Raw genomic sequence first — 51,371 nt, forward strand, 5'->3', positions numbered from 1 at the left:
CGTCGGCGTCGACGTCCCCGGGTGCCACGGGCTTGGTCGCCGCCGCCTCCGGGTCGAGCAGGCACGCGCGCTCGGCCGCGAAGTCGTCCGACAGCAGGGTGTCGAGGGGGACGTCGACGAACGCCGGGTCGCCCAGGTACGCGCCGCGGTCGGCGAACGCCAGGGCGCTCGCCTCCAGGTAGTGGTGCAGGTAGGCCGCGTCGTCCATCCCGGACAGGTCGAACGTCTCGAGGATGTTCAGCGCCTCGCCCACCGTGGACCCGCCGCTGGACGACGGCGCCATGCCGTAGACGTCGTAGTCGCGGTAGTCGGACACGGTCGGGTCCTGCACCAGCGCCTCGTACCCGGCCAGGTCGTCGAGGTCGAGGTAGCCCGGGGGCACGGGCAGGTCAGTGTCGGGGGAGGTCTGCGGGTGCTGCACGACGTCGACCATCTCCGCCGCGAGCCGTCCGCCGTAGAACGCGTCGGTCCCGCGCTTCGCCAGCAGGTCGTAGGTGGCGGCGAGGTCGCGGTTGCGGAACACGCTGCCGACGGCGGGCGGTGCCCCGCCCGGCAGGTACAGCTCCGCCGTGGCGGGGAACGCCGCGAACCGCTCGGCGTTGTCCGCCGTCTGGTCGTGGAACGTCTGGTCGACGACGAAGCCCCGCCGCGCCAGCTGCGTCGCCGGCTTCAGCGCCTTCTTCAGGGAGTAGGTGCCCCACTCGTCGAGCGCCGTCTGCCAGGTGGCGGGCGTACCCGGCGTGCCCACCGAGACGCCGCTCGTCACCAGGTCCGGCGTGAACGGGTACGGCTTGCCGGTCGCCGGGTCGATGAACGCGTTGTTCGGCATCTCCGCCGGCGCCGTCTCCCGGCCGTCGATCGTCTGCACCTCGCCGGTGTCGGCGTCGTAGTAGACGAAGTACCCGCCGCCGCCGATCCCGGCGCTGTACGGCTCGGTCACCCCCAGCGCGGCGGCCGCCGCCACCGCCGCGTCGACCGCGTTGCCACCCTTGCGCAGCACGTCCAGGCCGACCCGGCTCGCCTCCGGGTCCACCGTGCTGACGGCGCCGCCGTACCCGACCGCGGTGGGCACCTTCACGTCACCGTGCCCGCCACCGTGCGGGTGGGCGCTCGCGGTGGACGCGGCGGTGGTGCCGACGACGGCGGTCGTCGCGGTCAGCACCGCCGCGCCCAGGGCGGCCAGCACGCGGGTGCGGCGGGGGCGTGAGCTGGAGCGGCGGTGGTCCAGACGGTGGTCCATGGGGTCTCCTGTGGCGGGCGGGTCCCGAGGCGCTTCTCCCACAGTGGCGGAGAACGACGTCGGACGCCCGCCGAACGCGGCGGGGCGGGGCGACCCGGCCCGTGTCCCGAACTCCTGACCTGGTCTGTTGCGCTGCGCCCGCGGGATCGCGACGGTAGGCGGATGACGACACCGGTCGCGGGCTTCGAGCTGCGGACCTCCGACGCCCAGGAGGCCGAGCAGGCGCTCGAGAGGATCTTTCCCCGGGTCCACCTGCGCGCGCCGAAGCAGGCCTTCGAGTTCTCCATCCGCTCCGCCGCGATCGCGCGCCTGGCCTGGACGGACCACACGCTCCCCATGCCGGGGCGCTCGGCTCTGGACGAGCCCGAGCCGATCGTCGTGCTCCAGCTGCGGGGGGAGATCGAGCTGCAGCACGCGGGGGAGGCCTTCGGCCCTGGCCCGGTGCTGCTCGACGCGCCGGACCGCGCGACGGCGACCTGGGAGACCGCCCGGACCAGCGGTCTCACCCTCGACCGCGGCTACGTGCGCGCGGTGGCCGCGCGGCTGACCGGGCGCGACCAGCCGACCCACCTGTTCCGGTCAGGGTCCCCGCGAGACCCGGCGGCGGCGCGCGCCTGGAAGGCGACGACACGGTACGCCGCGCAGTCGTTGACCCGCGACGCCGAGGCGCTGTCGTCGGCGGTGCTGCAGAGCTCGCTGGCGCACCACGTCGCCCTCTCCCTGCTGCACGCCTTCCCGAACGTCGCCCTCGACGACCAGGGGCGAGCGGCCGAGCGCGTGCTGCCGCCGGTCGTCCGCAGGGCGTCGGCGTACATCGACGAGCACGCGCACGAGGCGATCACGGTCGACGACGTCGCGGCCGCCGTGCACCTCTCCACCCGCGGACTGCAGGCGGCGTTCCGGCGCTCGCTGGGCGCCACCCCGGGGGACGCGCTGCGCCGGGCCCGGCTGGACGGGGCGCGGCGCGAGCTCCTGGACGGTGACCCGGAGGTGGTCACGGTCGCGGCCGTGGCGCGCCGGTGGGGTTTCTTGCACCTCGGCCACTTCGCCGCCGCCTACCGCCGGGCGCACGACGAACTGCCGTCGCAGACCCTGCGCCGGTGAGCGCGGGACGTCAGGGCGTCGTGACGGACCGTCCGGTCGCGAGGAGCGCCTGGCGCAGCAGGTCCTCGACGACGGGCCGCGCCGCCGTCCCGTGCGTGCGCGCGGCGGCCAGCACGGCCGCGGCGAGGTCCCGCACCTTGACGTTGTGCGTGTTGGAGGCGCTGCGCAGGACGGTGAAGGCGTCCTCGGCCGCGAGGCCGTAGAGCAGCATCAGCACCCCCTTGGCCTGGTCGATCGCGGACCGGCTCTGCGCCGACGCGGCCACCTGCCGCGAGGCCATCCGGGCCGCGTCTTCGCTGACCTCGGCCGTCACGTCGGTCACGAAGCCCTGGAGCACGGCCATGGCGGGGTCCTCCGCGGCGGGCCGGACCTGGCCGGAGAGCGCGACGGTACGTTCGCGACCGCGCGCGTCCATGATGCGGTGCACGCTGGCGAAGGGGGTCCCGGTGCGCTGCGCCGCGGCGAGCAGCCGCCGCACCCGCTCGCGGTCGTCGGGGTGCTTGTGGGCCAGGACGAGAGCGGTGGACGGCACCACCTCGCCCGGCTCGAACCCGTGGACGAGGTACATCCCCTCCGACCACCACCAGGTCTCAGCCGGGAGCAGGCAGCGGTAGGAGCCGGTGAGCGGCGCCGGCGGGATGTCGAGCGCGTGCTCCAGGGTGGAACCGTCGTCCGCCGGCGCGGGCGGAGAGGTGGGCTGGGGCGGGTCGGTCGGCATGCGACGGGGATCCACGGGCACCTCCTGGCCATGCGCGTTCCGGCGGGATCGGTGCGCGGTCTGCTTCCGGGACCGATTGCCGATGCCGGTGGATCACCACACCACGGGTGGGCTGCCCTCGACGGGGCCGTCTGCGTGCCGGGGACAGCCGTGTGCGTCTGAGGGACAACCGGGCGGTGGCCCGAGGAGGTAGAAGAGTTTCCCTGTCGGTTGACATCGTGAAAGTTGATGGCAACCTGGTCGCGGGACGCTGCGACGGCGCACGTCCCGGCCCGACCAGCGGAGGATCCCCGATGAGCCGAGCACCGATCCGAGCTCTGCCCCCTGCCCGACGTACCGTCCCTGTCGGGGTCGGCCTCCTGCTCGGCCTGGCGATGGCGGTGCCCGCGGGCGCCGCCGCGGCCGCCGCGCCGGCCGACCCGCGCGACCTGCCGGTCGCGACCGCCGGCACCGCCCCCGCCGAGGTGACGACCCGCACCGACGACGTCGCCGACCTGCCGCTGGACGACGCCGGCGCCGCGATCGTCACCGAGCGCACCGAGCGGCTGATCGCCCCGGGGCTGGAGCTCACCGAGTTCGCGCGCGTCTCCGCCGAGGGCTGGCTGAGCGGCGAGGTGCTCGTCGCGCACCTCGGCCGGGACGACGGCCCACGGCTCGGCTACCTCGGGCCGGACGCCGTGGCGGGAAACGCGACCGTGAGCGAGATGGCCGCCGACCGGGGCGCCGTCGCCGCGATCAACGGCGACTTCTTCGACATCAACAACTCCGGCGCCGCGCTCGGCGCGGCCGTGGACGACGGCACGCTGCTCAAGTCCGCGACGCCGGGCCGCGAGAAGGCGCTCACGGTCGACGCGTCCGGCGTCGCGCGCCTCGCGGAGGTGTTCCTGGAGGGCACGGTGTCCTTCGGCGCCGGGGCGGACCGGCACGACCTGCCCGTCGCGGGACTCAACGTCACCGCCGTCCCGGCGGGCGGCGTCGCCGTCTTCGACGCGTCCTGGGGCGACGCCGCGCGCACCCGCCCGCTCGGCGCGGGGGAGCAGGGCGTGGAGGTGCAGGTCCGCACGACCGGCGGCGCCGCCGCGGGGACGGTCGTCGCGGTGGGCTCGCCCGGCGAGGGCCGCCTGCCCGCGGACGTACGGGCCGTCGTCGCCCGCCCGGGGGCCGCGGCCGACGCGCTGAAGGCGCTCGCCCCCGGCGACGAGGTGTCCCTCGCCTACGGGCTGCGCGACGACCTCGGCGAGCTCCGCACCGCCATCGGCGGTGACCCGGACGACTGGCTGCTCGAGGACGGCGAGGTCACGTCGTCCACCAGCGACTTCGCGACGCTCCGGCACCCGCGCACGGCGGTGGGCCTCAGCGCGGACGGCACGACGGCGTACCTCGTGGTCGTGGACGGCCGGCAGGCACAGAGCATCGGCGCGTCGCTGCCGGAGCTGGGCCGGCTCCTCGGCCAGCTCGGCGCGGACGACGCGATCAACCTCGACGGCGGCGGCTCCACGACGATGGTGGCGCGGCTGCCCGGCGACGCCGGCACCAGCGTGCTCAACAGCCCGTCCGACGGCACGGAGCGGCTGGACGCCAACGGTCTCGGGCTGTTCACCCCGGAGGGCTCGGGCGAGGTGCACGCGTTCGACGTGCGCGCTGCCGTCCCGACGGGCGACGCCCCCGCGACCGACGCGCTGCGGGTCTTCCCCGGCCTGCACCGCACGCTGACGGCGGCCGGGTTCGACGAGACCCGCGCGCCGGTCGACACCCGGCCCGACTCCTGGACGACGAGCGACGCCGGCGCGGCCACCGTCGCGACCGGCGAGGACGGCGCGGGCGTCGTCACCGGCGTCGCGGCCGGCACGACGACCGTCCGCGCCGCGACCCCCGCGTCGGACGGCGTCGCGACGGGCTCCGCCGACCTCACGGTGCTGGGCGAGCCGGTGCGGCTCACCGTCCCCGAACCCGTGGTGACGCTCCCCGACGACGAGGCGACGGCGTCCCTCACCGTCGTCGGGCACGACGCCGACGGGTACTCCGCGCCGATCGAGGCGCGCGACGTCGAGGTCTCGGGCGGCGACGGCGTCGCCGCGCTGGAGCCCGCGGCCGACGGGTCGTTCACGGTGCGGGCGTTGCAGGACTCCGGCGCCGCGAGCTTCACGCTCGCCGTCGGGGACGAGCAGGTGGAGGTCGCCGTCGCGGTCTCGCTCGAGGACGTCGTCGTCGCCGACCTGGCCGACGCCGCCCGCTGGACCTCCGCGCACGACCGGGCCCCCGGAGGCTCGGTCGTCCCCGCCGCCGGGCACGACGGCGCGGCCGGGCTGAAGCTCACCTACGACTTCATGCAGTCCACCGCCACGCGCGGCCAGTACGCCGTGGCCCCGGACGGCGGGGTCGTCGTCACGGGCCAGCCGCGCACGGTGACGATGTGGGTCGACGGCGACGAGCAGGGCGCCTGGCTGCGCCTCCAGGTGCGCCAGGGCGACGGCGTCGTCACCAACCTGGACGGCCCGACCGTCTCGTGGAAGGGCTGGCGCCAGGTCGAGCTCGCCGTGCCGGAGGGCGTCGCGTACCCGCTCACGCTGCAGCGTGTGCGGGTGCTGGAGACCCGCGCGGCCTCGCAGTACAAGGGCACGCTCACGATCTCGGACGTACGGGCGCAGGTGCCGCCGGACGTCGACGCGCCGCAGGCCGAGCGCGTCGAGGACCCGGTGGTGGTTGCGGAGGGCGCCACGGACGACGCGCCGCTGCGCGTGGCCGTCCTGTCCGACGCGCAGTTCGTCGCCCGCGACCCGGAGTCCGGGGCGGTGCAGGGCGCGCGGCAGGCGCTGGCGGAGATCGTCGCTGCCGACCCGGACCTGCTCGTCATCAACGGCGACCTGGTGGACGAGGCGTCGCCCGCCGACTTCGACCTGGCCCGGGAGGTGCTCGACGAGGGCCTCGCCGACGCGGACTTCCCCTGGTACTACCTGCCGGGCAACCACGAGGTCATGGGCGGCTCGATCGAGAACTTCGAGGACGAGTTCGGTGAGCGGACGCACGTCGTCGACGTGCCCGACCCGCGCGGTGACGGCGGCACCACCCGCCTCGTCATGCTCGACTCGTCCAGCGGGCGGCTCGGCAGCGACTTCGCCCAGCTCCGCGCCCTGCGGGACGCGCTCGACGGCGCGGCCACGGACGACGCCGTGACCGGCGTCGTGACCCTCTTCCACCACCCGCTCGACGACCCGCTGCCGACCCAGGCCAGCCAGCTCGTCGACCGTGTGGAGGCCGAGACGCTGCGCGGCTGGTTCGAGGACTTCCGCGAGACGTCGGGCAAGCAGGTCGCGTCCGTGGGCTCGCACGTCGGCGTCTTCCACGCAGGCACCGAGGACGGCATCCCGTACGTCGTCAACGGCAACTCCGGCAAGAGCCCGGCCAGCACGCCTGCGGACGGCGGGTTCACCGGCTGGTCGATGATCGGGATCGACCCGGCGGCCGAGGGCACCGGCGACGGCGGCTGGTTCACGTGGGAGGTCGAGGCGCGCGCCGCGAGCATCGCGGTGAGCGGGCCCGAGGAGCTCGCCGTCGGTACGTCCGGCCAGGTCAGCGCCCTGCTCACGCAGGACGGCTCCCGCGAGGTGCCGGTGGCGTGGCCGGTCTCCTCGCGCTGGGGCGGTGACCGGGTGTTCGTCGGGTCGGCCGACGACGCCCCTCGCGGCACCGTCCTCGCCCTCGACCCGGTCACCCACGAGGCGACCGCCGTCGCCCCCGGCCGCGCGACCGTCCAGGTCGAGGTGAACGGCGTCGTCGGGACGCGCGAGGTGCTGGTCCCCGCAGGGGCGCCCGGCCAGGCGCGGATCAGCGACGACAACGGCTGGGACACCGGCCTGCGCGACGGCGACTACCGCGTGCTCGTCGACCTGTGGTGGGGCGAGAACGCCACGAGCCTCCGGCTCTACGAGGACGGCGAGCTCATCCACACGGAGAGGCTGACGCACGGCGGCACCGACGCGCAGCGGGTCGCCGTCCCGGTGACGGGCAGGCCGAACGGCGCGTACGTGTACACGTGCGAGCTGGTCAACGCCGCGGGGACCACGCCGTGCGCCGGCCCGCACACCGTGCGCGTCGTGGACACGAACCCGGGCACGCCGGTGCTCTCCCACGACAACCACGACGGGGACGGGGACTACGCCGTCACCACCACCAAGTGGTGGGGCACGCAGGCCACCGGCTACGTGCTGTACGAGGACGGCGTCGAGATCGACCGACAGGAGCTCGTGCCCGGCGCCGGGGGAGAGGCGCAGCACGCCACCACCGCCGTGACGGGCCGGGAGCCGGGCACCTACCGGTACGTCGCCGTGCTCACCAACGCCGCGGGCGAGACCCGCAGCAAGGAGCTGACGATCCGCGTGCGCCGCTGAGCACGCCGGCGCCGACCGCGGCAGGCGTTCGCCCCGCCCGCCGCGGTCGGCCTATCCTCGGAGCATGAGCGACTTCCAGGTCAACCCGCGCGTCAAGTCCGAGCCCACCGGTGCCGTCCTCGGGCGCTTCCTCGGCGCGTTCGTGCTCTTCCTGGGCGGCCTCGTGCTGTTCGGCTCCGGCGTCTCCGGCGGGAACCCGACCCTGGACCCCTACTTCGTCGTCGGCGGCATCCTCGCCGTCTCGCTGGCCTTCGGCCTGCCGATGATCGGCGCGCACGAGCGCGGCTGACCCCGCCTCACCGCACTGCCGAACAGGCGGTTGGCACCGTGATCGAGCGCCAGTTCGCTCGATCACGGTGTCAACCGCCTGTTCGTCGTCCTGCGGGGGCGGTCAGGGGCTCAGCAGGGCCGACGTCCAGGCCTCGACGCCGGCGGCGTCGATGGGCAGGGCGTCGGAGAGCACCTCGTGGCCGTCCTCGGTGACCAGCAGGTCGTCCTCCAGCCGCACGCCGATGCCGCGCAGCTCCGGCGGCACGGTGAGGTCGTGGGCGTGGAAGTACAGCCCCGGCTCGACGGTCATGACGACGCCCGGCTCCAGGTCGGCGCCCATGTAGTCCTTCCAGTCGCTGTGCGCGCAGTCGTGCACGTCGAGCCCCAGGTGGTGGCCGATCCCGCACACCAGCCAGCGGCGGTGGTGCTGGCCCTGCGGGGACAGCGCCTCGTCGACGGAGACGGGCAGCAGGCCCCAGTCGTGCAGGCCCTGGGCGATGACCTCCATCGCCGCGTAGTGGAAGTCGAGGTAGTTCACCCCGGGCTTCACGTGCGCCATCCCCGCGCGGTGGCTCTTCTCGACCAGGTCGTGCACGGCGCGCTGCTCGGCGCTGAACCGGCCCGACGGCGGCACGGTGCGCGTGACGTCGGCGGTGTACAGGGTGTCGGTCTCGACGCCCATGTCGAGCAGCAGGGCCGCGTCGGGCAGCACGGGGCCGTCGCAGCGCACCCAGTGCAGGGTGGGCGCGTGCGGGCCGCTGCCGACGATCGTGGCGTAGCCCGGCCCGTTGCCGGTGGTGCGGGCGTGCCGGTCGAACGTGCCCTGCAGCCAGCGCTCGCCGCCGGACCGCACCGCCGCGGGGATCTCCCGGGCCACGGCCTCGAAGCCCGTCACCGTGTGGTCGACGGCGGCGCGCAGCTGCGCCACCTCCCACGCGTCCTTGACCATGCGCAGGTCCGCGCACGCGCGGGCGAGCTCGGCCGACGGCTCCAGCCCGTGCCGCGCCACGACGTCGGCCGGGACCGCGCGGCCGGCCCACCAGCCGGAGCCGTGCGCGAGCGCGTCGTCGAGCTCCGCCAGCGGGCGCACCGGGACGCCCAGCGCCTGCTCCCACTCGCCGAGCCCGGGGGAGGCGCCCACCCACAGCTCGCCGTGCATCGCGTCGGAGAAGAACGCCGGGTCGCCCGGTCGGGCCGGCGGCGGCGCGTAGAGCACGGCGTCCGCCCCGTGCAGCACGACCACGGCGTCCTCGAGCTGGCACCCGGTGAGCCACACGAAGTCGCTGTCGGCGCGGAAGTCGTACGACGTGTCGTTGCTGCGCACCGGCGCTCGCCCTGCGCCGACGACGACGGTCCTCCCGCCGAGCCGCTCGGCCAGCCGGGCGCGATGGGCGGCCGCGGCCTCGGCGGCGCCGGCGGGCACCCGGGCGGGCACGACGTCGGCGGACCAGCCCTGGGCGATCATCTCGGTGAAGGCCGGCACCTCCGTGAGGCGCGGGGTCCGGTTCCCCGAGTGCGGGGGGCGGTGGTCGTGGTGCTGCGTCATCGTTCTCCTCCTGCGTCCCGGACCAGCTCCCGCAGGCGCCGCAGCACCCGGGGGTCGGCGAGTCCGTCGTGCTCGTACTCGTTGGTCACCCAGGCGTGGGAGCTCCCCAGCCTGGACAGGGTGTCGAGCTGCAGGCCCGAGTCCACGTACATGTCGTCGAAGTACACGGCGGCGGCCAGCGGCACGTCGTTCGCGGCGAGCCGCTCGACGTCGTACAGCGGGCTCCACTCCCGGCGCGCGGCGAGCTCGTGCACCGCCGGTGCGAAGGGCCTCAGCAGCCGCACCTCGTCGAACATCCAACCGAATGCCATCTCGCCCGTGAGCAGCAGCGGTCGCTCGTCGGGCCCGAACTGCGGCCGCTCGTCGCGGGCGCGCTGCGCCGCCCACGCCGTCGGGCCGTTCGCGCCGTCGCCGTAGATGGACTCCTGGAGCGTCCAGAACAGGGGGTTCGACGCCGAGGACGAGCGCACCAGCACCTGCTCCAGGAAGGCGTGCGACAGCCGCCCGGGACGCACGAACGCCTCGTCCACCAGCCAGTGCAGGCGCTCCGACCCGGGCTTCATCCCCAGGTCGATCCCCAGGGACTGGAAGCGGCGGGTGGTGAGCGCGTCGCCGTCGGGCAGGCGCACGTCGCCCTCGGCGAGCCGGTCGGCGATCGCGGCCACGGCTTCGACGTCCTGCGGGTACAGGTCGTAGTAGCGGCGCGTCTTGGCCTCGGCGCGCGCGAACGTGCGCCGGTAGACCTCGTCGGCGCTCGCGGGCGTGCCGGGGATGCCGCCGGTGACGTAGCAGGCCGCCAGACCCTCCGGCGCGGTCGAGAGGTAGGCGAGCGTGATCCAGCCGCCGAACGACTGGCCCAGGCTCGCCCACCGGCGGCCGTCGTAGTGCGTGCGGCGCACGTGCTCGAGGTCGGCCACGATCGAGTCGGCGCGGAAGCACGCCAGGTAGTCGGCGGCCGCGACGGCGTCCCCGCGGCCCGCGACGGCCTCGCCGTCCAACGGCGTGCTGCGGCCGGTGCCGCGCTGGTCCGGCAGGATCACGCGGTACGTCGTCAGGGCCTCGTCGATCCAGCCGTCGCGCTTGAGGGGGCGGGGCGACGCGCCGCCCGGCCCGCCCTGCAGGTACACGAGCAGGGGCAGGTCGTCGCCGCGCCGGTCCGGGTCGACCAGCTCGCGCCAGAAGACCTCGATCTGCTCGCCCTCGGGCCGCGACCAGTCGAGAGGGACGGTGGTGCTGTGCTCCGTGACGTGCAGTCCCGGCAGGTGATACGTGGTCACGCGGTCGTCTCCTCCTCGGTGGCGGTGGCGGTGGCGGTGGCGGTGGCGGTGGGGTCGCTCGTCGTGGTGGCCCGCGCCGCGGCCGCCTCGCGGCGCGCCCGCTCCCACTCGGGCCGGATGCGCGGCACGGCGGCCAGCAGGGTCCGGGTGTACTCGTGCTGCGGGTCGTCGAAGACGGCGTCGCGCTCACCCTGCTCGACGATGCGGCCCTGCGACATCACGGCGACCCGGTCCGCGATCTGCCGCACCACGGCGAGGTCGTGCGCGATGAAGAGGTAGCTGAACCCCTCCTCGCGCTGCAGCCGGCGCAGCAGGTTGATGATCTGCGCCTGCACGGACACGTCGAGCGCGGAGACCGCCTCGTCGCAGACCACCAGCCGCGGCGACACCGCGAGCGCGCGGGCGATGCCGATGCGCTGCGCCTGGCCGCCGGAGAACTGCGACGGGTAGCGACGGTGGTGGTCGGGGTCCAGGCCCACCCGCTCCATGAGCTGCTGCGTGAACGCCCGCGCGCCGCCCGGCACCTCGCGCCCCTGGTAGACCAGGGGCGCGGTGACGATGCGCTCCACGGTGTGCCGGGGGTTGAGCGACGAGTACGGGTCCTGGAAGACCACCTGCACGTCGCTGCGGAACCGCCGCAGCCGGTCGCCCTTCGCGTGCGTCACCGGCTCGCCGTCGAAGACGACCTCGCCCGACGTCGCGTCCGTCAGCCGCGCGACGATCCGCGCCGTCGTCGACTTGCCGGACCCCGACTCGCCGACCAGGGCCAGCGTCTCCCGCGCGTGCACCTCGAGGCTCACCCCGTCGACCGCCCGGAACGTGTCCGCGCGGCCCAGCAGCCCGCCGGTGCCGGGCACCGCGAACTCCTTGACCAGGTCGGTGGCGCGCAGCAGCGGCCCGGCGTCGCGCGACGTCGCCGACGCCGGGGCGCTCGCGGGGGCGACGGCGTCGGCCCCGGTGCTCTGCCCGGTGCTCGTCGTGCTCATGGCTTCCCTCCCACGCCGGCGGTGCCGGCGGTGCCGTCGATGCCGCGCAGCTCGCCGATCTCGTCGTCGATCCGGGGGACGGCGTCGAGCAGCGCCCGCGTGTACGGGTGCTGCGGGTCGGAGAACAGCCGCTCGGCCGGTGCCTGCTCCACGGCCACGCCGTGCCGCATGACGACGACGTCCTCGGCGATCTCGGACACGACGGCGAGGTCGTGCGAGATGAGGATGAGCGCCGTCCCCGTCTCCCGCCGCACCTCCTGGAGCAGGTCGAGGATCTGGGCCTGCACGGTGACGTCGAGCGCGGTGGTGGGCTCGTCGGCGATGAGCAGGTCCGGCTCGGTGGAGAGCGCCATCGCGATCATCACGCGCTGGCGCATCCCGCCGGAGAACTGGTGCGGGTAGTGGTCCACCCGCCGGGCGGCGTCCGCGATGTGCACGCGCTCCATCGCCTCGACCGCGACCTTGCGCGCCTGGCGCCGGGTGACCCCGGGCCGGTGCGCCCGGTAGGCCTCCTCGATCTGCATCCCCACGGAGTAGTACGGGTTCAGGGACGACAGCGGGTCCTGGAAGATCATCGACATGCGGTCGCCGCGCAGGCGCCGCACCTTCGACTCGGGCAGCGACGTCAGGTCCGCGCCGTCCAGCGACACCCGGCCGCGCAGGCTCGCCGTGGGCGGCAGCAGCCCCATGACGGCCAGCGACGTCATCGACTTGCCGGAGCCCGACTCGCCGACGATCCCCAGCGACGCGCCCTGCTCCAGCGTGAACGAGAGCCCGTCCACGACGTCGACCGGCCCGTGCGCCGTCCGGAAGGTGATGGTGAGGTCCTCGACCTCGAGCAGCGTGCTCATGCCGGCCCCCTCATGCCCTGGCCCCGACCCGGACGCGCGGGTCGATGGTCGTGTAGACGATGTCGACGATCACGTTCCCGACGATCACCAGGAACGCCGCGACGAGCGTGACGCCCATGATGACCGGCTGGTCGTTCTTGGTGATCGAGTCGGACGCCATCTTGCCGATGCCGTTGAGGCCGAAGACGGTCTCGATGATGATCGCGCCGCCCAGCAGGCCGGCGAAGTCCATGCCGAACAGCGTCACGACCGGCGTCAGCGCGGGCCGCAGCGCGTGCCGCCGCCACACCAGCCGGGGCGCGAGCCCCTTGGCGCGCGCCGTGCGCACGAAGTTCTCGTCCAGGGTGTCGAGCACGTTCGCCCGCGTGAGCCGCTGGTACATCGACGCGTAGGTGAACGCGAGCACCAGCCACGGCATGACGAAGTTGAGGAACCACTGCCCGGGGTCGGCGGCGAACGGCACCGCCTGGGGGAACGGCAGCCACCCGAGCCTGACCACCAGCACGTACTGGAGCACCAGGGCCAGCACGTAGTTGGGGATGGAGACGCCGCCCAGCGCGGCGCCGGTCGCCGCCCGGTCGAACCAGGTGCCCTTCTTGATCGCCGCGATCATGCCGCCCGAGACGCCCATGAGCAGCCACAGCACGGCGGCGCCCACGGCGAGCGTGGCCGAGACGCCGAAGCGCTGCTCGAACATCTCGAGCACGGGCTGCCCGGTCTGGAAGGAGTAGCCCAGGCAGGGCGCGGCGCAGTCGATCGCGTTGGCGCCCGTGCCGTAGGTGGTGCCGACGAACAGCCCGGACAGGAAGCCGAAGAACTGCTCGTAGAACGGCCGGTCGAGGCCCAGGTTGGTGCGGATCTGGTCGATCAGCTCGGGCGTGCAGTTCTTGCCGCAGATCTGCACGGCAGGGTCGGGGGAGAGCGCGAAGAAGATCGCGTACGTGAACAGGACGACGAGGAACAGCACGCCCACCATGCCGGCGAGCCTCGTCACGAGAAAGCGGACCATCAGCGCCTCTCCCCCGCGTCGACGACGTCCTTGAGCCGGTCGCCGAGGACCGTGAAGGACAGCACGAGCAGGAACAGGAAGGTTCCGGGGATCAGGAAGTACATGGGGTCGACGGCGTACCAGCTCATCGACTGCGCGATCATCTGCCCCCAGGACGGGGTCGGCGGGACCACGCCCACGCCGAGGAAGCTCAGCCCCGCCTCCGTGCCGATGTACCCGGGCACGGCGAGCGTCGTCATGACGATGATCGTGGAGCGCAGGTTCGGCAGGATCTCCAGCAGCACGATCCGCCAGCCCGACGCCCCGGAGGCCCGGGCCGCCTCGACGAACTCGCGCTGGGTGATCGTCATCGTCTGCCCCCGTACGACGCGCGCCAGGTACGGCCACCCGAACACGGAGATGACCAGCACCAGCAACGGCGCCCGGTTGCTCGCGGGGAGCGCCGACAGGATCGCGATCATGAAGATCAGCGCGGGGAACGCCATGAGGAAGTCCATGACGCGCGAGACGACCTGGTCGACCTTGCCCCCGTGGTACCCGGCGAGGAGCCCGAAGAGGACGCCGAGCAGGGTGGTGAGGGCGGTGGCGGCCAGCGCGATGAGCATGGAGGTGCGCGCGCCGTAGACGATGCGCGCGAACAGGTCGCGGCCCGTGCCGGGCTCGACGCCGAACCAGTGCTCGGCGCTGATCCCGCCGAGCGGTCCGATCGGCAGGCCGCCGAGGTTCGGGTCGATGGCGGTCTGGTCGAACTCGTACGGGCCCCAGCCCGAGAGCTTGACGACGAGCGGCGCGGCGACCGCCAGGAGCGCGACGAGCGCGATGTACGACAGGGCGAGCACCGCCCCGCGGTGGCGGAGCAGGTGGTGCCAGACCCCCTGCCGGCGCGCCGGGGGCGCGGCGCCGACGGACGGCGCGCCCCCGGCCTCGGTCTCGAGCGTGGTCATGCTGAGGGTCATGGCTCAGCCCTTGCTCGGGTCCTTGAGCCCGACGCCGGTGTAGTCGAGCCCACCGGTCGCGACGCCGGGGCTGGAGTACACCCCGGTGACGTTCTCCCCGGGCAGCAGCACGACCTTCTCCACCAGCAGCGGCACGATCGGTGCCTCGGTGAGGACCTGCTCGTCGAGGTTGCCCCACGCCTCGTTCGCCGCCGTCGGGTCCGTGACGGCGAGCGCGTCGTCGATGGCGGAGTTGATCGCCGGGTCGTCGATCTGGGCGAGGTTCGAGTTGCCCTTGTCCGTGATGCGGCGCCCGTCGAACAGCGGCGGGATCACGGTGCTCGCCGACGACGCCCAGTCCGGGCACCAGCCCGTGATCGCGGCGTCGTTCTGCAGCTTGGGCGTGCCGATCGTCTCGTAGAACTTCGAGGTGTCGATCGGGTTGAACGTGACCTTGATGCCCACGCGGGACAGCGACTGCTGCACGGCCTCGGCCTGCGCCTGCAGCTTGGGCTGCGTGCGCATGTCGAGCGTCATCTCGAACCCGTCGGCGTAGCCGGCCTCGGCGAGCAGCTCCTTGGCCTTGTCGACGTCGCCGGTGTTCCCCTCGCTGGGGTACAGGTCGAAGTCCTTGAACCCGGCCACCGACTGCGGGATCGTCGTGCTGGCGATGTCGGCGAGCATCGTGCCGCCGGTGCCGTTCTGCACGGCCGCCTTGTCCACCGCGTACGAGATCGCCTGACGCACCTTGACGTCGTCGAAGGGCTTCTTGGTGGTGTTCAGGCCCATGTAGGTGGTGCAGACGCCCGGCCAGTCGACCAGCCGGTCCTTGTACTTGGGGTCCTGCAGGCGCGCGAGCGTGGCGGGCTGCAGGTTGCCGCCGATGGCGTTGACGTCGGTGCCCTGGCCGGCGAGCAGGCGCTCGTCGATGGTGGCCGGGTCGAGGCCGAGCTGGAAGTTCCAGCCGTCCGGCTTGGCGGTGCGCACCTCGTCGGTGGAGGCGTCCCAGTTCTCGTTGCGCACGAGCTTGATGACGCTGCCGGGGGTGTACTCGTCGAGCGTGTAGGGGCCGGACGCGACGATGTCGTTGAGGAACTCGTCGCCGGCGCCGGAGCCGACGGGGAACGGCGCGAAGTTCGGCTGCGACGCGACGGCCGGGAAGTCGGGGAACGGGGCCTTGAGGTGGAAGACGATCGTGGTGTCGTCGGGTGTCTCGATGGTCTTCAGGTCGCCGGACTTGTACGGCCCCTCGTAGTCCTCCGGCGCGTCGATGACCTGCTTGGCGTACGGGGAGCCGATGCCGATCTCCGGGTCCCAGGCACGCGAGACGCCGAACTTCACCTCGGCGGACGTGATGGGCGAGCCGTCGTCGAACTTCAGCCCGTCCTTGAGCGTGAACGTCCAGGTGAGCCCGTCGTCCGACACCGTGCCGGTGTCCGTGGCGAGGTCGGGCACGATCTCGTTCGGGTCCTCGGCGCTGCCGGACGCCGGCGTCGTGAGGGTGCGGTACACGAGGCGGTAGAAGTTGTTGACGCCGCCGTCCCAGCCCTTGGCCGGGTCGAGGTAGGAGAAGTCGGCGTTCTGCAGCACCTGGACGACGCCGCCCTCGGCGGGCTGGCCCTCGAGGCCGCCGGCGGTGCTCGCCGTCGAGCCGCCGCCTCCGCCCCCGGACGAGCACGCGCCGAGCGCGAGGAGGGCCGCGACGCCGAACGCTGCGGCACGGAGGGCTGGTCTGGTCACTCGTCGTGTCATGGAAAACCTCCCAGGGTGGGGATGGTGCGACGGGTCTGTCGGGACGTGCGGTGGTGCGGGTCAGGACGTCCGGAGGAAGACGCGCATGGCGCCCACCTCGCGGTTGCCCCAGAGCGCGTAGGGCACGAAGGCCACCGGCGCGCGGTGCGTGGTGGGCGCCGTGGCGCCCAGCGGGGGGTACGGGTCGTCGCCCGTCGGGGGCGCGACGGCGAGCTCGCCGCGCAGCACGTGCCACGGGTGGGCGTCGTCGACGGCCAGGCGGGCCACGTCGTCGGCGGCGAGGAGCAGGTCGTCCACCGGGGCGGGGGAGTCCTGCTGCTCGACGCAGTACACGAGCGGCCCGCGCAGGACGGCGGCGCTGCCGCGCGCGGCGTCCAGGTGCGGGTGGGCGGTGACCGCCCGCACGGGCATCGGCAGGTCGAGCACGACCGTCTGCCCGGCCGTCCAGGCGCGGGTCAGGCGGAGCCAGCCGTCGACCGGGAGCTCGGCGACCTGCTCGCCGTCCACCGTGGCGGTGGCGCCCTCGGCCCACGCGGGCACGCGCAGCGCGAGGGTCGCGGGGCCGTCCGAGCCGCGGCGCACGCGCACGGTGACGCGGCCGTCCCACGGCACGTCCGTCGTCACGTCGACGTCGAGCGCGGGGGAGTCGATCGCGGCGCTCGCGTACAGGGCGAGGGTGAGGGTGTCGTCGTCGGCCACGGCCAGGTGGTCCTGGAGCTCCGACATCCAGCGGACCACGTTGGGCGGGCAGCAGGGGCAGCCGAACCAGGCCCGGCGCAGCAGCTCGCCGTCCTTCTCCGCGCCGCTGCGCTGCTCGTGGTCCGGGCGGCGCTGCAGCGGGTTGTCGTAGAAGAAGGCGGCGCCGTCCTCCGACAGCCCCACGGCGTACGCGTTGTGCAGCACCCGTTCGACGTGGTCGAGGACGTCGGCCCGGCCCGTGGCGAGGAAGAGCCGCCAGCCCCACTGCGCGGTCCCGATCGCGGCGCACGTCTCGGCGTACGCGCGCTCGGCGGGCAGCTCGAACCGGTCGCCGAACGCCTCGTCGGAGTGCCGGGAGCCGATGCCGCCGGTGAGGTAGGACTTGCGGGCGACCATGTCGTCCCACAGGTCCTCGAGGTGGGCGAGGAGCCCGTCGTCGTCCGTCTCGAGGGCAACGTCGGTGGCCCCGGCCGCGAGGTAGACCATGCGCACGGCGTGCCCGGTGACGGAGCCCAGCTCGCGCAGCGGCACGGCGTCCTGGAAGTAGTCCGCCGCGAAGATCGTGTGCGCGAGCGTGCCGGCGCCCCGGCGCTCGACGAACAGGCGGGCCTGCTCCAGGTAGCGGCGGTCGCCCGTCTCGCGGGCGAGCTCCACGAGGGCCATCTCCACCTCGGGGTGGCCGCAGTACGCCGCCTCGCCGTCGGGGCCGTACCGCTCGACGACGAGGTCCGCGAACCGCGTGGCGACGTCGAGCAGGCGGCGGTCGCCGAGCTGGCGGGTGGCGGCGACGGCGGCCTGGGCGAGGTGGCCGAGGTTGTACATCTCGTGACCCCACGACAGGTCCTGCCAGGGCTCCTTGGGGCTCTGCGGCGACTGGTAGAAGGTGCCGAGGTAGCCGTCGGGGCGCTGGGCCCGCTCGATCAGCGCCACGGCCTCCTCGAAGAAGTCGCGGGCCGCCTCCAGCGCCGCAGCCTCGCCGTCGTCGGCCGGGTCGCGGCCGAGCTCGTAGGCGATGCCCTCGAGCGTCTTGTACACGTCGGTGTCGAGGAAGGGGTAGCGCCCGCGGTAGTCGCCGACCGACGGGTCGAGGAGCCGGCGGAAGTTGTCGAGGTTCCCGGCCTGCCGGACCTCGCGGACGACGTGCGGCACGGTGACGAGGCGGTTGCGCCGCTGCCAGTCGTGGAGCAGGCCGCCGGTCAGGCGCACGCGGTCGGTGCCGAGCGGGGTGCCGGCGCGGCCGGCCGCCGCGACGGCGGGGGCGCGGGTCGGGAGGGGAGCCAGGTTCGGGGTGACGGCCACGAAATCTCCTCGGTGGTATATCACATTGCACATGGACGCCCACGTCGCCCAGGGCGAGCCGGCGTGACGTCGTCGTCCGGTACCGCTGCCGCCGTCCGCGTCCTCGCGTCCGGCGGGTCGACCTCGGCCCCGGATCATGCCCGGAACCGCGCCGTTCCTGCAGGTGGGCCGGGTGCCGGGTCGCGGTCCCTGTGCCCGTCGCCGGGCGGGTCGCCTTGACCTGCCAGCCGATGTGGGCGGTAACATATCATGCACTACTGTGATGTCCACCACCCCCGGATCAGCCCCCGTGAGGAAGTGCTCATGTCGGAAGCCGTAGCGTCGTTCCGCCGCATCGAGGCGCCGGTGAGCCTGCGCGAGACCGTGTCGCGGGCCCTCACCGCCGCGATCGTCTCGGGCGATCTCGCCCCGGGCACGCTGGTCTCCGTGCCGTCGCTCACCGCGCGCTTCGCCGTGTCGGCGACGCCCGTGCGCGAGGCGATGCTGGACCTCGAGAAGCGCGGGTTCGTCACGGCGGTCCGCAACAAGGGCTTCCGGGTCACCGAGGTGTCGCCGGAGATGCTGAGCCACATCGCCGAGGTGCGCCAGCTCCTCGAGCCGCCGGCGATGGAGAAGCTGGCGGGGCGCTTCCCGCAGGGTGCGCTGCCGGCCCTGCGCGAGCAGGCCGACGCCATCGTCACGGGCGCGCGTTCGGGCGACCTGGTGACCTACCTCGAGGCGGACCGCGACTTCCACCTGCGGCTCACGACCCTGGCGGGCAACCCCCTGCTGGTGGACGTGGTGGCCGACCTGCGCAGCCGTGCGCGGCTGCTCGGCCTGTCCCAGATGGTCGCCACCGACCACCTGGAGCAGTCGGCGGCCGAGCACCACGACCTGCTCGACCTGCTCGCCGCCGGCGACGCCGCCGGGGCACGGGATCTCATGCGCCGCCACATCGGCCACACCACCGGCTGGTGGGCGGGGCGCCCCGAGGAGGACTGACCCGCCGGGGTCGGCGACGTGGCCGGTCCCTCACCTGTCTTGGTATGTGACATATTACTGGCCATCTACCCAAGGAGCAGCCGATGACCGTCGACGTCGTGGTCGTGGGAGCGGGCATCGTGGGCGCCGCGTGCGCCCGCGCGCTCGCCCGGCGCGGGCTCGCCGTGACCGTCCTCGACCGCGGCGGCGCGGCGTCGGGCACCACCGCCCACGGCGAGGGCAACCTGCTCGTCTCGGACAAGGAGCCCGGCCCCGAGCTGACGCTCGCGCAGCACGCGGCCCGCCGCTGGCCGTCCCTCGTCGCGGAGCTGTCCGACGAGCTCGGCCCCGGCTTCCCCGCCGTCGAGTACGACCCGAAGGGCGGCCTCGTCGCCGCGACCACCCCCGAGGGCGCCCAGCCGCTGCGGGACTTCGCCGCTCGGCAGCGGGGCGCCGGGGTGGACGCACGGGAGGTCGACGTCGCCCGCGCGCTCGAGCTCGAGCCGGCGCTCAACCCCGGCCTCACCGCCGCGGTCTGGTACCCGGAGGACGCGCAGGTGCAGCCCGTCGCGGCGGCGGAGGCGCTGCTCGCGTCCGCCCGGCGCGCGGGGGCGCGGGTGCGCACCGGTGTCGAGGTGGTGGGGGCGCTGCGCGACGGCGACCGCCTCGTCGGGGTCCGCACCACCGACGGCGACGTGCCCGCGGGCGCCGTCGTGCTCGCCGCGGGGCCGTGGTCCGGCGTCGTCGCCGCCCGGCTCGGGGTCGCGCTGCCCGTGCGCCCGCGCCGCGGGATGGTGCTGGTGACCACCCGGATGCCGCACGTCGTGCGGCACAAGGTCTACGACGGCGACTACGTCGGCGCCACGCAGTCCGGCGACGCCGCGCTGCAGACGTCGAGCGTGGTCGAGTCGACCGCCGCCGGGACCGTCCTCATCGGCTCGAGCCGCGAGCAGGTCGGCTTCGACGACCGGCTGCGCGCCGTCGTGCTGCGCGAGATGGCCGCGCGCGCCGTGCGCCTGTTCCCGTTCCTCGCCGAGGCGAGCGTCATGCGTAGCTACCTCGGGTTCCGCCCGTACGTGCCCGACCACCTGCCGATCGTCGGGCCGGACCCCAGGACCCCCGGTCTGTGGGTCGCGACCGGGCACGAGGGCGCCGGCATCGGGCTGGGGCCTGTCAGCGGCGAGCTGCTCGCCGACCTGTTCACCGGCGCGGAGCCCGAGGTCGACCCCGCGCCGTTCCGCGTCGACCGGCCGGCGGTGCTCGCCGCCGGCTCGTCCATCGAGAATTCAGGGGAGGCCTCATGACCACCCACCGGCCGGACGCCGGACCGCGCGCGCTGACCATCACGCTCGACGGCGAGCCCTTCGCGGGCACCGAGGGGCAGACGATCGCGGGGATGCTGCTGGCCGCCCGGCGGCGGTCGTGGCGCACCACCAGCGTCGAGGCCGCCCCGCGCGGCGTGTTCTGCGGCATCGGGGTGTGCTTCGACTGCCTCGTCACCGTCAACGGCGCGCGCGACGTGCGGGCGTGCCTGCGCCGCGCGGCCGACGGGGACGTCGTCGAGACGCAGCACGACCCGCTGCCGGGGGTGGCGTCGTGAGCCGCCGGACGGTGGTCGTCGTCGGCGCCGGGCCGGCGGGCCTGTCCGCCGCGCGCGCCGCGGCCCGCGCGGGCGCGGAGGTGACGCTGCTCGACGCGTCGGACCAGGTGGGCGGCCAGTTCTGGCGGCACCGGGTGCTCCCGGGCGGCGGCACGGCGTCCGACGAGGCCTCCTTCCACCACGGCTGGGGCACGTTCACGGCCCTGCGCGACGTCGTGGCGTCGCACCCGCGGATCGCGCTGCTGACCTCGGCCCAGGTGTGGGCGCTCGAGCGGCTCGACGACGGAGTACGGCTGCGCGTGCTGGTCGGGCCCCCCGACGCCGCCGGGCGCGAGCACCTCACCCTGACCCCCGACGCCCTGGTGCTCGCGACGGGCGCGCACGACCGCACGCTGCCCTTCCCGGGCTGGCAGCTGCCCGGCGTCACGACGGCCGGCGCGGCCCAGGCCCTCGCCAAGGCCGAGCGTGTGGCCGTGGGGGACCGTGTCGTCGTCGCGGGGGCGGGCCCGTTCCTGCTGCCCGTGGCCACGTCGCTGCTGCGCACCGGCGCCCGCGTGCTGTCGGTGCACGAGGCCGCGACCACGGCGTCGTTGGCCCGCGGCTGGGGCGCGCGGCCGGCCGGGCTGCTGGGCGCGGCGCACAAGACCGGCGAGCTCGGCGGGTACGTCGGGACGCTCGCCCGCCACCGGGTGGCCTACCGCCTCGGCGAGGCCGTGGTCGCCGCCCGCGGGGACGGCCGGGTCGAGGAGGTGACGGTCGCGCGCGTGGACGACCGCTGGGCACCCCTGCCGGGCACCGAGCGCACCGTCGCGGCGGACGCGGTGTGCGTCTCGCACGGGTTCACGCCGCGGCTGGAGCTCGCGGTCGCGGCCGCGTGCGCGATCTCGCCCGACCGCTTCGTCGTCGTCGACGACCGGCAGCGCACGACGGCGCCCGGCGTGTGGGCCGCCGGCGAGCTGACCGGCATCGGCGGGGCCGAGGCCGCGCTCGCCGAGGGCTGGGTGGCCGGGCACCACGCCGCGACCGGCCCGTCCGCCCCCTCCGACGAGGCCGTGCCCGAGGACGCCGCGCTCGCCCGCGCGGTGCGCCGTCGCGGCCGGTCCGCCGACTTCGCGCGCCGGCTCGAGGCCGCGCACGGCATCCGCAGCGGCTGGACGTCGTGGCTGCGCGACGACACGCTCGTCTGCCGCTGCGAGGAGGTCGACGCCGGCACGCTGCGCGCGGCCGCCTGCGCCACCGCGTCGACCGACCTGCGCTCCGTGCGCCTCACGAGCCGCGCCGGGCTCGGCCCCTGCCAGGCGAGGATCTGCGGCCGCACGGTCGCGGAGCTCGTCGGGGTCGCGGATCCCGCGGCCGGCGAGGGCACGGGGGCGGCGCCCGCGGTGCCCGACCGACGGCCCCTCGTGGTGCCCGTCCGGCTCGGCGACCTCGCCACCCTGCCCGACGACCCGGCGGCCGACACCCCCTGACTCCGACCCCCATCCCGACACCGACCCTCATCCCGACACCGACCCTCGCGCCCCGAGTCCGGAGGCGCGTGAACCGAGAGGACACCGCATGAGCTCCCAGAAGATCGACCTGGGCGGCGTCGTCGTCGCGACGACGCTGCCGTTCACCCCCGACGACGCGGCGCCCGCCGGGCTCGCCGTCGACTACGCGGGCTACGCCGCGCACGTCGACCACCTCATGAACGCCGGCTGCCGCGGCGTCGGGCCGAACGGCTCGCTCGGGGAGTACTCGTCCCTCACGGACGAGGAGCGCCGTAAGGTCGTCCAGACCGCCGTCGAGGCCGTCGCGGGCCGCGGCATCGTCATCGCGGGCGTGCACGGCGTGGGCTGGCACCAGGCCCAGCACTGGGCCGAGCTCGCCCAGGAGGACGGCGCCGACGCCGTCCTGCTGCTGCCGCCCACGATCTACCGCGCCAACCGGCGCGAGATCGTCGAGCACTACAGCCGCGTGAACGAGGTGGGCCTGCCGATCATGGTCTACAACAACCCGTTCGACACCAAGGTCGACCTCACGCCCGGTCTCGTGGCCGAGCTGGCGCAGCTCGAGAACGTGGTGGCCATCAAGGAGTTCTCGGGCGACGTGCGCCGGATCTCCGAGCTGCGCGAGGTGGCCGACATCGATGTCATCGCCGGCGCCGACGACCTGCTGTTCGAGTCGCTCGTCATGGGCGCGACGGGCTGGTTCGCCGGCTACCCGAACGCGATCCCCGAGGTCGCCGTCGAGCTGTACGAGCTGGTGCGGGCCGGGAAGATCACCGATGCGCGGGACCTGTACGAGAACGTCGTCGCCATGTTCCGCTGGGACTCGCGCACCGAGTTCGTGCAGGCCATCAAGCTGTCCACGCAGATCGCGGGGCGCCCGTTCGGCATCGAGACCCGCCCGCCGCGCGGACCGCTGTCCCCGGAGCAGGAGACCGCCGTGCGCGCCGACACCGAGAAGGCCCTCGCGTACATCGCCCAGCGCTGAGCCTGTACATCGCCCTGAGCCCGGCACCGGGCCCGTCACCCAGAGAGGCCGACCATGCGATCGTCCCGCACCTTCACCGCCGTCGACTCGCACACCGAGGGGATGCCCACCCGCGTCGTCACGTCCGGGCTGGGGGTCATCCCCGGCGCGACGATGAACGACAAGCGGCTGCACTTCATCGAGCACCTCGACGACGTGCGGAAGCTGCTCGTCAACGAGCCGCGGGGGCACGCCGCGATGAGCGGCGCCATCCTGCAGCCCTCGACGCGCGACGACTGCGACTGGGGCGTCGTGTACATCGAGGTCTCCGGCTGCCTGCCGATGTGCGGGCACGGCACGATCGGCGTCGCCACCGTGCTGGTGGAGACGGGCATGGTGACCGTCACCGAGCCGACGACCACCATCCGGCTGGACACGCCGGCCGGGGTGGTCGTCGCCCGGGTGGAGGTGCGCGACGGGCACGCCGAGTCGGTGACGATCGAGAACGTGCCCAGCTTCGTCGTGCGGCTCGACGACGAGGTCGACGTGCCCGGGCTCGGCACCGTCCCCTACTCGTTGGCGTTCGGCGGCAACTTCTACGCGATGGTGGACCTCGATGACGTGAAGCTCCCGTTCGACCGCGCCCGGCAGCAGGACATCCTCGCCGCCGGGCTCGCGATCATGGACGCGATCAACACGACGGCCCCGCCGTCGCACCCCACGATCGCGGGCGTGGACCACTGCCACCACGTCGAGTTCATCGCGCCGGGCTCCACCGCGGAGCACTCCCGGCACGCGATGGCGATCCACCCCGGGTGGTTCGACCGGTCGCCCTGCGGCACCGGCACGTCCGCCCGGATGGCGGAGCTGTGGGCGCGGGGCGAGCTCGCCCTCGACACGGACTTCGTCAACGAGTCCTTCATCGGCTCGCGCTTCGTGGGCCGGTTGGTGGGGGAGACCGAGGTCGCCGGGATCCCCGCCGTGGTGCCCACCATCACCGGCCGCGCCTGGGTCACCGGCCTGGGCACCTACCTGCTCGACCCGAGCGACCCGTTCCCTACTGGCTTCCAGTTCTGAGGTGCAGACGATGACGACCCCGACAGGTGCCCCGACGACGACCGCTCCCGCGCAGGCGGACGAGGCGGCCCGCGCCGCCGCCGCGGCCGCACCCCTCCTCGCCGACCTCCCGCCGTCGGCGCGGGCCGACGCGCTGCGCGCCGTCGCCGACGTCCTCGGCGCGCACGAGGACGAGCTGGTCGCGCTCGCCGCGGCCGAGACCCGGCTGGCCGCGGCGCGGCTGCGCGGCGAGCTGAAGCGCACCCGCGTGCAGCTGCGGCTGTTCGCCCGCGTGGTCGAGTCCGGCGCCTATCTCGACGTCCGGCTCGACGCCGCCGACCCGGAGTTCGTGCTCGGCCCCCGCCCCGACCTGCGCCGCACGCTGTGGCCGCTCGGGCCCGTGCTCGTCTTCGCGGCGAGCAACTTCCCGTTCGCGTTCTCCGTGCCGGGCGGCGACACCGCGGCCGCGCTCGCCGCCGGCTGCCCCGTGATCGTCAAGGCGCACCCCGGGCACGTCGGGCTGTCCCGCCGCGTCGCCGACCTCATGGCCGAGGCCCTCGCCGGCGCCGGTCTGCCGGACGGCACGTTCGCGCTGGTGGAGGGCGACGAGGCCGGTCGTGACCTGCTGGAGCATCCCGCGGTCCGGGCGGCCGCGTTCACCGGCTCCACGCGCGTGGGCCGGCTGCTCGCCGACGCCGCGGCGGCCCGCCCCGACCCGATCCCGTTCTACGGCGAGCTCGGCTCGCTCAACCCGGTGCTCGTGCGTCCCGCCGCCCTCGCCGACCGCGGCGAGGAGATCGCCCGCGGCTGGGTCGGGTCCGTGAGCGGCTCGGCCGGTCAGCTCTGCACCAAGCCCGGCTTCCTGCTCGTCCCCGAGGGGCACGACCTCGGGCCGGTCGTCGCCGAGGCGGCGGCCGCGGTGCCCGAGCACGCGCTGCTCAACCCCCGCGTCGGCGCGGGGTACGTCGCCGGTCGGTCAGCCGTCCTGGGCGCCCCTGGCATCGTCGTCCTGGCCGAGGGGTCCGCGCGGACCGGGGAGGACGGCGTCGTGAGCGCGACGCCGACGTTCGTCGAGACGGACCTGGCCTCGCTCCGCGAGCACCGGGGGACCCTGCTGGAGGAGGTGTTCGGGCCGTTCGCCGTGCTCGTCACCTACCCGGAGGGGACCGACCTGGGGGCCGTCGTCGCGGAGCTCTTCCCCGGCGAGCTCACCGCGACCGTGCACCGCGGGCCGGACGAGGACGCCGAGGTGGCCGGGTTGCTGGCCACCCTGGGCCGGCACGCGGGCCGGGTGCTCGTCGACGGCTGGCCCACCGGCGTGGCCGTCACGCCGGCGATGCAGCACGGCGGCCCGTGGCCGGCCACGACTAGCGACGCGACGTCCGTGGGCACCGCCGCGATCGGCCGGTTCCTGCGCGGGATCGCCTTCCAGGACGCCCCGCAGGCCGCGCTCCCCGCGCCGTTGCAGGACGGTAACCCGTGGGGGGTCCCGCAGGCGCGGTCGGGTGTGGCAGAGTCGGCGCACTGGTAGGCAGCGAGGCCACGACCAGGCGCTTCACGGGAGGACCGACCACGTGCTCATCGCCGAAGAGCTGCTGCTCCTGGCCCACGACGACCTGCGCACCGGTCCGTCGCTGTTCGACGACGCGCCCTACCGGCTGGCCGGTGCGCTGCTCGTCGAGCTGGTGATCGCGGGCCGGGCCGCCCTGCGCCCGGTGCCCGGCGACGACGGGCCGGTCGTGGTCCTCGACCGCGCGCCGACGGGGCGCCGGGAGCTCGACGACGTCCTCGACCTCGCCGCCTCGGCACCCCGGCGCGCGACGGAGCTCGTCGACGTGCTGGCCCGCCGCGTCGAGCGGCCGCTGCTGGACGGGCTCGTCGCGCAGGGCCTGCTCCGGCGCGAGGACCGTGCCGTCTGGGGCGTGCTCCGCAGCACCCGGTGGCGCACGGTCGACGGGCCGGCGGTCGCCGCCCTGCGCCGCCGCGTGCACGGCGTCCTGCTCGACGGCGCGGTGCCCGGCGACCGCACCGCTGCGCTCCTCACCCTCGCCGAGGGCTCCGGCTGGCTCCGGCCGCCCGTGCCGCGCGACCGCCGTCGCGAGGCGGACGCCCGGATGCGGGAGCTGGCGGCGACGTGGTGGCGGGGGAGCACGGCGCGGGAGGCGGCCGGTGCGGTCGCGGCGGCGGTCGTGGGCGTCGTCAGCTCCGCGACGCTGGTGCTGCCTGCCGCGACCTGACGCGCGGGCCGGCGTTCAGGAGTCGTCGTCCAGCCGCCCGAGCAGGTCGACGGCGGCGCGGGCGTACTCGCCGATCCACCGGTCGTGGAGGCGCTTGATGGGCAGGGGCGCGAGCGCGAGGTGGCGCTCGCGCCCGACCTTGCGGCCGGTGACGAGCTCGGCCCGCTCGAGGACCCGCAGGTGCTGCAGCACGGTGGTGCGGTCGAGCTGGGGGAACAGCGCGCACAGCTCGCCGGTGGTGCGCGTGGACTCCTTGAGCGCGTCCAGCATGCGCCGGCGCACCGGCGCCGCGAGGGCCTTGAACACGGCGTCGTCGTCGGCCGGGTCGTCGTCATCCCTGGGCGGCGAGGAGTTCATGTGATAAAAATACAACATGAACGAGAAGCAGGCACTCTCCGAGCTCACCTTCACGGTCTCGGGCCGCGTCTCGCGACCCTGTCGTGACGTCTACGAGGCCATCGCGGACCCCGCACAGCTGTCCCAGTACTTCACGACCGGCGGCGCCCGAGGGCGCCTGGAGCCCGGGGTCGACGTGTCCTGGGACTTCGCGGACTTCCCCGGCCGTTTCCCCGTCACCGTCGTCGAGGCCGCCCCGCCCCGCCGCATCGTCGTCCGGTGGGAGGGCACCGACACCGCCGACGGCTCCGCCGAGACCACGACCACGTTCGAGCTCGAGCCGCTCGACGACGACACCCGCACCCTCGTCACCATCACCGAGTCCTCGTGGGCCCTCACGCCGGACGGCGCGAAGAACGCGTTCGGCAACTGCGAGGGCTGGACCGGCATGCTCGCCGCGCTCAAGGCGTGGGTCGAGCACGGCATCAATCTCCGCGAGGGCTTCTACCGGTAGGACTGCCCGCACCGAGCAGTCCGCCGAACAGGCGGTTGACACCGTTATCGCGGGCGACGGCCCCCGATAACGGTGTCAACCGCCTGTTCGGCAGTGACAGGAGCCCGGGGAAGGTCAGGCGGTGCTGCGCACCTCGGTGAGGAACTTGCGGGTGTGCTCGCGCAGGGCGGCGACGCGCCGCTCGACGATCGCCTCGCGGACGCCGGGGTCGTCGCGCCCCGCCTCGGCGAGGGTGGGACGACGACGCGCGTTGCGGGAGCAGCGGAAGTCGCCGCAGACGAGCGTGCCGATGGTGTCGCCCTTGCGGCCGGCGGCGCCGCCGCGCTTGGCGACGAAGAGCTGCACGTCGCGCGTCTCGACGACGTCCTCGCACCACGCGCACATGGCGGCGCGGCGCGGGCCGGTGCGCTCGGCCGCGCGCAGGAGGACGCCGACGGGCTCGGCGTCGGGCGCGTCGTCGAGCGTCATAACGACGTACGCGGACAGGGGCTGCTTGCGGTCGCGCCAGCCCAGGTAGTCGAGGCGGTCCCAGTCGACGTCGGCGAGGTCGGGGACGATCATGCGCTGCCGCTCGCTGCGGGTGGCGTTGACGAGGGAGGCGCGGAGCTGCTGCTCGGTGAGCGGGGTCATGAGGGATCGGCTTTCAGGTGAGCGAGGGGTGGGCAGGACGAAGCCCCGCACCGCCTCATCTGCCGGCCCCTGCGGGGGCTCAGACGGAGGCGGTGCCGGGGCAGGCGGGACTGCCCGAGCAGGCCTGGTGGCCCACCCCGCTCCCTGCGACGCCCGGCATCGCTGTCTCCTCGCTCGTGTGAAAAGTCGTGGTCCGCTCGCGCCCCGAGGGCACGACCGGCCCCTCCATGGTGGCACGGGACCGTCGCCCGGGTCGACGTCTATTCCGTCACCCCCGGCGCCAAGACCCGCCGACCATGCGGTTGCGCACGTCTGAACGCTCAGAACGTGCGCAACCGCCTGGTCGGCAGGGGTCAGAGGGTCGCGCGGACCTCGCGGGCGGCGGCGACGAGGTGGGCGAGCGCCGGCTCGACCTCCGCGTACCGGCGGGTCTTCAGCCCGCAGTCGGGGTTGACCCACACCAGCGCCGGGTCGATCGCCTTGACGGCGAGCGTCAGCAGCTCGGTGACCTCCGCAGGCGACGGCACGCGCGGGGAGTGGATGTCGTAGACGCCCGGCCCGATGCCGCGCGAGTACCCGGCGTCGGCGAGCTCGGGCACGATCTCCATCCGCGAGCGGGCCGCCTCCACCGACGTGACGTCGGCGTCGAGGCCGTCGATCGCGCCGATGACCTCGCCGAACTCCGAGTAGCACAGGTGCGTGTGGACCTGCGTCGCCGCCTGGACGCCCGACGTCGCGAGCCGGAACGACCCGACCGACCAGTCGAGGTAGGCGGGCTGGTCGGCGCGGCGCAGCGGGAGCAGCTCGCGCAGCGCGGGCTCGTCCACCTGCACGATGCCGATGCCCGCGGCCTCCAGGTCCGCGATCTCGTCGCGCAGGGCCAGGCCCACCTGGTTCGCGGTGTCGCCGAGCGGCTGGTCGTCGCGCACGAACGACCACGCGAGGATCGTCACCGGGCCGGTGAGCATGCCCTTGACCGGCTTGTCGGTGAGCGACGCCGTGTACGCGGACCACTCGACGGTGATCGGCGCCGGGCGCTGCACGTCCCCCCACAGGATCGGCGGGCGCACGCAGCGCGAGCCGTACGACTGCACCCAGCCGTTCGCCGTCACCGCGAACCCGTCGAGCTGCTCGGCGAAGTACTGCACCATGTCGTTGCGCTCGGGCTCGCCGTGCACCAGCACGTCGAGGCCCAGCTCCTCCTGCAGCGTCACGACGCGCCCGATCTCCTCCCGCATCGCGGCGGAGTAGTCGGCGTCGGCGAGCTCGCCCTTGGTCCACGCGGCGCGGGCCTTGCGGATCTCGGGGGTCTGCGGGAACGAGCCGATCGTCGTCGTGGGCAGCGGCGGCAGGTTCAGCCGCGCGGCCTGGGCGGCCGCGCGCTCCGCGTACGGGCCGCGGGCGAAGTCGGCGTCGGTGAGCGCCGCGGCGCGGTCGCGCACCTCGGGCACGACGACGCCGGCCGCCGTCGCGCGCGAGGCCACGGCCGCGGTCGACGCGGCGAGCGCGTCCTCGACGGCCGCGCGACCGTCCGTGAGGGCGCGGGCCAGGGTCGCGACCTCGCCCACCTTCTGGTCGGCGAACGCCAGCCAGTCGCGCAGGCGCGGGTCGAGGGTGGTGCCCGCCGCGTGCTGGTCGTACACCTCGTCCTCGACGTCGTGCGGCACGTGCAGCAGCGACGTCGACGTGCCGACGGCGAGGGCGCCGGCGCCGAGGCCGCGGAGCGCCTCGACGGTGCCGAGCTTGGCGGCCAGGTCGGCCCGCCACACGTTGTGGCCGTCGATCACCCCGGCGACGAGCGTCTTGCCCTCGAGGCCCGGCACCGGCCCGGCGGGCACGGCGCCCTTGACCAGGTCGATCGCGATCGCGTCGACGTCGGTCGCGGCGAGGAGCGCGAGGGCGTCCTCGTGCAGGCCGCCGAACGGCGCCGTCACCAGGATCGCGGGCCGCTCGCCGTCGGCGTCGTCGGTGGCCGTCGCGAGGTCGGTCGCCAGCGCGCGGTAGGCGGACGCGATCGCCGCGTGCAGGCGCTCGGCGGGCACGTCGAGCGAGTCGGTGACGAGCGCGGGCTCGTCGAGCTGCACCCACGGCACGCCGACCGCTGCCAGGGCGCGCAGCAGGTCGGCGTACGCGGCGACGACGTCGTCGAGCCGGTCGAGCGGGTGGAACCCGTCGCCCGCCTCGTCGGCCGCCTTGGACAGGGCGAGGAACGTCACCGGGCCCACGAGCACGGGGCGCGTGGTGACGCCGGCCTCCTTGGCCTCGGCGTACTCGCGCACGATGCGGTGGTCGGCGAACGAGACCGGCGTCGTCTCGCTGATCTCGGGGACCAGGTAGTGGTAGTTGGTGTCGAACCACTTGGTCATCTCGAGCGGGGCGTCCTCGCCGCGGCCGCGGGCCACGGTGAAGTAGCCGTCGAGCTCGAGCGAGCCGTCCTCGTCGTCGAGCAGGTCGCGGAACCGCTCGGGGACGGCGCCGAGCAGCGCGACGACGTCGAGCACCTGGTCGAAGTAGGAGAACGACCCCGGCACGGAGCCGTCGTCGGGGTTCAGCCCGAGCTCGACGAGGCGGCGGGCGGTCTCGCGGCGCAGCGCGCCGGCCGTGACCTCCAGGTCGACGGCGTCGGTGCGCCCGGCCCAGAACGACTCGACGGCCTTCTTGAGCTCGCGGCGACGCCCGATGCGGGGGTAGCCGAGGATCGTGCCGCCGGGAAATGCCGCGGCGGGGGTGGTGCTGGTGGTGGACATGAGCACTCCAGAGTTCGGGCTCCGCTCAGACGGCGGGAGCCTGGGTCGGGATGCTCGGTACCCACGGCCTTCTGGCCAGGTCCGCGCCGTCCGACGTGACGTCGGCCGGCGCCGGTCCGCCGAGGTGGACACCCTCGAGCAGGTCCAGAGCGGGACGGTACTTGTTGAACGTGTACACGTGGATGCCGGGGGCGCCCGCGTCGAGCACGCGCTGGGCGAGCTCGACGGCGCGCGCGGTCCCGTAGGCGTGCTGCGCCTCCGGGTCCCCCGCGGCGTCGAGCGCGTCCAGCAGGTGCCGGGGCGCGCGGACGCCGGTGAGCTCCTCGACGCGACGGAGCCGGCGCGGCTCGGTCGTGGGCAGCTGCCCCGCGAGGATCGGGATCGTCACCCCGGCCGCGCGGGCCTCGGCGACGAAGTCGGTGTAGGAGTCGGCCTCGTAGAACAGCTGCGTGATGGCGAAGCTCGCCCCCGCGTCCTGCTTCTCCTTGAGGCGCCGGACCTCCTGGGCCCGGGTGGTGCCGGCCTGCACGTTGCCGTCGACGAACGTCGCGACGGCGATCGTCATCGGGCGGGCGGCGCCGCGCAGGGCGGCCCCGGGGTCGGTCGCGCAGCGCCGCGCCTCGACCTCGCGCAGCAGGTGCACGAGCTCGATCGAGGACGCGACGCCGTCGGCGGGCGGCTCCCAGTCCGGCTGGTCCTTCGGCGGGTCGCCGCGCAGGGCGAGGAACGCGCGGGTGCCGGCGTCGAGGAAGTCGTCGATGACGGCGGACACGTCCTCGCGGTGCGCGCCCACGCAGGTCAGGTGCGCCACCGGCAGGACGGGCGTGCCCTCGAGCAGGGTCGCGACGACCTGGCGGGCGGTCGCCCGGTCACCGCCGCCCGCGCCGTACGTCACGGACATGAAGTCCGGTCGTGCGGCGACGAGCCGGCGCGCCGTCTCCCAGAACTTGGGCGCGGCGTCCGGCCGGCGCGGCGGCATGAGCTCGAACGAGACCGTCGGGCGTGCCGGCAGCGCCGGGTGAACTGCCGGCTGAGCTGCCGTGGTGGGCGAAAAGGATGCCTCTGCGACCATGCGTCACTCCATCGATCCTGGCGTGAGCACCTTCGTCCTCGGGAGGCTTCCGTCGGAGAACGGGTTGCTGCGGCGTCGTCGAGCCAGGACTCTCGGCCGCTCTGGATGGCTTGTCACGCGATCGTACGCAGCATCCGCGATACGGGCGAGGATGAGACCGCCTGCTGAGACGATCGCGGATGCCGGGCGACCGGGAACGCCCTGCTCAGGGCACCAGGGGCACCAGCACGACCTTGCCGCCGGCTTGGCCGCTCTCGACCAGGGCGTGCGCACGGGGCGCGTCGGCCAGCGGGAGCACCGCGCCGACGGTGGTCACGAGGTCGCCGCGGGCGAGGGCGTCGACGGCCTCGGCGAGCTCGCCGGCGTCGCGCTCGGACCGCCAGCTGGCCTCGACGCCGAGGTCTGCCGCGGCGTCGTCGGCGATGGTGACGATGCGCTCGGTGCCGCCGCGCAGGGTGATCGAGTCGGGCAGCACGCCCGCGCCGGTGGTGTCGAGGACGGCGTCCACGCCGTCGGGGGCGAGGGCGCGGACCCGCTCCACGAGCCCTGCGCCGTAGGTGGTGGGTGTCGCGCCGAGGGCGGCGACGCGCTCCTGGTTCCGCGGCGACGCCGTACCGATCACGCGGGCGCCGCGGCGCACGGCGAGCTGGACGGCCAGCTCGCCCACCGACCCCGAGGCGCCGTGCACGAGCAGCGTCTCGCCGGGCCGGACGTCGAGGAGGCGCAGCACGCGGGTCGCGGTCTCGGCGGCGACGGGGAGCGTGACGGCGTCGGTCGCGGCGAGCCCGGCGGGCACGCGGGCGAAGACCGACGTCCGGGCGAGCTCGGCGTACCCGCCGCCGACGGCGAAGCCCACGACGCGGTCGCCGGGCGCGACGCCGGCCACGCCGTCCCCGACCTGGTCGACGACCCCCGCCACCTCCAGGCCCGGCACGACGGGCGACGTCGGCGGCGGGCCGCCGGTCGTGCCGGCGCGGGACTTCACGTCCCAGCCGTTGACGGCCGCGGCCTCGACGCGCACGCGCACCTGGCCGGGCCCGGCCTGAGGGTCGGGGGCGTCGGCGAGATGCAGCACCTCGGGGCCGCCGTGGGACTCGAACACGATCGCGCGCACGCGCCCATCCTGACCCGGCCGGCACCGTCGCGCGCGCCGCTCAGCAGCAGCGCGAGCCGGGGTTGCGGTCCTGCTCCGCGTAGTGCTCCCGCCAGAACTCGCGCTCGCCCATCGGCGCGCGGCCGGGGTGGGCCGACCGCTCGTGCGCGACGTACGTCGCGTAGGCGTCGTCGCCCATCACCTGGCGCACGTACCAGCGGAGGCTCGCCCACCCCGCCGACGTCGCCCGGGCCAGCGCCCGGGCGACGTCGTGCACCCTGCCGGTGCGGGGCTCAGTGGTGCCCGGCACCGCTGGACTCCCGCAGGCCGGCGTCGGCCCACTCCTTCTCGATCCGCTTCTCGGTCGACGAGGCGAACAGGCCGGCCGGGGCGAACCGGCGCGACGCGACGGGCGCGTCCTCGTGGTTCTCGCCGCCGCCGGTGCGGAACGCCTTGATCGTCACGACCAGCGACGCGAGGATCACGACGATCGACAGCACCACGAACACGATCGACAGGGTGCCCTGCACGAAGGTGTTGCGGACCACGGCCTCCATGGCCGCGACGTCGGGCGCGGTGCCGAACGACGTCTCGCCGGCGGCGAGCGCGTCCTTGAACGCCCGGTGCTGCGCCCAGTACCCCACCGCGGGCACGTCCGAGAAGATCTTCTCGAACGACGCCCAGATGGTGATCAGCGCGGTGAAGGCCAGCGGCAGGGCCACGATCCACAGCCACCGCCAGTACGCGCGGCCCCGCTTCGCGACGATGGCGAGCACGACGGCGAGCGCGATCGCGGCCAGCAGCTGGTTCGCGATGCCGAACAGCGGGAAGAACGTGTTGATGCCGCCGAGGGGGTCGGTGACGCCCAGATACAGGATCGTGCCCCAGCCCGCGACCATGATCGCGGTGCAGACCCACACCCCGGGTCGCCAGCTCATGTCCTTGAACCGCGGTGCCACGTTGCCGATGGTGTCCTGCAGCATGAAGCGGGCCACGCGGGTACCGGCGTCGACCGCGGTGAGGATGAACAGCGCCTCGAACATGATCGCGAAGTGGTACCAGAAGCCCATCATCGCGGTGCCGCCCACCAGCTGGTGCATGATGTGCGCCAGCCCGAGCGCGAGCGTCGGGGCGCCGCCGGTGCGGGACACGATCGACGGCTCGCCCACCTGGGTCGCCAGGGTGCTGAGCATGTCGGGCGTGAGGTTGACGCCGGCGAGGCCGAGCGAGTTCACGAACGCGACCGCGCCCTCGATGGTGCCGCCGGTGGCGGCCGCCGAGGAGTTCATCGCGAAGTACACGCCGCGGTCGATCGAGATCGCGGCGACCAGCGCCATGATCGCGACGAACGACTCCATGAGCATGCCGCCGTAGCCGATGAAGCGCGTCTGGCGCTCCTTCTCCACGAGCTTCGGCGTCGTGCCCGACGAGATGAGCGCGTGGAACCCGGACAGGGCGCCGCACGCGATCGTCACGAAGAGGAACGGCCAGAGGTTGCCGGACACCACCGGGCCGGTCTCGCCGCTCGCGAACTCGCTGATCGCGGGCACGTTGATCTCGGGCCGCACGATGACGACGGCGCCGGCGAGCACCACGATGACGCCCACCTTCATGAAGGTGGACAGGTAGTCGCGCGGGGCGAGCAGCAGCCACACGGGCAGGACGGCGGCCACGAAGCCGTAGACGATGACGCCGACGGCGATGGTGGTGCGGTCGAGGTGGAAGAACTCGGCGCCCCACGCGGTGTCGGCCACCATGCCGCCGCCGACGATCGCGGCGAGCAGCAGGACGAAGCCGATGAGGGAGACCTCGGTGATCTTGCCCGGGCGCAGGTACCGCAGGTAGACGCCCATGAAGAGGGCGATCGGGATCGTCATGGAGACGCTGAACACGCCCCACGGGCTCTCGCCGAGGGCGTTGACGACCACGAGGGCGAGGATCGCCACGATGATGATCATGATCAGCAGGGACGCGACGATCGCGGCCACGCCGCCGATGCGGCCCAGCTCCTCGCGCGCCATCTGGCCGATGGTGCGGCCGCCGCGGCGCATGGAGAAGAACAGCACCGTGTAGTCCTGCACGGCGCCCGCGAGCACCACGCCGACGATGATCCAGATGGTGCCCGGCAGGTACCCCATCTGCGCGGCGAGCACCGGGCCCACCAGTGGGCCGGCGCCGGCGATGGCGGCGAAGTGGTGGCCGAACAGCACGCGGCGGTCGGTGGGGACGAAGTCCTTGCCGTCCTCGCGTGTCTCGGCGGGGGTGGCGCGGCGGTCGTCGGGGCGGGTGATGTACCGCTCGATGACCTTCGAGTAGAAGCGGTACCCGATGAGGTACGTGCACACCGACGCGAAGACGAACCAGATGGCGTTGATGGTCTCGCCGCGCACCAGCGCGATCATGACCCACGCGACGCCACCGAGCAGCGCGATCGCCGCCCAGAGCGCGATCTTCGCGGGTGTCCAGCGGGGCTTCAGGTCCTCGGCGGGAACCGCCGTCGGGGGGAGCGCGGGGTCGGGGACGATCTCGTCCGTCGCCGTGGTGGCTCCGGGATCTGCTGACAAGGTGAGCCTCCAAGGCGTCGCGTCGGCGGGACCCGACACAGGATAGGGGGTGAAGAAAGGGTGACGGAACGCCCGGATCCTGGACGGTGTGGTGGCGGCCGTGGTAACCCGGCCTGGTCCCGCGGCGGAGCACGCGACGCCGTAGCCTGACGTGCATGGACACCGAAGAGCGCCTCGCCGTCTTCCTCGACTACGAGAACCTGGCGCTCGGCGCCCGCGACCACCTGGGCGGCATGCAGTTCGACTTCAAGCCCATCGCCGACGCGCTCGCCGTCCGCGGCCGCGTGGTGGTGCGGCGTGCGTACGCGGACTGGTCGTACTTCGACGAGGACCGGCGGATGCTGACCCGCCACCAGGTCGAGCTCATCGAGATGACGCAGCGGATGGGCGCGTCCCGCAAGAACGCCGCCGACATCAAGATGGTGGTCGACGCGATCGAGATGGCGTTCGAGCGCGAGTACATCACCACGTTCGTCATGTGCACGGGCGACTCCGACTTCTCCCCCCTCGTCCACAAGCTGCGCGAGCTCGACAAGAAGGTCATCGGCGTCGGGGTGGAGAACTCCACCTCCCGCCTGCTGCCGCCGGCGTGCGACGAGTTCCTCTTCTACGACCGGCTCGAGGGCGTCGACGTGCCCGACGAGTCCGAGGCGCCCGCCCCGAAGCGTTCCGGCCGGGGCGCCGGCAAGGGTTCCGCGCGGTCCGGTGGCGGCCGTGGCGGCCGCGCGAAGGCCCCGGCCCCCGCGGAGGCGCCGGTCGAGACCCCTGACGAGACCCCGTCGGAGGCGCCCGCCGAGACCGCGACCGCGGCGTCGGGCACGACGACGCGCGGCCGCCGCAAGAAGGCGCCGACGGCGGAGGCCCCCGTCGTCGAGCCGGTCGTGGAGCCGGCCGCCGAGCGCGAGGGCGACGTCGAGCAGGAGGACGCCGCGGCCTCCGCGGGCGAGGACGCGCCGATGGAGGTCAGGGTGGCGCAGACGCTCGCCGACCTGCTGGCCTCGACGAGCGGCTCGGTCACGGCGTCGATGCTCAAGCGCACCCTGGTGCGCAAGGACCCCACGTTCAGCGAGTCCGACTACGGCTTCCGCACCTTCGGGGAGTTCCTGCGCTTCCTGGCGGACCGCGACTTCGTCGTGCTGTCCGCAGGCCCGTCGACCGGTGACCCGGAGGTGGCGCTGCCGGAGCAGCAGGACACCGAGGGCGCGTTCGACCTGCTGCGCCAGGTGGTGCGCGACGCGGGCGGCAGCGCGCCGCTGTCCGGGCTGAAGAACGAGGTGCGCAAGCGCCGCCCCGACTTCTCGGAGAAGGCGCTCGGCTACCGCGGGTTCCTGCAGTTCGCGAAGGGTGCTGCTGCCGCCGGCGCCGTCGCCCTCGCGTGGGACGACGACGCCGACGACTACCTGCTGACCGCGAGCTGACCGCCCGCGTGGGTCGGGCTCAGCGCCCGACGAACGCGAGCAGCGCGGCGTTGACCTCGTCCGCGTGCGTCCACAGCAGGCCGTGCGGCGCGCCCTCGACCTCGACGTACTCGGCGTCGGGCACGGCGGCGTGGAAGCGCCGGCCCGAGGCGTCGATCGGCAGGATGTTGTCCTTCGTGCCGTGCAGGATCAGCGTCGGCTTGCCCGCGTCGCGCACGGCCTCGACGTCGGGCCGGAAGTCCTCGATCCAGGTGGGGACGACGGCGTAGGCGGCGACGGGCGCCGAGCCCACCGCGGTGATCCAGTTGGCGCGCACGACCTCCTCGGAGATCCGCGTGCCGAGGTTCTCGTCGAGGTTGTAGAAGTCCTTGTAGAACTGCGTGAACCAGGCGTAGCGGTCGCCGCGGGCGGCGTCCACGATGCCGTCGAACACGGACTGCGGCACGCCCTCGGGGTTGTCGTCGCGCTGCACCAGGAACGGCTCGAGCGACGCGAGGAACGCGAGCTTGGCGACCCGCTCGTGCCCGTGGTTGCGGACGTACCGGGCGAGCTCGCCGGTGCCCATGGAGAAGCCCACGAGCACGACGTCCCGCAGGTCGAGCGTGGTCAGGACGGTGTCGAGGTCCTTCGCGAACGTGTCGTAGTCGTACCCGGAGCCGACCTTGCTCGACGCGCCGAAGCCGCGGCGGTCGTAGGTGATGACGCGGTACCCGGCGGCGAGGAGCTCGCGGGTCTGGAGCTCCCAGCTGTGCCCGTCGAGCGGGTACCCGTGCACGAGGACGACCGGCTGACCGGAGCCCTGGTCCTCGTAGTAGAGCTCGACGGCCGTGCTGTTCTCCTGCCCGACGGTGATGTAGCCCATGGTGCGCCCCTTCGAAAGAGGGGGAGAACGGTCGTTCTCCCGTTGTTCGCTACAGTAGAGAACGATGGTTCTCCCCGCAAGGGGAGGGCGGCGACGAGAGGGTGAACGATGCTCGACGAGAAGGCGGCGCGCGACGCGGTGGTCGTGGCCGCCGACCGGCTGTTCTACGCGCGCGGCGTCCAGGCCGTGGGCATGGACGCCGTGCGCGCCGAGGCCGGGGTGTCCCTCAAGCGGATCTACGGGCTCTTCCAGTCCAAGGAGGACCTGGTGGTCGCGGTGCTCGCCCTGCGCACCCGGCAGTGGACGCAGGGGGTGGAGCGCGCGGCCGCGACGGCCACCACGCCGCGCGACCGGATCCTCAGCGTCTTCGACTTCCTCGACGCCTGGTTCCGGGAGGACGGGTTCCGCGGGTGCGCGTTCATCAACTCCTTCGGCGAGCTCGGCGCCACCTCGCCCCGCATCGCGGAGGCCGTGCGGGGGCACAAGGAGGCGTTCCGGGAGCACGTCCTCGCCCTCGTCCGCGAGGCCGGGCTGCCCGACGCCGTCGCGCTGCAGGTCGTGCTGCTCGCCGAGGGCGCGCAGACCACCGCCGCGATCACCCACGACGTCGGCGTCGCCCGCGAGGCACGCCGCGCCGCCGAGTCGCTGCTCGCCGCGGAGACGGCGCGAACGCCCTGATCACACGCCCGCGAGGGCGGCCTCGGCGGGCCAGGGCGGAGCAGGGGGCACAATGGTGCGGTGACCTATCGGTTCCTGCGCCTCGTCCTGTCGCTCCTGGTGTACGTGCTCCTGCGCCCCCAGGTGACGGGACTGCACAACATCCCGCGGCGCGGTCCGGTGATCCTCGCGAGCAACCACCTGTCGTTCATCGACTCGATCATCATCCCGCTCGTCGTGCCCCGGCACGTCACCTTCATCGCCAAGGCGGAGTACTGGACGGGCCGAGGTCTCAAGGGCCGCGTCTCCCGCTGGTTCTTCACCACGATGGGCCACATCCCCGTGGACCGCGAGGACCCGCGCGCCGGCCAGCGGTCGCTCGACGACGCGCTCGTCGTGCTCAAGCGCGGCGGCGCCTTCGGCATCTACCCCGAGGGCACCCGCTCCCGCGACGGCAAGCTGCACCAGGGGCACACCGGCGTCGCCTGGCTGGCGCTCGCCGGCTCGGCGCCCGTCGTCCCGGTGGCCCTGCGCGGCACCGACAAGGTGCAGCCCGTCGGCAAGCGGCTCCCGCGGCCGACCCGCGGCATCCAGGTGCACTTCGGCGCCCCGATCGACCCGTCGCGCCAGCTCACGGCCGGCGCCCGCCCGGCCCAGGTGCGTCGTGAGCTGACCGACCACGTGATGTCGTCCATCCACAAGATGAGCGGCCAGGAGCTCGCCGCGTGACCCACCCCTCGCCCCCGTCTCGGTCGAAGGGCGAGGAGGTGCAGCGCCTCTTCGACACGGTCCCCGGCTACTACGACCGGATGAACCGCCTCATGACGATGGGGCGGCACGCCGCCTGGTGCCGCGACGTCGCGCGCCGCGCGCAGGTCCCCGCGGGCGGGTCGCTGCTCGACATCGCCACCGGCACCGGCGTCATCGCCCTCGAGGCGGTCCGCCAGTACCCGGGAGCCACCATCCACGGCGTCGACTTCTCCGAGGGGATGCTGGAGGGCGCGCGCGCCAAGCCCGGCGCCGACGCCGTGACCTGGCAGTTCGCGGACGCCAACGCCCTGCCCTACGACGACGCGTCGTTCGACGCGGTCACCCACGGCTACCTGCTGCGCAACGTCGAGGACGCCGAGCGCGTGCTCGCCGAGCAGCTGCGCGTGCTGAGGCCCGGCGGCCGTCTCGTGCTGCTGGAGACCTGCCCGCCGCGCGGTCTGCTGCGCGTGCCCGTCACGCTGGGCGTCAAGGTCGTCGTGCCGCTGCTGGGGCAGCTCGTGGCCCGCGACAAGAAGTCGTACACCTACCTCGAGGAGAGCACCCTCGGGTTCATGTCCCCCGAGCAGGTCGCCTCGATCCTGTGGCGGCTCGGCTTCGACGACGTCACCTGGCGCCGCCGGTTCCTCGGCACCCACATGATCGTGAGCGCCCGCAAGCCGTAGCGACGTCGCGCGGTAGCGTCGAAGGATGCGCTCCGCGCCCGACGGTGACGCCCGTCGCTCAGCACGACCGGCTGGAGGCCGGGCGGTGCGCGGTGCGCTCACCGGGACGATCGCACTCGCAGCGCTCGCCGACGCCGTCTGCGTGCTGGGGCTCGCGGTGGTCGGCGTCGCGGGTCCTGCTCCCTTCGCAGATCCCGTGGGCTCGCTGTCCGCGACATGGCCGTTCCTCGTCGCCGCGGCAGTCGGATGGTGCGCGTCTCGCGCCTGGCGGTCCCCGTGGCGCCTCTGGCCGACGGGCGTCGTGGTGTGGGGGTGCACCTGGGCGCTCGGCGTCGTCCTTCGCGTCCTCGCCGAACGCGGCGTGTTCCCCACGTTCCAGATCGTGTCGTTCGGGTTCCTCGCCGTGACGATGCTCGGTTGGCGCGGCGTCGTCGCCATCGTCCGGATCCTGCGCCCCAGCCGTCCGCGGGTCATCGTCCTGATGGACGATGACGACGGACCGACCCGCTGAGCCACGAGCACGGGACGCCGGCCTCGTGGTGCCTGCCGTGCGAGCGTGGCAGGTGCGTCGTGCCTTCGGCGTCGTCGAGGCCGCTCTCTGCCGTGACCTGGCCGGTCGTCGTGGGTCCCCCAGCCGGGGGAGGCGCAGGGCTGGGCCGGTGGGCAGACTGGCGGGCATGACGGCGAGGACGACGGCGGGCAGCGGGCGGAGCACGCTGCGCTGGGCGCTGTCGCCGCTGACCAGCGCGTCGACCGTCCGGGCGGGTGTGTACCTCGTCATCGGCGGCGTGCTGGCGGGAGCCTACTTCGCGCTCGCGGCCGGGTTCGTGCAGATGTTCGCCGACCCGGCGACGCCGCGGGTCGCCGTCGGGGTGCTGGCGCTGCTGACGGCGGTCATCGTGGGGGCGCCGCCGTTCCTCGCGCCCGTGCGGGCGCTGGAGGTCGCCGCTGTGCGGACGTTCCTCGACGTCGACGCCCGCACCCTGCCAGATCCCGTCGGTGCGCCCACCGTCGCGACCCGCTGGCGCGGGGCCGCCTGGTTCGCGCTGCACCTCGTGCTCGGCGCCCTGGTCACGGTGGGGCTGCTGGTCGCGGTGCCGCTCGCCACGCAGCTGGTGCTGTCCGCGTTCGGCGTCGACCGGGCGTTCCTCGTGCAGATGGGCCCGACGTTCGCCGCCAACCCCGCCGGGTGGCTGGCGCTCGGCGTGCTGGCGCTGGTCGCGCTGCCGTACGGCACGGCGCTCGCGCGACGCCTGCTGCGGCAGTCGGCCGAGCCGCTGCTCGGTCCGGACCAGACGGCGCGGATCGCGGAGCTCGAGGCGCGGGCGGACCGGCTCGCCGAGCGCGGCCGCCTCGCCCGCGAGCTGCACGACTCCGTGGGGCACGCGCTGACGGTCACCACGCTCCAGGCGGCGGCCGCCGCGCGCCAGGTCGAGACGGACCCGGACGCCGCCCGGCGGTCGCTCGCCGCCATCGAGGAGGCGGGCCGGAGCGCGATGGCGGACCTCGACCACGTGCTCGGGCTGCTGCGCGGCGGCGAGGCGGCCGCGGGAACTCGCCGCGCGCCCGCCCGGTCGCTGGACGACCTGCCCGTGCTCGTCGCCGACGCCCGGCACGCCGGGACCGACGTCCGCCTCGACCTGGACGCCGGTACCGCCGGCTCTCTGCCGCGCGCGACGTCGCACGAGGCGTACCGCGTGGTGCAGGAGGCGCTGACCAACGCCGTCCGGCACGCCCCGGGCCGGCCCGTGACGGTGCGGGTGTCCGTCGACGACCGCACCCTCGACGTCGCGGTGGCGAACCCGCTGCCCGACGCGCCGTCGCGCGGCACGACGTCTCCCGCCCCGCCGTCGCCCGGCGGCGGCCGGGGGCTGCACGGGATGGCCGAGCGCGTCCGCCTGCTGCGCGGCGAGCTCGAGGCCGGGCCGCGCGACGACACCTGGGTGGTGCGGGCGCGATTTCCCGTCGACCGGGAACGTCGTGCCTCGGGATGATCCCGGCATGGACGAGCTCTTCGGTGGGGACTGCGCGGCCTGCGGCCACCCGTGGTCGTGGCACCCGGTCGCCCTCGCCGGTCTGCGCGGATGCGTCCTCTGTGTCGAGGAGGAGGACCACGACCAGCGGGACGACATCTGCGCCCGCTGGCCGCCGGACGCCGAGCTTCCCGCCGCCGAGGTCGTCCGCGCCACGGTGCGCCGCGGACGCTGGGGGCGAGGTCGACTGACGTTCGTCCTGCCCGACGGCAGTACCTGGGCGGTCGCGCGCCGTGGACACTGGACGGTGCCCGACGACGTCGGACGGGTCGAGCACGAGCTGGTGACCACGACCCTCGGCGCGTTCTGGGAGCGGCACTACCTCGGGTTCCGCTGAGCCGTGCGCCACGCCGCCCGCGCCGGCGCCGGTCCGTGTCCGCCGGCGATGCGGCAGGATCGACGGCGTGACCGTGCCTACCGACACCGCCGTCGTCCGCGTCGTCCTCGTCGACGACGAGCCGCTGGTGCGCGCGGGCCTGCGCGTCATCCTCGACACGGAGCCGGACCTGGAGGTCGTGGGGGAGGCGGGCGACGGGTCCGAGGTGCCGCAGGTGGTGGCGCAGGCCCGGCCCGACGTGGTGCTCATGGACGTGCGCATGCCGCGGGTGGACGGGATCGCGGCCACGCGGGCGGTGGTGGGGGCGGGCCGACCGGGCGAGCGCGCGCCGCGCGTGCTGGTGCTGACCACGTTCGAGAACGACGACCACGTGCTCGACGCCCTGCACGCGGGCGCGCAGGGGTTCCTGCTGAAGCGGGCCCGTCCCGACGACGTGGTGCACGCGGTGCGGCTGGTGGCGCGCGGCGACTCCCTCCTGTTCCCGGACGCCGTCCGGCGCCTGGTCGCCGCGCACGGCCCGGGCGGCTCGGCCGGGGACGCCCTCCGGTCGGCCGGCCTCACCGAGCGCGAGGCGGAGGTGCTGCGGCTCGTCGCCGCCGGACTGTCGAACGCGGAGATCGCGGGCGAGCTGTACCTCGGCGTCGAGACGGTGCGCACGCACGTCGGCAACGTCCTCGCGAAGCTGCAGGTGCGCGACCGCACGCAGGCGGTCGTGCGGGCCTACGAGTCCGGGTTCGTGCCGGTCGGTCGGGACTGAGCCCGCCGCCGCCACCGGTGGAGCGCCGCCGCGGCGAGGAGAGCGCCCGCCGCGGCCCCGATCGTGTTCGACAGCCAGTCGTTCGTGTCGCAGGACCGGCCGATCGCGGGCACCAGCGCCTGGACCGCCTCGATCGCCGCGGAGGTGGCCGACCCCGCGAGCAGCGCGAGCACCGGCCGGCGGAGCGCCACGGCCGCCAGGTAGACCGGCGGCACGAACAGGACGACGTTCGCCAGCAGCTCGACCCGGCCCGGCGTGGGCAGCGCCCAGCCCACGGCGCACCGCTCGAACAGCTCCCGGTCCACGGGCACCAGCGTCAGCAGCGCGACCGGGACGAGCGACAGCGCGGCCAGGACGGCGGCCGCCCGCGGCCGGTCCGCGAGCGACGGCCCGGCGAGCCATCCCACGGCCGCCAGGGCGACCAGCGCGACGGGGGACAGCCACGGGTGGGCGACGAGGACGGTCGAGATCACGGGCCCCAGTATCCCGGCGCTCGCGGCTCGCCGACCTTCTCGATCAGCCCGGCGGTTGCGTCGTTGCCCGCCTCGCAGACGAGGTCGGCGTCGTCCATCCCGTCCTCGCGGCGAGGCGGCGGGCCCGTGGCACGGCGACGACGACGGCGACGAGCGATCCGACGACGGGCAGCACGGCGGCCGCGACGACGACCGTGATGCGTTGCAGCGGGCTGAGGCGACGGTCCGTCGTCGTCCACAGGGCAGAGGCGAGTCCGAGACCCCAGACGGCGAGGAGCAGACCTTCGACCGTGTTGACGGACATCATCGGAGGACCTCGGCCAGTCGGGCGCCGAGCGCCGTGCCGTCGGCGCCGTGCACGAGCGGCGCACCGGGCGCCGGTCGACCGCCGGCGGCGCGCGGGCGGGCACCGTCGACCTGCCGGATGGCGATGGCGACGACCCTCCCGGGCCAGCGCGCGGACGCGCGGACGTACACGTCCTCGTCGAGCTGGCCGGCGTCGCCGACCAGCAGCCACCGCACCCGGGGGAACGTGACCATGAGCCGGTCGAGGCTGTCGCCCTTGTGCTGCGGGCCGCTGCGGAACCAGCCCGTCTGCGTGGGGCCCCAGTCGGTGAGCAGCAGCGGGCCGGGCGGGAAGCCGTGCCGGTCGAGGAAGCCGGCCAGCGTCCCGGCGGTGTTCCACGCCCCGTTGGAGAGGTAGACGAACGGCGCGTCCGGGTGGTCGGCGGCGATCCTCCGGTAGAGCTCAGGCATCCCCGGGACGGGGCGGCGGGCGCTCGGCCTGCGGACGAAGGTGTTCCAGGCCGCGACGAACGGGCGGGGGACCGCCGTGACCATCGTCGTGTCGTCGATGTCGCTGACCACGCCCAGCGTCGCGCCGTCGGCGACCACCACCACGGGTGCGACGACGGTGCGGCTGGCCACCGAGAGCGTCGCGCCGTGCCGGCCGGGGGGCAGGGCGGCGCCGTCGGGCAGGCGCACCTCGACGTCCACGTACCCGGCCCGGTCGGTGGCCACCTCGAGCGTCGTCCGGCCGACGGTGATCCGGACTCTCTCGCCAGGTGCCTGGACGGTCAGGTAGCTCCAGAGTCCTCGCCGGTCGCCGTCACGGACGGCGGCCCGGCGGCCGTCGGCGCGGGACGGCGGCACGAGCAGCACGCGCGCCAGCACGCGGACCCGGGTGGGCGTGCCGTACCCGGTGTACGTGATGGTGCGTGGCACCCAGCCCCACCGGCGCAGCACCGCCCCCGCCACGGCGCCCACCCGGTCCTCGACCAGCGCCGCGACGTGCGGTCGCTGCGTCGGCCTCTCGGTGGGGTGCGTCGTCGTGGCGGGGGCAGAAGCGTCGGACATGCCCCGATCGTCCCTGCTACTGCCCGCCCATGCCTGTCGTGGCCACGCCCTGCACGATGCGGCGCTGGAAGAGCATGAACACCACGAGCAGCGGCAGCGCCGCGATCATCGCCGACGCCATGTTCTGCGCGTACTGCACGCCGTAGGCGTTCTTCACGGTCGACAGCCCCACCGGCAAGGTCATGAACTGCGGGTCGGTCGTGACGATGAACGGCCACAAGAAGTTGTTCCACGCGCCGATGAACACGAAGATCGCGACGGCCACGAGGATCGACTTCGACAGCGGCAGCACGATCGTCCAGAACAACCGCCACGTGCCGGCCCCGTCGATGCGGGCGGCGTCGAGCAGCTCGGACGGGATGGCGTCGAAGAACCGCTTGAGGATGAACACCATCACCGGTGCCACGATCTGCGGCAGCACGATGCCCGCGAACGTGTCGACCAGCCCCATGGCCTGCATCTGCTTGAACAGCGGCACGATGAGGATCTGGCCGGGCATCATGATCGACGCGACGGTGAGGAACTGCAGCAGGCTGCGACCCTTGAACACCGTCTGAGAGAACGCGAAGGCCGCCATCGCCGAGATCATCACGGTCAGCGCCGTCACGAGGACGGCGACGACGAGGCTGTTCCACATCCAGCCCAGCAGCTCGCTGTTGCCCAGCACCTGCTGGTAGGCCTCCAGGGTCCAGCCCTGCGTCGGCCACCACGACGCAGGGAGCGCCGCCTCGGCCTCGTGCTTGAAGCTGGTGACGGCGCCCCACGCCAGGGGCAGCAGCCACAGGACCGCCATGACGACGAGCGCGGCGAGGGCCGCGGCCCGCACCCACGGCGAGGGGCCGATCGTCAGCTTGGTGAGCGTGCGGTTCTCGGCGCGGGCCTGCTGTGCGGCCGACCGGCGGCCTGCGACCACGGTGGCGACGGACTCGGCGACGGCCATGTCAGGCCTCCTTCTTCGTGGGCAGCAGCCGGACGAGCGTGAACACGAGGATCAGGGCGAAGAACACGTACGAGATGGCCGACGCATACCCGAGGCGGTAGTTGGTGAAGCCGGTGTCGTAGACGTACTCGAGGATGGGTCGCGTGCTCCCGTTGGGCCCGCCCGCGGTGAGCAGGTAGATCTGGTCGAACACCTTGAGCGACGCGAGCAGCTGCAGCACGACGATCACACCGGTGATGGCCTTCAGCTGCGGGAGGGTGACGGAGAACAGGCGTCGCCAGCCACCGGCGCCGTCGATCGTCGCGGCCTCGTACTGCTGGTGCGGGATGCCCTGCAGCGCAGCCAGGTAGAGCAGGAAGTTGAACCCGACGGTCCACCACACGGTGACGAGCGCGATGGAGAACATGGCGACGTTCTCGTCGGTGAGCCAGCCCACGGGCCCGAGGCCGAGCTTGGCGAGCCACACGTCGAGCAGGCCGATCTCGGGTTGGAAGAGCCAGCTCGCCAGGGACGACACGACGGCGCTGGTCAGCAGGAACGGGGCGAAGAACGACATCCGCCACACCCACTGGCCGGGCAGCCCGGTGTGCACCAGCAGGGCCATGACGAGCGCGACCACGATGAGCGGCACGGTGCTGAGCACCGTGAACCACACGGTGTGCCACAGCGTCGTCCACACCTGGGGGTCGCTGAACGCCTCGACGTAGTTGTCGAAGCCGATGAAGGAGCTCCCCGTGGCGGTGAGGCTCTGGTCTGTGAAGCTCATCCACAGGCCGTAGATCGTCGGCCACAGGAGGAAGAGCCCGGTCGCGGCCGCGAACGGCGCGACGAACAGGTAGCCGGACCGGTCGCGGGCGCGCAGCGACGTGCGCGCGGACCGGGCGTTGCCGGCGGTGCGGGTCGCCGCGGCGCGCCGGGAGGGGCGCGCGACGGGGGCGCTGAGTGACGTGCTTGAGGCGGTCATCGTCGTCCTCTCTCTCAGGCGGGGCTCGGCTGCGCGAGGAAGCGGTTCATCTCGCTGAGCATGCGGTCGACGGCGGTCCGGGGGGACGCCTTGCCGGACAGGGTGTCGGTCATGGAGTCGCCCATGCGCGTCTGGAAGTCGCTGCCGCCGCCGGTGAACCAGGCGTCGGGGTCGAACACGGCGACCTCGGCCGCGGGCGCGTAGTCGCGCTGCGGCGTGAGCTCCTGGTACTCCGGCGTCTCCACGACCGGCTGGTACGCCGGGATGTGTCCGGCGGAGGCCCACGTGAGGCCCTCCTTGAGGAGCCCGGCGAGCACGCGGTAGGTGGCCTCGCGCCCGGCGGGGTCCGGGTGCGCCTGCCTGGGCAGGACGAACGAGTGCGAGTCGGCGTAGTTGGCCGGCTGGTCGAAGATCGCCGGGAAGGGGGTGGCGCCGACGTCGGGGTTCGCGTCGCGGAACATCGGCAGGTCCCACTCGCCGGCGAACATCAGACCGGTGCGGTCCGACATGAACCGTCCGGAGGCGGCGCCGCCGTCCTGGTTCTTCGCCGCGACCTCGCCGTCGACCATCGCCTGGAGGAACTCGAAGACCTCCGTCGCGGCCCGCTCGTCGATCTCGGCCGGCTTGCCCGGCGTGAGGTCGTACTCGCCGCCGTTCTGGCTGTACAGCCCCCAGAACATGCGCCAGCAGCCCGCCGGGTCGCGGAGGTAGCCCCACGAGACGCCGGTCTCGCCGGTGACCTCCGCCATCGCACGGCCGGCGTCGAGGAAGGCGTCCGGGCCGGGTGCGATCGACAGCAGGCCGTCGCCGTCGATCAGACCCGCGTCCCCCGCGATCGCCGGGTTGTTGAACGCGATGTAGGGGTGCGTGTCGAGCGGCAGCGCGTAGAGCTGGCCGTCGAACTGGGCCTTCTCCCACACGGCGGGCGCGAAGTCGTCCTGGGTGACGCCGAGGTCGGCCAGCGCGTCGAGGTCGAACGGCTCGAGCAGGCCGCCGGGCGCGTAGCCCGCCAGCCGCGACATGTGCATCACCGCGGCCTCCGGCGGGCGGCCGCCGGACGACGCCATGGCGAGCTTCGTGTAGTACGGCGCGCCCCACGCGAGGGTCGTGGAGTCCACGGAGATGTCGGCGTTGGCCTGGGCCACCGCGCCCACCATCTCCTGCATGAGCGCGCCGTCCCCGCCCGAGAACAGGTCCCAGATCATGACGGACGTGCGGCCGGACCCGGACGCCGACGGGGTGGCGCACCCGGACAGCGCGCCCCCCAGGGCGATGCCGCCCGCGCCGACGAGAGCGGCCTGAAGCAGGCCGCGCCTGCTCAGCCCGACGTCGTCCACCGTGCCGCTCGAACCCGACCGACGGGGGAACCGGCCCTGGGCGCGGCTTGGCCACGGCCCTGACATACCCCCGGACGTACGCAGCTTGGTCTTCATCGACCCTCCTGAGTGCAACGTTGCGCTCCAACGTGGGACCACGATGGACTAGGCCGGGCGGACCGTCAAGAGGTCCGCTGGCACGGGGTGACGGCGCCCCACGTCGGGCGAGAAGGGGTCGGTGGATGGCAGCACAGGACGAGAGGGGCGCGACGACGGTGCCCGGGGCGGCGTCCCCGGGCGTGCCCGGGCGCGCCCGGGCGGGCCGCGGCTCCGGCCGGGTCGGGATTAAGGACGTGGCGGCGGCCGTCGGCGTGTCCTGGAAGACGGTCTCGAACGTCGTCAACGGCACCGGCAGGGTCGGCGACGAGACGCGCGCCAAGGTCGAGGCGATGATCTCCGAGCTCGGGTACCGCCCGAACCTCGCGGGTCGTCAGCTGCGGCAGGGGCGCACGAACACGCTGGCGCTCGCAGTCCCCTGGGCCCACTCGCCCTATTTCTCGCTCCTGGCGCACATCGTCATCGACGTGGCCGGCGCGAGGGGGTATCGGGTGCTCATCGAGGAGACGCGCACGGACCGGGACGTCGAGCTCCAGGTGGCGCACGGGTTCCGGGTCCAGGCGATCGACGGGATCATCTTCTCGCCGCTGGCCCTCGGCCCGGCAGAGATCGCCGAGGTGCGCGGCGAGACGCCGATGGTGCTGCTCGGCGAGCGCGACGACCCTGGTCACGACCGCCGCTGGCGCACCGACCACGTGAGCATCGACAACGTCCGGGCGGCACGGGAGGTCACCGAGCACCTGCTCGCGACGGGCAGGCGTCGCCTGGCCTTCGTCGGTGCGGAGTCCGTGGCAGACCGTTCGGGCACCCCTCGGCTCCAGGGGTTCAAGGAGGCGCACGCCGCACGGGATCTGGAGGTGGACCCTCGGTGGATCGTGCCCGTCGCGCAGTTCTCGCGCGAGGACGGCATGAGGGCCGTCGAGTCGTCGCTGCCGCGCATCGACCAGGTGGACGGTCTCGTGTGCGCCAACGACGAGCTGGCGCTGGGGGCGCTCTACGCGCTCCGGCTCAACGGGGTGCGGGTGCCCGAGGACGTGGCCGTCACGGGCTGGGACAACACTGAGGACGGCCGGTTCTCGAACCCGTCGCTGACCACGATCGCGCCGGACCTGCAGGCCATCGCCGAGACCGCCGTGGACCGGGTGATCGCGCAGGTGGAGGGGGCTGCGGGCGGCGACGGCGAACGGGACGTCGACGTCGTCGTGCCGCACCGGTTGCTGGTGCGGGAGAGCAGTCGGAGCGCCTGACCGTCCTCAGCGAGGGAGCAATTTCTGATTCAACGTTGCATTCTGAGGACGGGGAAGGTTGAATCTCTCGCGGAACTGTCGTCCATGCAACGGAGCACCACGATGTCCGTCCTCGATCGCCTCGACCCTCCCTCCGCCCCCGTCGGCGCGGCCGTGCCGCGCCCGGAGTATCCGCGCCCGCAGGTGGTGCGTGACCGCTGGCTGAACCTCAACGGGGAGTGGGGGTTCGAGATCGATCCCGGCGACTCCGGCCTGGAGCGCGGTCTGCGCGAACGGCCGCTGACCGGTTCGATCGCCGTCCCGTTCGCGCCGGAGTCGGAGCTCTCCGGCGTCGCGAACACCGACTTCCTGGAGGCGGTCTGGTACCGCCGCGAGGTGACCGTCCCGGCCGGGTGGGCCGAGGTCGCGGGCGGCGACACGCACGTGCTGCTGCACTTCGGCGCCGTCGACCACGACGCGACGGTGTGGGTGAACGACGTCGAGGTGGTCCGCCACCGTGGGGGGTTCACCCCGTTCACCGCCGACCTCTTCGGCGTCGCGGCGCCAGGGGAGACGGTGACCGTCGTCGTCCGTGCCCGCGACCACCGCGGCATCCCGCAGGCGCGCGGCAAGCAGTCGGGCCTGTATGCCAACAAGGACTGCCACTACACACGCACCACGGGCATCTGGCAGACGGTGTGGATGGAGCCCGTCCCGGGCGCCAGCCTGCGCCGCCCGCGGATCACCCCTGACCTCGGCGCCCGCGCCCTCGACGTGCGGGTGCCGCTCACGCAGAACCGCCGGGGCCACCACGTCGTGGTCACGGTGAGCGACGCCGACGGCGTCGTGGCCACCGAGACCACGCCCGCCGACCTCGACCTCGCGCCCTCGGTGCGCGTGGTGATCCCCGCCGACCGGGTGCGGCCGTGGTCCACCCAGGACCCGCACCTGTACGGCGTCGAGATCGAGCTGCACGACGCCACGGGCGACGTCGTCGACGCCGTCCGCTCGTACGCGGGCCTGCGGTCCGTGGCGATCGAGGGCAAGGCGGTCCGCATCAACGGCGAGCCCGTGTTCCAGCGCCTCGTGCTCGACCAGGGCTACTGGCCCGAGTCGCTCATGACCGCCCCGAGCGACGCCGCGCTCCTGCGGGACGTCGAGCTCGGCCTCGAGGCCGGCTTCAACGGCGCGCGCCTGCACCAGAAGGTCTTCGAGGAGCGCTACCTGTTCCACGCCGACCGCCTCGGCTACCTGGTGTGGGGCGAGTTCGGCGACTGGGGCTCCGGCGACTTCGGCCGTCGTGACGACCACCAGAAGCCGACGACGTCGTACGTCGCCGAGTGGCTGGAGGCCATCGAGCGGGACTTCTCGCACCCGTCGATCATCGGCTGGTGCCCGCTGAACGAGACGCACCAGCTGCTGCACGACCGGATCACCCAGCTCGACGACGTCACGCGCGCGATGTTCCTCGCGACCAAGCTCGCCGACCCGTCGCGCCCCGTGCTCGACGCGAGCGGGTACTCGCACCGGGTGCTCGAGACCGACGTCTGGGACTCCCACCACTATGAGCAGGACCCGGAGGCGTTCGCCCGCGACATGGCGGGGCTGACGACCGACGAGCCGTGGGCGAACAGCTACGACGGCGACCCCATCTCGCTGCCCTACAAGGGCCAGCCCTACTTCTGCAGCGAGTACGGCGGCATCTGGTGGAACCCGGAGGAGGCCGCGCGCGCCGCGGGCGACGACCGCAGCGAGTCGTGGGGATACGGCCAGCGGGTGGCGGACGAGGAAGAGTTCCACGTGCGCTTCGCCGGCCTCACGGACGCACTGCTCGACGACCCGTTGATGTTCGGCTACTGCTACACGCAACTCACCGACGTGTTCCAGGAGCAGAACGGCATCTACCGTTTCGACCGGTCCGAGAAGCTCGACGTCGACCGGGTGCGTGCGGTCCAGGTGCGCCCCGCCGCCTTCGAGAAGGACGCCGACTGAGCGCGGGCGCACGGCGCTGAGAAGTCGTACCGAGCCGCGGGGGGGGGGGGGCGGGGGGCCCCCCCCCCCCCCCCGGGGGGGGGGAGGGGGGGGGGCCAGGCCGGGCGCGGGCAGCGCGCGCCGGAAAGGGGCGCGGAGACGGCGCCCCGGCGG

The 51,371-nt window shown here is 74.0% G+C and carries 45 protein-coding genes and 1 riboswitch; of the genes, 22 read left to right on the top strand and 23 right to left on the bottom strand.

The genetic code is table 11. The features are described 5' to 3' along the window. A partial coding sequence (locus tag ACFQ8E_RS11980; protein ID WP_430550780.1) for a gamma-glutamyltransferase family protein occupies nt 1-1,240 on the bottom strand: 1,240 nt, incomplete at its 3' end. A 162-nt stretch (nt 1,241-1,402) separates the two neighbouring features. Between ACFQ8E_RS11980 and ACFQ8E_RS11985 the strand changes: the two genes are divergently transcribed. Next, entirely contained in the window at nt 1,403-2,344 is a 942-nt protein-coding gene (locus ACFQ8E_RS11985) for a helix-turn-helix transcriptional regulator (RefSeq protein WP_430550781.1), read from the top strand. 10 nt (nt 2,345-2,354) lie between these two features. On the opposite strand, the gene ACFQ8E_RS11990 is transcribed toward ACFQ8E_RS11985, so the two are convergent. Beyond that, on the bottom strand, nt 2,355-3,077 hold the full coding sequence (locus ACFQ8E_RS11990) for a PAS and ANTAR domain-containing protein (RefSeq protein ID WP_430550782.1): 723 nt from the start codon (nt 3,075-3,077) through the stop codon (nt 2,355-2,357). Between the two features lie 278 nt (nt 3,078-3,355). On the opposite strand from ACFQ8E_RS11990, the gene ACFQ8E_RS11995 reads away from it, so the two are divergent. Beyond that, a complete protein-coding gene (locus ACFQ8E_RS11995; protein WP_430550783.1) occupies nt 3,356-7,450 on the top strand; it encodes a phosphodiester glycosidase family protein in 4,095 nt (1,364 codons plus the stop codon). Nucleotides 7,451-7,514: 64 nt separating this feature from the next. Next, nucleotides 7,515-7,739 carry a hypothetical protein gene (locus ACFQ8E_RS12000; RefSeq protein ID WP_430550784.1) on the top strand — a complete coding sequence of 75 codons (225 nt, stop codon included), beginning with the start codon at nt 7,515-7,517 and terminating at the stop codon, nt 7,737-7,739. Nucleotides 7,740-7,841: 102 nt separating this feature from the next. Here ACFQ8E_RS12000 and ACFQ8E_RS12005 read toward each other — a convergent pair whose 3' ends face one another. The 8 genes from ACFQ8E_RS12005 to ACFQ8E_RS12040 form a co-directional block, all read right to left on the bottom strand. After that, nucleotides 7,842-9,266, bottom strand: coding sequence for an aminopeptidase P family protein (locus tag ACFQ8E_RS12005; protein ID WP_430550785.1), 1,425 nt, complete (start codon nt 9,264-9,266; stop codon nt 7,842-7,844). After that, nucleotides 9,263-10,543 (bottom strand): alpha/beta fold hydrolase, encoded by a 1,281-nt coding sequence (locus tag ACFQ8E_RS12010; protein ID WP_430550786.1) that lies wholly within the window; start codon nt 10,541-10,543, stop codon nt 9,263-9,265. The genes ACFQ8E_RS12005 and ACFQ8E_RS12010 overlap by 4 nt, the downstream gene beginning before the upstream one ends. Continuing rightward, on the bottom strand, nt 10,540-11,529 hold the full coding sequence (locus tag ACFQ8E_RS12015; protein WP_430550787.1) for an ATP-binding cassette domain-containing protein: 990 nt from the start codon (nt 11,527-11,529) through the stop codon (nt 10,540-10,542). The genes ACFQ8E_RS12010 and ACFQ8E_RS12015 overlap by 4 nt, the downstream gene beginning before the upstream one ends. Further along, a complete protein-coding gene (locus ACFQ8E_RS12020) occupies nt 11,526-12,380 on the bottom strand; it encodes an ABC transporter ATP-binding protein (protein WP_430550788.1) in 855 nt (284 codons plus the stop codon). Before ACFQ8E_RS12020 ends, ACFQ8E_RS12015 begins: the two co-directional genes overlap by 4 nt. Before the next feature lie 10 nt (nt 12,381-12,390). Continuing rightward, complete coding sequence (locus tag ACFQ8E_RS12025; protein WP_430550789.1) at nt 12,391-13,389, bottom strand: ABC transporter permease; 999 nt, start codon at nt 13,387-13,389, stop codon at nt 12,391-12,393. Continuing rightward, nucleotides 13,389-14,345 carry an ABC transporter permease gene (locus ACFQ8E_RS12030; protein WP_430550790.1) on the bottom strand — a complete coding sequence of 319 codons (957 nt, stop codon included), beginning with the start codon at nt 14,343-14,345 and terminating at the stop codon, nt 13,389-13,391. The genes ACFQ8E_RS12025 and ACFQ8E_RS12030 overlap by 1 nt, the downstream gene beginning before the upstream one ends. A 3-nt stretch (nt 14,346-14,348) precedes the next feature. Beyond that, nucleotides 14,349-16,064 (bottom strand): ABC transporter substrate-binding protein, encoded by a 1,716-nt coding sequence (locus ACFQ8E_RS12035; RefSeq protein WP_430550791.1) that lies wholly within the window; start codon nt 16,062-16,064, stop codon nt 14,349-14,351. 72 nt (nt 16,065-16,136) lie between these two features. Then, nucleotides 16,137-18,074, bottom strand: coding sequence for a glycoside hydrolase family 127 protein (locus ACFQ8E_RS12040; RefSeq protein WP_430550792.1), 1,938 nt, complete (start codon nt 18,072-18,074; stop codon nt 16,137-16,139). 303 nt (nt 18,075-18,377) lie between these two features. On the opposite strand from ACFQ8E_RS12040, the gene ACFQ8E_RS12045 reads away from it, so the two are divergent. From ACFQ8E_RS12045 to ACFQ8E_RS12080, 8 genes are all read left to right on the top strand, one after another. Further along, nucleotides 18,378-19,055 carry a GntR family transcriptional regulator gene (locus ACFQ8E_RS12045; RefSeq protein ID WP_430550793.1) on the top strand — a complete coding sequence of 226 codons (678 nt, stop codon included), beginning with the start codon at nt 18,378-18,380 and terminating at the stop codon, nt 19,053-19,055. Between the two features lie 83 nt (nt 19,056-19,138). Continuing rightward, nucleotides 19,139-20,338 (top strand): NAD(P)/FAD-dependent oxidoreductase, encoded by a 1,200-nt coding sequence (locus tag ACFQ8E_RS12050; protein ID WP_430550794.1) that lies wholly within the window; start codon nt 19,139-19,141, stop codon nt 20,336-20,338. Continuing rightward, nucleotides 20,335-20,634, top strand: coding sequence for a (2Fe-2S)-binding protein (locus ACFQ8E_RS12055; protein WP_430550795.1), 300 nt, complete (start codon nt 20,335-20,337; stop codon nt 20,632-20,634). Before ACFQ8E_RS12050 ends, ACFQ8E_RS12055 begins: the two co-directional genes overlap by 4 nt. Continuing rightward, nucleotides 20,631-22,103 carry an NAD(P)/FAD-dependent oxidoreductase gene (locus ACFQ8E_RS12060; protein ID WP_430550796.1) on the top strand — a complete coding sequence of 491 codons (1,473 nt, stop codon included), beginning with the start codon at nt 20,631-20,633 and terminating at the stop codon, nt 22,101-22,103. The genes ACFQ8E_RS12055 and ACFQ8E_RS12060 overlap by 4 nt, the downstream gene beginning before the upstream one ends. An 88-nt stretch (nt 22,104-22,191) precedes the next feature. Continuing rightward, entirely contained in the window at nt 22,192-23,109 is a 918-nt protein-coding gene (locus ACFQ8E_RS12065; protein WP_430550797.1) for a dihydrodipicolinate synthase family protein, read from the top strand. A 54-nt stretch (nt 23,110-23,163) separates the two neighbouring features. Then, entirely contained in the window at nt 23,164-24,165 is a 1,002-nt protein-coding gene (locus ACFQ8E_RS12070) for a proline racemase family protein (RefSeq protein WP_430550798.1), read from the top strand. A 10-nt stretch (nt 24,166-24,175) separates the two neighbouring features. Next, a complete protein-coding gene (locus ACFQ8E_RS12075; RefSeq protein WP_430550799.1) occupies nt 24,176-25,675 on the top strand; it encodes an aldehyde dehydrogenase family protein in 1,500 nt (499 codons plus the stop codon). A gap of 43 nt (nt 25,676-25,718) precedes the next feature. Next, a complete protein-coding gene (locus ACFQ8E_RS12080; protein ID WP_430550800.1) occupies nt 25,719-26,381 on the top strand; it encodes a GPP34 family phosphoprotein in 663 nt (220 codons plus the stop codon). Nucleotides 26,382-26,396: 15 nt separating this feature from the next. On the opposite strand, the gene ACFQ8E_RS12085 is transcribed toward ACFQ8E_RS12080, so the two are convergent. After that, nucleotides 26,397-26,738 carry an ArsR/SmtB family transcription factor gene (locus ACFQ8E_RS12085; RefSeq protein ID WP_430550801.1) on the bottom strand — a complete coding sequence of 114 codons (342 nt, stop codon included), beginning with the start codon at nt 26,736-26,738 and terminating at the stop codon, nt 26,397-26,399. A gap of 16 nt (nt 26,739-26,754) precedes the next feature. On the opposite strand from ACFQ8E_RS12085, the gene ACFQ8E_RS12090 reads away from it, so the two are divergent. Then, on the top strand, nt 26,755-27,231 hold the full coding sequence (locus ACFQ8E_RS12090) for an SRPBCC domain-containing protein (protein ID WP_430550802.1): 477 nt from the start codon (nt 26,755-26,757) through the stop codon (nt 27,229-27,231). Nucleotides 27,232-27,345: 114 nt separating this feature from the next. Here the strand turns inward: ACFQ8E_RS12090 and ACFQ8E_RS12095 are convergent, their stop codons facing one another. The 6 genes from ACFQ8E_RS12095 to ACFQ8E_RS12120 all read right to left on the bottom strand — a co-directional run bounded on the left by ACFQ8E_RS12095 (nt 27,346) and on the right by ACFQ8E_RS12120 (nt 35,337). Continuing rightward, nucleotides 27,346-27,861 (bottom strand): FBP domain-containing protein, encoded by a 516-nt coding sequence (locus tag ACFQ8E_RS12095; RefSeq protein ID WP_430550803.1) that lies wholly within the window; start codon nt 27,859-27,861, stop codon nt 27,346-27,348. 353 nt (nt 27,862-28,214) lie between these two features. Next, nucleotides 28,215-30,608 (bottom strand): 5-methyltetrahydropteroyltriglutamate--homocysteine S-methyltransferase, encoded by a 2,394-nt coding sequence (gene metE, locus ACFQ8E_RS12100; RefSeq protein ID WP_430550804.1) that lies wholly within the window; start codon nt 30,606-30,608, stop codon nt 28,215-28,217. A 25-nt stretch (nt 30,609-30,633) separates the two neighbouring features. After that, nucleotides 30,634-31,680, bottom strand: a complete 1,047-nt coding sequence (locus tag ACFQ8E_RS12105) for a methylenetetrahydrofolate reductase (RefSeq protein ID WP_430550805.1) — start codon at nt 31,678-31,680, stop codon at nt 30,634-30,636. 5 nt (nt 31,681-31,685) lie between these two features. Beyond that, nucleotides 31,686-31,792, bottom strand: a riboswitch (SAM riboswitch). A 93-nt stretch (nt 31,793-31,885) separates the two neighbouring features. Beyond that, nucleotides 31,886-32,794, bottom strand: a complete 909-nt coding sequence (locus ACFQ8E_RS12110) for an NADP-dependent oxidoreductase (RefSeq protein WP_430550806.1) — start codon at nt 32,792-32,794, stop codon at nt 31,886-31,888. Between the two features lie 40 nt (nt 32,795-32,834). Beyond that, a complete protein-coding gene (locus tag ACFQ8E_RS12115; protein WP_430550807.1) occupies nt 32,835-33,083 on the bottom strand; it encodes a YbdD/YjiX family protein in 249 nt (82 codons plus the stop codon). After that, the gene (locus ACFQ8E_RS12120; protein ID WP_430550808.1) at nt 33,067-35,337 is read right to left on the bottom strand and encodes a carbon starvation CstA family protein; all 2,271 of its coding nucleotides are present in this window, start codon (nt 35,335-35,337) and stop codon (nt 33,067-33,069) included. Before ACFQ8E_RS12120 ends, ACFQ8E_RS12115 begins: the two co-directional genes overlap by 17 nt. Before the next feature lie 155 nt (nt 35,338-35,492). Between ACFQ8E_RS12120 and ACFQ8E_RS12125 the strand changes: the two genes are divergently transcribed. Further along, a complete protein-coding gene (locus ACFQ8E_RS12125; RefSeq protein WP_430550809.1) occupies nt 35,493-36,755 on the top strand; it encodes an NYN domain-containing protein in 1,263 nt (420 codons plus the stop codon). Nucleotides 36,756-36,774: 19 nt separating this feature from the next. Here ACFQ8E_RS12125 and ACFQ8E_RS12130 read toward each other — a convergent pair whose 3' ends face one another. Next, nucleotides 36,775-37,617, bottom strand: a complete 843-nt coding sequence (locus ACFQ8E_RS12130) for an alpha/beta fold hydrolase (RefSeq protein ID WP_430550810.1) — start codon at nt 37,615-37,617, stop codon at nt 36,775-36,777. 108 nt (nt 37,618-37,725) lie between these two features. Between ACFQ8E_RS12130 and ACFQ8E_RS12135 the strand changes: the two genes are divergently transcribed. From ACFQ8E_RS12135 to ACFQ8E_RS12165, 7 genes are all read left to right on the top strand, one after another. Then, on the top strand, nt 37,726-38,295 hold the full coding sequence (locus ACFQ8E_RS12135; RefSeq protein ID WP_430550811.1) for a TetR/AcrR family transcriptional regulator: 570 nt from the start codon (nt 37,726-37,728) through the stop codon (nt 38,293-38,295). 60 nt (nt 38,296-38,355) lie between these two features. Further along, nucleotides 38,356-39,003: a lysophospholipid acyltransferase family protein gene (locus tag ACFQ8E_RS12140; RefSeq protein WP_429762715.1), complete on the top strand. Its 648-nt coding sequence runs from the start codon at nt 38,356-38,358 to the stop codon at nt 39,001-39,003. Beyond that, nucleotides 39,000-39,707, top strand: coding sequence for a ubiquinone/menaquinone biosynthesis methyltransferase (locus ACFQ8E_RS12145; RefSeq protein WP_430550812.1), 708 nt, complete (start codon nt 39,000-39,002; stop codon nt 39,705-39,707). The genes ACFQ8E_RS12140 and ACFQ8E_RS12145 overlap by 4 nt, the downstream gene beginning before the upstream one ends. A gap of 25 nt (nt 39,708-39,732) precedes the next feature. Further along, a complete protein-coding gene (locus ACFQ8E_RS12150) occupies nt 39,733-40,218 on the top strand; it encodes a DUF3054 domain-containing protein (RefSeq protein ID WP_430550813.1) in 486 nt (161 codons plus the stop codon). 166 nt (nt 40,219-40,384) lie between these two features. Continuing rightward, on the top strand, nt 40,385-41,701 hold the full coding sequence (locus tag ACFQ8E_RS12155) for a sensor histidine kinase (protein ID WP_430550814.1): 1,317 nt from the start codon (nt 40,385-40,387) through the stop codon (nt 41,699-41,701). 7 nt (nt 41,702-41,708) lie between these two features. Further along, a complete protein-coding gene (locus ACFQ8E_RS12160) occupies nt 41,709-42,077 on the top strand; it encodes a hypothetical protein (RefSeq protein ID WP_430550815.1) in 369 nt (122 codons plus the stop codon). Nucleotides 42,078-42,144: 67 nt separating this feature from the next. Continuing rightward, nucleotides 42,145-42,834 carry a response regulator gene (locus ACFQ8E_RS12165; RefSeq protein ID WP_430550816.1) on the top strand — a complete coding sequence of 230 codons (690 nt, stop codon included), beginning with the start codon at nt 42,145-42,147 and terminating at the stop codon, nt 42,832-42,834. Here the strand turns inward: ACFQ8E_RS12165 and ACFQ8E_RS12170 are convergent. From ACFQ8E_RS12170 to ACFQ8E_RS12190, 5 genes are all read right to left on the bottom strand, one after another. Beyond that, entirely contained in the window at nt 42,798-43,307 is a 510-nt protein-coding gene (locus tag ACFQ8E_RS12170) for a VanZ family protein (RefSeq protein ID WP_430550817.1), read from the bottom strand. The genes ACFQ8E_RS12165 and ACFQ8E_RS12170 overlap by 37 nt on opposite strands. 303 nt (nt 43,308-43,610) lie before the next feature. After that, nucleotides 43,611-44,663, bottom strand: coding sequence for an App1 family protein (locus ACFQ8E_RS12175; RefSeq protein WP_430550818.1), 1,053 nt, complete (start codon nt 44,661-44,663; stop codon nt 43,611-43,613). A 16-nt stretch (nt 44,664-44,679) separates the two neighbouring features. Further along, nucleotides 44,680-45,603 carry a carbohydrate ABC transporter permease gene (locus ACFQ8E_RS12180; protein WP_430550819.1) on the bottom strand — a complete coding sequence of 308 codons (924 nt, stop codon included), beginning with the start codon at nt 45,601-45,603 and terminating at the stop codon, nt 44,680-44,682. 1 nt (nt 45,604) lies between these two features. Next, nucleotides 45,605-46,567: a carbohydrate ABC transporter permease gene (locus tag ACFQ8E_RS12185; RefSeq protein WP_430550820.1), complete on the bottom strand. Its 963-nt coding sequence runs from the start codon at nt 46,565-46,567 to the stop codon at nt 45,605-45,607. Nucleotides 46,568-46,581: 14 nt separating this feature from the next. Then, nucleotides 46,582-47,904 carry an extracellular solute-binding protein gene (locus ACFQ8E_RS12190; RefSeq protein WP_430550821.1) on the bottom strand — a complete coding sequence of 441 codons (1,323 nt, stop codon included), beginning with the start codon at nt 47,902-47,904 and terminating at the stop codon, nt 46,582-46,584. 221 nt (nt 47,905-48,125) lie between these two features. On the opposite strand from ACFQ8E_RS12190, the gene ACFQ8E_RS12195 reads away from it, so the two are divergent. Both ACFQ8E_RS12195 and ACFQ8E_RS12200 read left to right on the top strand, forming a co-directional pair. Beyond that, nucleotides 48,126-49,247: a LacI family DNA-binding transcriptional regulator gene (locus tag ACFQ8E_RS12195; protein ID WP_430550822.1), complete on the top strand. Its 1,122-nt coding sequence runs from the start codon at nt 48,126-48,128 to the stop codon at nt 49,245-49,247. Nucleotides 49,248-49,349: 102 nt separating this feature from the next. Continuing rightward, nucleotides 49,350-51,218 carry a glycoside hydrolase family 2 protein gene (locus ACFQ8E_RS12200; protein WP_430550823.1) on the top strand — a complete coding sequence of 623 codons (1,869 nt, stop codon included), beginning with the start codon at nt 49,350-49,352 and terminating at the stop codon, nt 51,216-51,218. The last annotated feature ends 153 nt before the right edge of the window (nt 51,219-51,371 follow it).

This window comes from Isoptericola sp. NPDC056573 (assembly GCF_042793335.1).
In the GTDB taxonomy this organism is placed as follows: domain Bacteria; phylum Actinomycetota; class Actinomycetes; order Actinomycetales; family Cellulomonadaceae; genus Isoptericola.

Coding starts and splice junctions, on each gene's coding strand:
- ACFQ8E_RS11985 (WP_430550781.1), top strand. CDS start 1,403: ATGACGACACCGGTCGCGGGCTTCGAGCTGCGGACCTCCGACGCCCAG.
- ACFQ8E_RS11995 (WP_430550783.1), top strand. CDS start 3,356: ATGAGCCGAGCACCGATCCGAGCTCTGCCCCCTGCCCGACGTACCGTC.
- ACFQ8E_RS12000 (WP_430550784.1), top strand. CDS start 7,515: ATGAGCGACTTCCAGGTCAACCCGCGCGTCAAGTCCGAGCCCACCGGT.
- ACFQ8E_RS12005 (WP_430550785.1), bottom strand. CDS start 9,266: ATGACGCAGCACCACGACCACCGCCCCCCGCACTCGGGGAACCGGACC.
- ACFQ8E_RS12015 (WP_430550787.1), bottom strand. CDS start 11,529: ATGAGCACGACGAGCACCGGGCAGAGCACCGGGGCCGACGCCGTCGCC.
- ACFQ8E_RS12020 (WP_430550788.1), bottom strand. CDS start 12,380: ATGAGCACGCTGCTCGAGGTCGAGGACCTCACCATCACCTTCCGGACG.
- ACFQ8E_RS12025 (WP_430550789.1), bottom strand. CDS start 13,389: ATGGTCCGCTTTCTCGTGACGAGGCTCGCCGGCATGGTGGGCGTGCTG.
- ACFQ8E_RS12030 (WP_430550790.1), bottom strand. CDS start 14,345: ATGACCCTCAGCATGACCACGCTCGAGACCGAGGCCGGGGGCGCGCCG.
- ACFQ8E_RS12045 (WP_430550793.1), top strand. CDS start 18,378: ATGTCGGAAGCCGTAGCGTCGTTCCGCCGCATCGAGGCGCCGGTGAGC.
- ACFQ8E_RS12050 (WP_430550794.1), top strand. CDS start 19,139: ATGACCGTCGACGTCGTGGTCGTGGGAGCGGGCATCGTGGGCGCCGCG.
- ACFQ8E_RS12055 (WP_430550795.1), top strand. CDS start 20,335: ATGACCACCCACCGGCCGGACGCCGGACCGCGCGCGCTGACCATCACG.
- ACFQ8E_RS12065 (WP_430550797.1), top strand. CDS start 22,192: ATGAGCTCCCAGAAGATCGACCTGGGCGGCGTCGTCGTCGCGACGACG.
- ACFQ8E_RS12070 (WP_430550798.1), top strand. CDS start 23,164: ATGCGATCGTCCCGCACCTTCACCGCCGTCGACTCGCACACCGAGGGG.
- ACFQ8E_RS12075 (WP_430550799.1), top strand. CDS start 24,176: ATGACGACCCCGACAGGTGCCCCGACGACGACCGCTCCCGCGCAGGCG.
- ACFQ8E_RS12085 (WP_430550801.1), bottom strand. CDS start 26,738: ATGAACTCCTCGCCGCCCAGGGATGACGACGACCCGGCCGACGACGAC.
- ACFQ8E_RS12090 (WP_430550802.1), top strand. CDS start 26,755: ATGAACGAGAAGCAGGCACTCTCCGAGCTCACCTTCACGGTCTCGGGC.
- ACFQ8E_RS12095 (WP_430550803.1), bottom strand. CDS start 27,861: ATGACCCCGCTCACCGAGCAGCAGCTCCGCGCCTCCCTCGTCAACGCC.
- metE (WP_430550804.1), bottom strand. CDS start 30,608: ATGTCCACCACCAGCACCACCCCCGCCGCGGCATTTCCCGGCGGCACG.
- ACFQ8E_RS12105 (WP_430550805.1), bottom strand. CDS start 31,680: ATGGTCGCAGAGGCATCCTTTTCGCCCACCACGGCAGCTCAGCCGGCA.
- ACFQ8E_RS12125 (WP_430550809.1), top strand. CDS start 35,493: ATGGACACCGAAGAGCGCCTCGCCGTCTTCCTCGACTACGAGAACCTG.
- ACFQ8E_RS12130 (WP_430550810.1), bottom strand. CDS start 37,617: ATGGGCTACATCACCGTCGGGCAGGAGAACAGCACGGCCGTCGAGCTC.
- ACFQ8E_RS12135 (WP_430550811.1), top strand. CDS start 37,726: ATGCTCGACGAGAAGGCGGCGCGCGACGCGGTGGTCGTGGCCGCCGAC.
- ACFQ8E_RS12150 (WP_430550813.1), top strand. CDS start 39,733: ATGCGCTCCGCGCCCGACGGTGACGCCCGTCGCTCAGCACGACCGGCT.
- ACFQ8E_RS12155 (WP_430550814.1), top strand. CDS start 40,385: ATGACGGCGAGGACGACGGCGGGCAGCGGGCGGAGCACGCTGCGCTGG.
- ACFQ8E_RS12160 (WP_430550815.1), top strand. CDS start 41,709: ATGGACGAGCTCTTCGGTGGGGACTGCGCGGCCTGCGGCCACCCGTGG.
- ACFQ8E_RS12175 (WP_430550818.1), bottom strand. CDS start 44,663: ATGTCCGACGCTTCTGCCCCCGCCACGACGACGCACCCCACCGAGAGG.
- ACFQ8E_RS12180 (WP_430550819.1), bottom strand. CDS start 45,603: ATGGCCGTCGCCGAGTCCGTCGCCACCGTGGTCGCAGGCCGCCGGTCG.
- ACFQ8E_RS12185 (WP_430550820.1), bottom strand. CDS start 46,567: ATGACCGCCTCAAGCACGTCACTCAGCGCCCCCGTCGCGCGCCCCTCC.
- ACFQ8E_RS12195 (WP_430550822.1), top strand. CDS start 48,126: ATGGCAGCACAGGACGAGAGGGGCGCGACGACGGTGCCCGGGGCGGCG.
- ACFQ8E_RS12200 (WP_430550823.1), top strand. CDS start 49,350: ATGTCCGTCCTCGATCGCCTCGACCCTCCCTCCGCCCCCGTCGGCGCG.